Source organism: Lactobacillus fornicalis (genome assembly GCF_055362665.1).
In genome coordinates, this window is sequence record NZ_JBLTIM010000005.1 from 115343 (window position 1) to 173013 (window position 57671).

Sequence of the window (57671 nt, forward strand, 5' to 3'; positions counted from 1 at the left end):
GTACGTAGAAAAAGTCACCTTTTTTAACTGGAACTTTGCGAAGCAAGTCATCCCAATGTCCTTCATGAATCATATCTGCTAATTCCTGGCGTGACTTGGCATGATGCCCATAAATCAAGTAAGAACCTGGATCTGCTTGTAAAACATACCAAGATTCAGTTTTTCCTGAATCATTTTCATGAATTGCAGCATATTCATCATCAGGGTGTACTTGAACAGATAAGTTATCATTAGCATCCAAGTACTTAACTAATAGTGGAAATTCCTTTTCTTCTGGATTAGCAAATAATTCAGGATGTTTTTGATACAAATCCCGCAAGCTCATCCCTTTAAATTTTCCATTAATAACATGTGACGCATCATCACGATACCCTGAAATAATCCAAGCTTCTCCTACTTTTCCATCTGGAATTTGATAATTAAAGAGGGTTTCTAATTTTCTACCACCCCAAAGTTTTGTTCTAAAATATGGTTCTAAAAAAATTGCTTCCATGCTTTTCACCTTTTATTCCAAATTAAACTAGTTTTTATTGATAATAGCTGTGAATAAATTTTATTTTTATGCTTCCCAAAAAAATCAGGTATCGCTTTCATCACTTTTATATTACAGCTAAATAAATTATACCAATTTATCAACTTTTAACAAAATTATAGTTACACAAAGTTTCACAGTATTAATACTTAAAAGATGGCTAAGTCTAACTTGCAAGAAACTTGTATAATCATATATATTTAAAGCAAATACCATTGGGGAGAAAGAGAAAGATGGCACTATTTAAAAAAAATAAAAAACAAAATATAGACAATTCAAAGGATTCGAGTGTAAATTCAACTGAAAAAAGTTCTTCGAAAATCCAAACTAAGTCTTCAATTTTTAAATTATTTCACATAAAGGATTTAAAAAAAGAAATTGTTGACTTAACAAAAGAAAACCAATTACTCAAAGAAAAAGCTGACATTAGACTATCAATAAAACAAATGCAGCCAGAGCAACTTGATAACCTCATTAAGGATAAAAATGAAGAACTTAATAAATTAGATACTATAATTATTCAAAAGAAAGATAAAATTAAGAATCATGACAAAAAAATTGCTAGGCTAACAAGCCGACTAAAAGAATTAAATGCTAAAATTATTGATGTTTCAGATGAAATAAAGTATGAATCATATGGTCTTTACAAACCAAAATATAATTTTGCAAATTCTAGTACCTATAAAGGAAAACTTTCTGAGATTAGAGCTAATCAAAAATTGATGATTAAAAATGAAGTCGCAGCTGAAATCATTCATCAAATGACATTAAATGATTCAGTATCTCAAGGGAAAAAATTGCAAAAAAAGAATATTAAACAATTACTACGCTCATTCACCGGTGAATGCGAAGCTGCAATAAATAAAGTCACAAAGTCTAATTTTACTACAATAGAAAAAAGAATTAATCGTTCATTTGAGCAATTAAATAAGTTAAATGAAGAAAATAGTATCAGAATAACTGCAGAATATTTAGATAGTAAAATAGATGAGGCTCGCTTAGCTTTAGAATATGCTTTGAAGAAAGAAGAAGAAAAAGAAATTCTTAGAGAGCAACGACAAAGAGAGCAAGAAGAGCGTCAATTACAACGCGAATTAGAAAATGAACGTAAGAAATATGAAAAAGATGAATCTCATTTCCAAAAAGCCGAAAGATTAGTTGAAGAAAAAATAAAACAAACAACAAACGAAAGCGAACTTATTTCATTAAAAAATGAATTGCAACAATTACAAGCTAAGTTAGCTACTATTCAAGAAAAGAAAGAAAAACTCGAAAATCGAGCAGCTAACCCAACTGCTGGCTATGTATATATTATTTCAAATGTAGGTTCTTTTGGAAAAGACATATACAAAATCGGAGTGACACGTCGATTAGATCCGATGGATAGAATTAATGAACTTGGTAGTGCTTCGGTTCCATTTAAATTTGATGTCCATGCTTTAATATTTAGTGACCAAGCCTATCAACTTGAAGCTGAACTTCATAATTATTTCGACAAACAAAGAATTAATAAAGTGAACAGACGAAAAGAATACTTCAATATAACAATCAATGAAATCAAAAAGGTGTTAAAAGAACACAAGGATCTTACTTTTGATTTTCATGAAGTTCCAGAAGCTTCTGAATATCGTGATTCTCTTTTAATTGAAAAAAATAATTAAAAAAGAAAAGCTCAAGACAAATATATCAATATTAATCTGATATATTTTATGTTCTTGAGCTTTTTATTCTAAAATAGATAATTTTCGATAATTAACAAAAAATAAGGCTTAGGGCAATTACCCTAAGCCTTAATATTACTGGTGATTCGGGTGAGATTCGAACTCACGACCCACGGTTTAGAAGACCGTTGCTCTATCCAGCTGAGCTACCGAACCGCATCAGCAACATAAATTATTATATGTGATTGCTTTTTATGTGTCAACTAAAATTTGATAAAATAATTTGATAATATTCTTCCCTATTACCAATTAAATTGTTTTCTAAATTCTTCAAAAAATATTACTATATTATTAAATGATTCCTAAAGGAGATACGCTTATGAAATTTTATGGATATCGTCGTTGCTCTACCTCAAATAAGGCACAAAAATATCTTGATGAACATAATGTCGATTACGAATTTGTAGACATTACCCAAAATCCACCAACTGAAGCTGAATTCCAAACTTGGCTTTCAAAGTATCAGGATCGTGGCTTACGCTACTTTTTCAACACTAGTGGCCAACATTATCGTCAATTGCATCTCAAAGATAAACTCGATTCAATGACTCTTGAAGAGGCAAGTAAATTACTAGCAAGTGATGGTAAGTTAATCAAACGTCCCTTAATCACAGATGGTGAAAACTTATCCTGTGGCTTCAAAGAAGATGTTTATCAAAAGTTATGGCTTAAATAAGGAGAATATTTATGAAATACAACCAATATGCCCTTGTCAAAACTGACTTTGATCAAAAAGTAAAAGAATTAACTGAGATTAAGTTTTTACCAAGTGATTATGTAGATTACTCATTCGTCGATTTATTTAAATACTTGTTTAAACAAGCAATCGTTGAAGCAAAAACTGATGCCAGCAAAGAAGCCAAATTAGCAGAATTTGCGGTTAATGATAAAACTAGTTTGGCAGATTTTTTAAAAAACAATCCTAGCCAAATTACAGCTGATGAGTTCTATTGTGCGGCATTGCAACTACTAGGCTATCATGTGGTTTACGACTATGCATTTGATAAGCCAACTAGTTTAATGAAGAAAAATGCTCTACCTATTTTTGGAGATATTACTAACAAAAACGACTTAATTTCGGCCTTTTATCTCTTATTAAACACTCGTGCTAAAAATGGTCAAACCTATCTTGATGTCATAGCAGGACGTGGTTACTTTACCCAATTTTATGGTCAAAATAAGTTCATGTTCTTTAACGGTAAAAGTCTTCCTGTTTTCGACACTAGCAAGGTAATTCGGGAAGTTGTCTATGTTGAAAGTGATTTAGATACAGATCAAGATGGAGAAAGTGACCTCTTGCAAGTCACTATTTTTAGGGTACCTGAATCAAATGCTGGCCTTAAAGTTCCAGCTTTATACACTGCGGACCCCTACTTTGGCGGAATTATTGACAACGTTAAACGCAACCACAATGTTGATGAAAATTTAAGTGATGCAAGTTCTTGGTCTAACCCACAATACAAGGCAATGCCGACCGTCCCTGCTAAAAAGCCAAGTGGAGATACTAGTCAAGCTAGTGAAGAAGCAGTTCACAAAGCCGCTTACACCTTAAATGAATATATGCTGGCTCGCGGATTAGCTAATGTTTATGCTGGCGCAATTGGTACCCGTGGTAGCGATGGTTTAAGAATTACAGGGGCACCAGAAGAAACTGAAAGTGCCAAAGAAATCATTGAATGGCTTCATGGCGACCGCATTGCCTATACTGACCGCAGCCGTCAAACTGAAATTAAGGCTGACTGGTGCAACGGCAATGTCGGAATGACTGGTCGTTCTTACCTTGGTACTTTACAAATTGCAATTGCAACAACTGGCGTTGCAGGACTTAAAACAGTTGTTTCTGAAGCTGCCATTTCATCTTGGTATGATTACTATCGTGAACACGGTCTAGTTGTCGCTCCAGAAGCTTGCCAAGGAGAAGATTTAGATTTACTAGCTGAAACATGTCAATCTAATCTTTGGGATGCTGGCAGTCGTCTTAAGGTCCAAGCAAAATATGACCAAATGCAAAAAGATTTATTAGCTAAGAGTGATCGAACCACGGGGCAATATTCAGATTTCTGGGAAGCTAGAAACTACCGCCACCACACTGATGGCATCAAATGCTCATTTATCAGTGTCCATGGACTTAATGACTGGAATGTTAAACCTAAAAATGTTTACAAACTTTGGCAAAAAGTTTCTAAATTACCAATTGCCTCTCACCTTTTCTTACATCAAGGTCCTCACTATAATATGAACAACTTAGTTTCAATTGACTTTACAGACTTAATGAACTTATGGTTTGTTCATGAACTCCTTAATATTGAAAATGGAGCACTTACTCAATGGCCAAAAGTAATGATTCAAGACAACTTAGAGGCCGACACTTGGCATGAAGAAGAAAATTGGACAGATGATGGTAATGAAACGGTTTACTTCTTAAATGATGATATGACTTTAAATAAAAACCTTCCAGGCCACACTAAAAAATCCTTTACCGACCTTGGTGGCAAAGAATTTAAAGCAGCTAAAATTTCTGAATCAGCCTGGGAATATCAATTTATTTGTGGAGAAGAAAAATGGACTAAAGCCAGCCTCCGCTTCACTAGCGATGAATATGCACACCCGATTACCATCAATGGCCGTCCGCGTGTCCGCATTCGCGTTAGTGCAAGTCTAGCTAAAGGGCAATTATCTTGTGCCTTAGTTGAACTGGGCAAGCGTAAACGCCTAACTGCCACACCCAAATTCATTATGCCTGGTGGTCAAGAATTAGGTTATCGCTTCGGTGTTGATACCTTGCAAGAGTTTATGCCAGATAAAGAAACAAAAGCTAAGTTAATCTGTAAAGGCCATATGAACTTACAAAACTATCAAGACATGAAACATCCAAGCCAGATAGAGGCTAATCAAATGGTCTATTTAGACTTTTTACTTCAACCAACTTACTACAAGATGCCACGAGGCAGTCGATTAGCATTAATTGTTTATTCAACTGACCAAGCAATGACTAAGCGTCCATTAGAAGAAGAAACTTATACTATTGATTTAGCCCACAGTGAATTATCTTTCTGGCAGAAATAAACTATTAATAAATTTATGCTTATTTTCTGTAAATTTATTAATATATCAATATATTTTATTGCGAAAATGATATAAATATAGTATTCTAATACGCGGACACTTGCCTGTATTCTTTATAGGAAAGACGTCCACTTATTCCTAAATCAGAGCCACTCACCGTAATTGGAGAGTGGCTTTTTAGGTATAGAGAATACAATATAAATTCAATAATATTTTTAGCAAATACAATTTTTAGATTATATTTACTTTTTTCTTTACTATTTAGCTAGTAATTAAAGCGCTTTCCAAGGATGGGGGCCTGTATAATTAAATTAGGAAAAGTTATATCAAAAGATGTGGACAAAATGTTATTTCAATTTCTTTACATCATCCCTTGCATTCTTATTGTATCCGCAGTCCTTACACGAACTTTCCTTGCTACAAATACCAATTTAAAGGTTAAGGATTTACTGCCAGGTATTAAAGTAAGCATATTATTTGGACTCTTTAACTTAATCTTAGTTATCGCTGTTAAAGTTTTAACTAGCTTAACTTATACTTCTTTACTAATAATTGATGGAGTAGTTTCATTAATAGCTATGACTCTTATTTTAATTTTTGTAATTAAGCAACATCGCAATTATGCAGGCATCATGTTTTTTTCAATTGGCTTGCAACTGATTGCTTGGGGCAATCTAGCTAGTGAAGATGCTTTATTACTTTTAATTCCTTATCTAGCAATTTTGGGATTTGATTTAATCTTCGCATTATTTTATGGATTTCATAAAGAAGGCACTTGGTTTTGGAAATGCAGTTTAGAAACTAAAAATGCCTTTTTCAAACAAATTTCCCCTCTTATTCCATTCTTATATTAGTAACAAAAAAGTCATCGGGATTTTCCGATGACTTTCTTATTTTCACTTTAATGTTGATCAATCGCTCCATTTAGCCGCTTGCGATAAACAAAGTAAACAATTAAAACTAAGGGTACTAAAATCAATTGCACCAAATAGAAATATTGAATTGGCAAATAAGTATCAATGAATCCAGCAATAATTGGTCCAAAACTCATCCCCAAGTCAATTCCCATATAAAAGGTCGAACTAGCTAATCCTTGTTCTTCAAGTGGTGCTAACAATAACGCCGTTGACTGCAAAACCGAATATATAATTCCATACCCCACAGTCATTCCAATTGCGGCAAGCCCCATCATTAAGTCATTAGTCATAATTGCTAATATAAATAAATAAAAGAACATGCTAGCTGCCGCAACATAAAGCCAAACTCCAAACCTTACAGTATCAAAAAAGTTCTTTAATACAATCCGCAGTACTAGTAAAACAATCGCATAAATTACAAAATACATCCCCACGTGAATATCAAGATGTTTTTGCTCAGCATAAATCACAATATCAGCCTGGGTAATAAAATACGGAATTGCAAATAAAGCAGTCAAAATTGTAACAGGAAAAGCATTTTTCTGAACCAACTTAAACTTTTTCTTTAGTTTATTTTTTCTTACCTTCGGCATGGCATGATTTTCAACGAATTGAATGACGATAATCATCAAAATGCTGGCTACTGCTGCCAAAATAAATGAATTACGATAACCAATTGTATGGTATACATCAATAGCAATTGCTGGTGCGATTGCCATATCTAACGCATTCATTAAGCCATAAAAGCCCATTGCTTGTCCAACATGACTTCGCGGAACAAGCGCACCAAGCCAAGTAGTCATACATACTGTACATAACACAAAGCCAGTTCCATTTATTAATCTGAATAATAAGAGCAACTCACTATTAGGTGTGATTACATATCCAATAATTCCGATTGCAATCAATATTCCACCAATTAAAGACAACCGATATTTTGAAAAAATATCAGTAATATTACCTGCAATAGGACGTAAAAAAAGTGAAGCAACACTCATTATTCCGACTACAAATCCGGCAAAGCTACTACTAGCACCTAAGCTAATCGCATATCCATTGATTAAGGGCGTAATAAACATCACGCTAAACATGAAGAAAAATGAAGCCGCCATTACTAAAAATACATCTTTAGTATAAACAGTTTTTCCTTTATCTTTGTCCATAATTCCTCCTAGAATTTATTATTGTTTCTATTTATATCATACCAAGATTATAGTTCTTGCTTGAATGAGTTTTAAAATTTTTGCTTATTAAATCACTATATATTTTTGGTCAGTATATCGATATATCTTTAGTAAAGTTTTCAGTTGAGAGAAAATTTGGCTGAAATTTCTATAAATTTTCAGTTTACAGAAAATTATGCTAAACATCCCATAAATTTTCAGTTCACAGAAAATTACAAAGCCTGTTCTATTACTCTCACATCAGATATAAAAAAACACCTCACAATCGTTAGACCTATACCTAACAATTATGAGATGCTTCAAAAAATCATTAATTGTACTTTTTACTTTATTTTGGTGTTTTTTCTACGGTTATTTTTCCTGCAATAATTTGACTTCTAGCTGTTTGACTCGCCTTCCATGCATTAGTAGATAAATTGCCCTTAGTAATTGAAACACCATTATGCTCTAAGCCGTAAACTAAGTGCTGACCATCAGGGAACTTACCAATATATGCTTTATCAGCAATATCTTTAACAGCATAGCCCAATCCCTTTAATACTGAAGTTAACGTACAATTATCTTTCTTACCACTACTATTAGTATATTCACCTTGAGCTGATTGATCCGAATCAACCCCAATTACCCAAACTTTATTCTTTTCGCTTCTTGTTTTATTGAGATTCTTGGCTTCTTGAAAAACTCCATTACCAGCAGTTGCTGCTGCTTGATAAATAATATCAGCTTTTTTTGCATACATAGATTGAGCAATTGCTTTAGCCTTGTCAGTTGAAGTGAAATCTCCAACATACTGATCTAAGATTGTGATATTTCTACCTAATTTTTTAGCTGTATCACGGACCCCTTGTTTAAAACCTGCTTCAAACAAGTCTAGTACTGTCGATTTAGCTCCACCAATAAAACCAACAGTATTAGTTTTGGTAGTATATGCCGCAGCAACTCCTGCTAAGTATGATGCTTCGTTAGATTTAAAAGTTGCACTAACTACATTCTTTCGCCCTTCAATAACATCATCCATAATAACGAAATTTTTTTCAGGATATTTTTGTGCTACTGTGGCAACAGCTTCTTTTAATGCATACCCTACTCCATATAAAGTTTCAAATCCAGCACTAGCTGCTTGATTGAAGTTAGGGACAAAATCTCCTTCACTATTAGATTGAAAATATTGATATCCTCCCATTCCTTGACTAAGTTTATGTTCTTTACCAAAAGCTTTAAATCCGAGCCAAGCAGCTTCAGTAAAAGAGTGATCATCAACTCCACTAATATCCGTAATCAGGGCAATTGAATGCTTATTCTTCGCATTATTTTGACTAAGCGAACGTTTCGCACGACACCCAGATAGAGTTAATAGAATAACACCCATTAGTCCACTAGCTACTACAGCTTTGATTTGCGTCTTCTTCATCAAAAATCTCCTTCTAACATAAAAGCGAACAAATTCTATAATACGATATCTTTTTGACCGATTTTTGTCAATGCAAAATAGTAAAATATAATAACAAATATTTGCACACTTTTATATATTAAGAAACACTAGCTAGATTCGCATTGCCTATTATGATATTATTAAATAAATATTATTAAGAGGTGAAAAATGTGGAAAAATTATCATTAATGAACTTCGATTCAAATCCTAACGCTGTTCTTAATCCTAATCACGAAAATTTGGGATGCGATTTTGCTGACAAGCTTGTCTATCCTTTTGTCACTGATGAAAATTTTCAAGCTTTTTTAGCTGATAAAGATTATAAAATTGCTGCCAACTTTGAGACTTTTGCTTGCAACTTTTCTGTTTACCAAGTTCAGTATCATAATCAAACTCTTTCACTTGTTCGCCCACCTTTAGGTGCTAGTGCTGCTGTTCAACTTCTTGATTGGCTAATTGCCTATGGTGTAAAAGAAGTGCTAGCAATTGGCTCTTGTGGCGCTTTAACTTCTGGAAATGAAGGTGACTTCTTTTTACCAACTAAAGCCTTGCGTGATGAAGGCACCAGTTTTCATTATCTAGCTCCAAGCCGTTACATCAACTTAGTTAGTCCATTAGTGACGCAAGTTAAAGAGCAACTTGAAAAAAGAAGCCTGCCCTACACCGAAGTAACCACTTGGACAACTGATGGCTTTTTCAGAGAAACTAAAGCTAAAGTTGAACAGCATCTAGCTGAAGGAATATCGGTTGTTGAAATGGAATGTGCCGCAATGGCCGCTTGTTGCCAATTACGCCAGGTTCAATTTGCTCAGATTCTATACTCTGCTGACAGCTTAGCTAATTTTGAACATGATGCACGCAACTGGGGGCAAACGCGCCAAAAGGATGTCGTGGGTCTAGCTTGTGATATTTTAACAGCAATATAAAAAGGAGAGGTATAAACCTCTCCTTTTATAGTATTCAGATAGTTATTACTACATATTAGTAGTTCATGTAACGATTTCTTTCCCAATCTGAAACACTTTGAGTGTATTGAGCCCATTCAAGTTCTTTAGATTCAATAAAGCTTTGAGTTAAGTGTTCACCTAAAGCGTCTTGGATTAACTTATCTTGCTTGAAGTACTTAGTAGCATTATGCAAAGTTGAAGGTAAAGCAATAATTCCTCTTTCCTTCTTTTCTTCAGCAGACATTTCAAAGACATTTGAAGTAATTGGGGCCATTGGCATCTTAGCTTCCTTGATACCTTCAAGACCAGCCTTTAAGCAAGCTGCTAATAATAAGTATGGGTTAGCTGTTGGGTCAGCTGAACGCATTTCAAGACGAGTACCAATTTCTTCAGCATCTGGAATACGAACAAGTGGTGAACGGTTCTTGTTAGCCCATGAAATATATACAGGAGCTTCAAACCCTGGAATTAAACGCTTGTATGAGTTAACAGTTGGATTACCAACACAAGTTAAGGCTCTTGCATGGCTTAAAATACCATTTAAGAAGTAAAGAGCTGTCTTTGATAACTTGTATTCGCCATCCTTGTCATAAAAGACATTCTTGCCATCTTTGAATAATGACATATTAGTGTGCATACCTGAACCAGGTAAGCCTTCAACTGGCTTTGGCATAAAGGTTGCATGTAAGCCATGCTTTTTAGCAATTTGCTTAACAACCATCTTGAAAGTTAAAACCTTATCTGCAGTAGCAACTGCATCATCAAAGCGGAAATCAATTTCTTGTTGACCAGCACCAACTTCGTGGTGAGCTGCTTCAACTTCGAAACCAATCTTTTCCAAAGTTTCAACAATATCACGACGGCACTTAGCACCTTCATCTTCGCTAGCCATATCGAAGTATGAACTTTGATCAGTTGGCTTAGTAGTCCAGTTACCTTCACTATCTTCTTTGAACAAGAAGAATTCAGCTTCAAACCCAATTTCAAAGTTGCTGTAGCCCATATCTTTCATTTCAGCAACAACACGCTTTAAGTTGTTTCTTGGGTCACCAGCAAATGGAGTACCATCAGTATTATGAACTGAACAAATCAAACGACCAATCTTGCCGCCTTCATTATCGCCCCAAGGTAATACTGCCCAAGTTGAGAAGTCAGGGTATAAAACCATGTCACTTTCTTCGATTCGAACGTATCCATCAATACTTGAACCATCAAAACGAATTTCGTTTGCCAAAACTTTATCTAATTGACTAAGAGGAACTTCAACATTCTTTAATGTACCATTGATGTCTGTGAAGCATAAACGTAAGAAACGTACATTTTGGTCTCTAACAATTTTACGAATTTCTTCTTCAGTGTATACTTTCTTCATATTTCCACCTGTTAACATAATCTTTCTATCGTAACAAAATTGGTATAGTCCTAGAATCAATTATATTTCCTAAGAACATAGCCATATAATAGCCTTTGTTTTTTATTTTGTCAAACTGGTATAGTTATTTTATGCTAATTATATTGGACTACTTATTTTTCAAAAGTATAAAAAACATATGTGTAAGTAAGGCTAGAAAAGAAAATTGGTCTAAAAAAAAGAGCTGAAATCAGCTCTAATTTTTTATTAATATTTAAACTTTCTTAAAAAACAATTCATTAACTGCATTCATTACAGCAATTTTTACATGGGCATAAGTTAATCCACCTTGCATATATAATGCATATGGTTCTCTAATTGGACCATCAGCAGAAAATTCAATTGTTGAACCTGAAACAAAGGTCCCAGCTGCCATTACAACTTTATCTTCATAACCTGGCATATTGTATGGAACAGGGTCTACAAAAGAATCAACTGGAGAATTCTTTTGCAGCTCTTTGGCAAATTTAACCATTTTTTCTGGATCATGAAAAATAATATTTTGAATCAAATCCGTTCTAACTGCATCCCATCTTGGAGCAACTTCTAAACCCATTTTTTCTAACAGCGCACTACTAAAAACCATACCTTTTATAGCATTTACCACAGTATTAGGAGCAATGAAAAAGCCCTGCAAGAAATCTTGCATATTAGTTAAAGTAGCTCCTTCTTCTTCACATCCTGGTGCTAGTAATTCATAAGTGGCATTTTCAACCAATTGCTTTTTTCCTACAATGTAACCACCTGTTTTGGCAATTCCACCACCACCATTTTTTATCAAAGAACCAGCCATTAAATCTGCTCCATATTCTGTTGGTTCATGCTTTTCAGAAAATTCCCCATAACAGTTATCAATAAAAACAATTGCTGATGGTAAAACTTCTTTGACAAAAGCAATCATTTCTTTAATTTGCTCCACATTATAACTTGGTCTAGTGCTATATCCTTTAGATCTTTGAATTGCAACCATTTTTGGCTTATCACGAAGCAGAATTTCTTTAGCAGCCTGGTAATCAACTTGATTATTTTTTAATGGAACATAAGAAAACTTAATACCTCTTTGCATCAAGGTTCCTTGCTTATGTGGTGTAAGACCAATAACAGTTTGTAAAGTATCATATGGCATCCCGGTCAAATAAGTTAAAGTATCGCCTGCTTGTAAATTTCCTTTCATAGCTGTTGCCAATGTATGTGTGCCTGAAACAAATTGCGGACGTACTAAGGCAGCTTCAGTTTGAAATACTTCCGCAAAAATCTGCTCTAGCTTATCGCGCCCTGTATCATCATCACCATATCCATTTGTCCCTTTTAAATCAGCTTCAGCAACACTAGCATGCTTATAAGTTTCTAATACTTTGGCTTGATTATACACAACTTGTTCATCAAGCTCTGCTAATTTAGGGGCAATTAAGTTATTTACCTCTTTAACTATTTGAATTAGTTCTTTAGGATAATTATTCATTTTGCCATTGCTCTACTTTCGTTAAAATTTCTTCAAAATAATTCGGATTATTTAGAGAATCATACCAATTTACTGTTAACTTATTTCTAAAATAAGTTAACTGCCGTTTAGCATATTTTCTTGAGGCCTGTTTAAGTTTCTCAACACAAGTATTTAAATCACTTGTCCCTTCAAAATAAGGGAAAAACTCCTTATAGCCAATTGCTTGCAGAATTTGATATTCCCTAGCTCGATTTTCATAAATAAATTTAGCTTCGTCAAGTAACCCTTCAGTCATCATGATATCGACTCGCTTATTAATCCGATCATAGACTAGTTGACGCTCACTATTTAAACCAATTAATAAAGCATCATATCGTGGCTTTATTTGTACTTGTTGCTGACTAAATTTTTCTCCAGTCCGATCAATAACTGTTAAAGCTCGTAATACTCGCCGAGTATTTTCAACTGGAATCTTCTCACACGCCTGAGGATCCCTTTCTTGCAAAAGTTGCCACAACTTTTCAGGACCATGTTCAGCTAAGAAAACTTCAAACTTAGGTTCAACACTCGTTTCATATTCTCCTGGTTCTCCAAGCTGTAATTTATTAATCAAAGCATTGATATAAAACCCTGTTCCACCACAAATTATCGGTGTTTTTTTTATTTGAATTGTTTTATCAATCGCTTTAGTAGCATCTGCTACAAAGTCCTTAACAGAATATTCTTCAAAAACAGATTTCTGATTAATTAATAAATGGGGAGCAGCAGCTTGTTCTTCTTCAGTTGCCTTAGCTGTCCCAATTGAAACCTCGCGATATATCTGCATGGAATCGCCAGAAATTATTTGTCCATTTACTTGCTGAGCCAATTTAATCGCTAAGCTAGTTTTACCTACAGCTGTCGGTCCGACAACAACTATTATTTTTTGCATACCTTTTCCTTTAATAAAATGATAAATATTGCTAAAATTAAAGTAAATGAACTAGGAGGTAATTCAAAATGGCTAAAAAGTTTGGAGCCGGCTTTGTTACCGGAATGATTACTACTTTAGGTACAATTGCAGCAGGTGTTTTCACATACAAAAAGAAGGTCTTAGACCCTGCTGAACAAGAAGCTAAGCGAATTGAACAAAACCGCATTCGCGCTAACCGTAAGAGTCACTCAGCTCACTTAGGTTAAAGCAATATTTAAAATTGTTACTTAACATTATAATTATAAGTTACTAAAAAAACTTGCTGGTATTTATCCTAGCAAGTTTTTTTGTTTAATTAATATTTTGATGCCTTAGTACGACCATCCCAATTTTCTAAACCATCTTTTAGCCAAAAAATCTTTTTGTAACCGTCTTTTTGCAAAATTCTTGCGGCACGCAAAGTAATAGAACTTGCATCAGAATAAAGATAAACAGGTAAATCCTTTCTAATTTCACCATGTTGGTACTTAAACATGGTCATTGGAATATTACGCGCTCCATCAATATGCTTACGTTTAAATGGAGCACTTTCACGAACATCGATAATTTGCGCTTTTCGCATACCTGCTCGAAATTCTTCATTACTTAAAGCGCCACCAACTCTTTTAGCTTGGTATTTGTTCCATAGCCAAGAGCAAAGAAATGACAAGATAATAACTAATAAAATCGCATCAATAACTAATAAAAAAGTATTCACTATTTCTTTCTCCTCAAATTTTTCTTTATTTTATAATACCGCTCTTACGACTCTTTTTCATTCTTTTCTTCAATTTCATGTTCCCGTCGCAAAATAAGTTTTGCTGTTAAATAATCCTTTTGGCTAATTACTCCAGCATGGTGCAAATTATCCAGTTCTAAGGCCATCAGCTCAATATCCCATTTACGCTTACCAACATAAACTAAAATATTAAACTTTTTCAACAATTGTTGCACATCATATAAAGTTTTCATTATTCCGAAATAATAAATCCCATTCTCAAAGTTGCTAATATAAAAACAATTAATGCTAATGCTGCTAAAATTTTTATTGGTAATTTATAACCACGTAAGTTTTGATCTCCCAAAATTACTGTTAATAAAAATCCAGCAATTAATCCACCAACATGGCCCCAAGTATCAATTTGTGGGACATTAATATCAAACAAAAGGTTTATTACAGCTAATACAAATGATTGTCTTCCTAAATAGGCCATTCCCTCATGTGTCCGATTAGCGATACCTAATGCAATCATCGCCCCAAATAAGCCAAACAATGCAGTTGATGCTCCAGCACTTACCGCATTATCACTACCAAAAGCCATTGTCATTAAATTACCACCAACTCCTGCTAGTAAATAAATAATTAAGAAACGTACATGTCCTAGCATTGGTTCTAAATATTGCCCCATATAAAAGAGCGTAACGCAATTAACAACCAAATGCAGTAATCCAATATGTAAAAATTGGGCGGTAAAAAGGCGCCACCACTGACCTAAAATAATAACCGCGGGGTTAAATTGCGCACCCAATTTAAATAAAACTGCTGAATCCTCTGATCCGCCATTGAATGTTTCTAAGGCAAACATTGCAACTAAAACCACAAAAATAGTATTAGTCATCGCATTAGTCTTATAATATTTTCTAATTCTTGGATTATTCATAAGTCACTATTCTTCATTCTTCCTTTTAGTTTGTCTATTACTTGGTTAAAGTAATTAATTCTCCAACTTGCTTATCAGTTACTTCAATTGGCCAAGCTGGCGTATCAAATAACATAACCGAATTAACTAAACTAACAGTTTTACAATTATGTTCAGCTAAAAAACAATCATAATAACCACCACCAAAGCCTAAACGATCATGACTTACCTTAGAAAAAGCAAGTCCTGGTACTAGCAATAAATCTAGTTGATTATTAATCTCAGTTGGATTTGCTACTTCCCAAACACCAAAGTCAGATTTTTCTAATCGGGTTTGGTCATCAAAATAAACAAAATCCATACTCTTATCATGATAACTTTTAGCTAAATAAGTTTTTATTCCCTTTTTTCTAGCTTGCTCAATAATTATTTGATTATCAATTTCAAAATCCAATGGGCAAGTTACACCGATTGTTTTCACTCCTTCAAGTAACGAATTAGCTAAAAATTTATTTTGTAATAAAATATCTTCTTCAACTTTTCGGTCCTTCTTGGCAAATTCTTTTAAACGAAGAATTTGTCGCTGTCTTAACTCTTTTTTCTTCATGTTTAACATTATAACAAAAAAACAACAGGCTTTTTAACCTGTTGTCTTAGTAATTACTTAGTTTCGCGGTGAAGCGTAGCCTTTCTTTCACGTGGGCAATATTTCTTCAAAGCCAAACGTTCAGGGTGCTTACGCTTATTCTTCTTAGTTAAGTAGTCTCTTTCGCCACATTCAGTACATTCAAGAATAATGTTATCTGCCATTTCTTCCACCACCTATTAAATTTATTTCGACTGTTCAATGATAGCATTTTTCAATAGCTTTTACCAGAAAAAATATTAGTTTTCTGCGTATTTATTTAATTTGAAGTAATCTTCAACCATTTCTTTAGCTACTTGCAATGTGTAAGTACCTTCCAAGTTAGGATCCAAACCTGGGAAAACCACTACTACAGCTAATTTTGGCTTACTTGAAGGAGCAAAACCAACAAAAGTAGCATTGATTAATTCAATTGGATCACTGCTACTATTCTTTTTCTTACTTGCACTGGCATCATAGTAAAAAGTTTGAGCAGTACCAGTCTTACCTGAAATACTTGGCTTAACATCCTTTAATGTATGGGCGGTACCCCAAGCATTGGTCCCATGTACTACACGGTACATCCCTGTTTTAATAACATTCAATTCACTACTTGTCCAAGGTATTCTAAATTGAACATTTGGTGTTTTAGAGTAATTAATTGAAACTTTTGTACCACTTGAATTAGTTTGACCAACTGATTGTACCAAATATGGTTGCATTCGATAGCCACCATTTGCAATGGTTGAAATGTATTGTGCCAGTTGGATAGGAGTATATGCATCATAGTTAGCATAGGATTCGTCAAGTACTGAACCAGAAAGCAATTGACCAGATGAATTATGGGTCTTACCTTCAATACCTGAAATTTCTCCTGGTAAATCTATTCCTGTCTTTTGTCCCAATCCAAACATCGCAAAATTGCGTCTTAAAATATCAAAAGCATCAGTCGGCATATGAATATACGTTTTTGGTGTATACTTGGCATTCAACCATCTTAATGTAAGTTGCATCATGTAAATGTTACTTGATACTTCAAGGGCTGTTTCTGCATCCAATGAACTGAAAGTCCCAACTGGATAAACAGATTTCTTAACTGGTGTACCAGGTAAGTAAATTGGTGTATCTGGCAAAGTATTACTACTTGGTGTAATAACTTTATTAATTAAACCACCTGCAACTTGCGCACCCTTTACAACAGACCCCATAACAAATGATTGGTTAATAACACCTAAAGCATCATCAGTAACTTTATTAGTTTTCACATCATGGTCTAGTCCTGCTACTGCTTTAATTGCTCCTGTATTTGGATCCATTGCAATTGCAAATGCACCACTTGAATAATGAGCTGCACCTGCTGATAAGGCAGAAGAATATACAGATTTTAATTTCTTTTGTACTTTTGCTTGATATTTAGAATCAAGTGTCAGAATCAAACTTGCCCCAGCTTGCCCTTTATAGACAGTTTTAGTTTGCGTAACTGTTCCATTGGACTTAGTTGTTAATTTACTTTCAGTCTTAGTGCCTTTAAGTAAAGCTTCATATTCCTTTTCAAGATAAGAAGTCCCCACTCGGTCATTACGTGAATAACCTTGAGCTAAGTAATATTGCAAGTTTTCACTAGGTAATCCAGCTTTTTCGGAAGAAACAGATCCAATAATAGTCTTAATTGAAGATCCATTAGGATAAGTTCTCTCCCAATCAGTCCCTATTCCAACACCAGGTAAATCAGATAAATGTTCACCAACCAAAGCAACTTCTTTATCAGTTAAATTTTGATTTTTAATATAGATTGTTGACAAGCTATAAGCACCAGAAATCTTATTAAAAATCAAAGCAGCAGTCTTTTGTCTGCTAGTATAATGCTTCTTTTCTTTAATAACTTGCTTTTCTAGTGTGGAATAGACCTTTGAGTTACTTAACTCGTTTCCATCTGAATCATACTTTTGTGACTTAGGCAATTTTGCATATTCTTTAGCATAATTGCTGCTATTACCTAAATAATAAGCAGCTAGTTGCAAGTCAGTTGGTGTTTCATTACTAATAGTAATATATTGACTCAAAGCTGTAGAAATATTATAAATTTGTTTACTAGTAACTGACGAGCCCTTAGTATAAGTAATAGCGTTATTAGCCTTATTACCAACTAAAACGCGACCTTTATCATCATACATAATGCCTCGTGGAACTGCACTAGTAACCACCGTGTCATCGCTTTTTTGCACTTCTGAATGAAAACGACTACCATAAATTAATTGCAAATATGCTAGTTGTCCTATCAACATTGCGAATAAAATAAAAATGACACCTAAAATTATTTTCATTCTGATTGGCGTTTCAGCCGCTTTTCGATCAGATTTATGATTATTATTTTTTAAAAAATTCAAGAAAATCAACCTCACTAGTCAGTCAATATTTTAGCAGATAGCTTTGTGTTATGCTATGTATATCCCAATGTTAGTTTCAATGTTTTTTAAATCTTAAGTAAATGAGGAAAATGAAAATTAATTATCAAGACAAACATGTTCGTACAATTTTATATTTATTAAGTTTTTTTATTCCATTTGCAATATTTGCTGGTTACTTTGCTATGCATGGTATGCGAATCTTAACTGTTGATTTAGGTCAGCAATATATTGATTTGCTTGCGTTTTATAAAGATCACTTCTTTAATCCTGCCGCATACAGTTATAGTTTTGCAAATGGATTAGGTGGCAGTTTAATCGGAACTTTCTTCTATTATTTAGCTAGCCCATTTAATATGCTTTTACTTTTCTTCAGCAAGACTCAATTACCTATTGCTATTTATTGGATTATTTCACTTAAAGTTGGCACAATTGGCTTAACTAGCTATTATTATTTTCAAAAACATTATCAAAAGATTTATGCCTTAGCAGGTAGCAATGCTTTTGCCTTATCTGGTTATGTTATTGCCTACAACTTGAATTTAATGTGGCTTGACAGCTTAATTTTGCTGCCATTATTAATTTTGCAAATTCATCAAGTGGGCAAAAAAAACTGGTTAATTCTTGTTACTTTCCTTCTTTGGGTAACTGATTTTTATACTGGCTACATGGCTTTGGTGTTTGGCTTCTTTTACTTTGCCATTTATTTATTCAATCATCCTACTAATTGGCAAAAGAAATTACTCAATTACGTAATAAAATCAACTACCGCTACTTTATTAGCAGCCTTTGCCTTAATTCCTACTATTTATGAAATAATTAATAATAAAAATAGCAGTGCCGTCTTTAATTGGGGAATTCAATTTACTCCATACAAGCTACTAGGTAAATTTATTTCAGGTTCATATAGTTTCCATGAAATGCAAGCTGGATTACCTAATGTATACCTTACAATTTTATTTTTCCTAATTAGCTTAACTTACTTTTTAAGCCAAGAATTCAGTCTTAAAGAACGATTGAGCTACGCAATTTTATTATTATTTTTATTTATTTCTTGCTGGTTTAATCCATTAGTTCTTTTCTGGCATTTAGGACAATTTCCAACTTGGTATCCTGCTCGCTTCAGTTTTGTCATTAGCTTTTTATTAATTGAACTTGCACTCAAAGTATTGTCAAGACAAAGTAAGATTTCAATTAAGCAATTAATATTAATTGTTTTAATATCAGCTGGACTCTTTACTTGGTTATTAACTAAGAATCGATTTGATTTTCTAGATCACAATAAGGTTCTAATTAGTTTAGTTTTCGCTGTCATTGCTATTATTATTGCAGCTGCTTTACCTCTAAAAAATATCTTAGTACAAGGGTTAATCTGGGGTTTGACCATTATTGCTACAGCTTTAAACCTAAATTCAAGCTTAAATAGTATTTCTTATCAAGTAAATGAAGATTATAGCAACTTTACTGAAAATGTTGCAAGTGCTACCAATTCAATTAAGAGCCAAGACAGTAGCCTATATCGCTTAGAAAAAACTTTTTCTCGTTCTGACGATGATCCATTTAGTGATGGTTATTATGGTTTATCAGTTTTCAATTCAATTGCCAATTCTAAAATTAATAGCTTCATTAGCTATCAAGGACTAGCACATAACTCTAATGCATTTATCAATAAGTTTTCAACACAAGTATTAGATTCACTGTTAGGTGTAAAATATACCTTACAGCCTTATTATGGCGATGATAATGTTAAAAATAGTCAGAGAATGAAATACAATAATCGACTATATCGAACTGATATTAATTCAATGACATTCGGTGGAGATTTTAAGCAACTATCTTATGCAATTAACCAAACAGCCTTACCTCTTGCTTATATCTCTCAAAGAAATTGGGCTACCAATTATTTTGAAAACCAGCCTATCAAAAATCAGCAATCATTTTATACTGCTGCAACCGGTGATAAAACCAACTTATTTACTGCAATTAATCTTCCAACTGCACAATTGGAAAATGCGAAAGCTAGTGGTAATTCAACTTACCAAAAAAAGGTTTTGACCCAAGTTGCAACCATTTCATACTCTTTTACTCCAAAAACTAATAATTCCTATTACTTACAATTACCAGCTAGTTTAACAGGAAAAATTGTTTCATTTACTATTAATGGCGAAAGTGTTGATATAGATGCTCGTTATGATCAGGTCAAACTTCTTAATATTGCCAATAAACAAAAAGGCAAAAAATTAGTTCTTTCATTTACTTTATTAAAAAACAAAGTAAATTTAGCAAATATCATTATTTGGGAACTAAATTCTAAGCACCTTACTACTACTTTGACTAAACTTAAAGAGAACCAACCAATTGTTAAAGAAACAAAAGCTGGTACTATTGAAACTTCAACTTTTACAACTAGTGGCAATAAAACACTTAGAACTAGTATTCCTTACGACAATAATTGGACCATCTATGATAATGGTAAAAAAATCAACTATACTAAATTCACTAATACCTTCTTAGAAATTCAGTTAGTTAATGGGAAACATCAAATAAAATTTGTTTATGTGCCACATCAATTCTATTTAGGCTTACTATTAAGTGTAATAACTGGAATTTGCCTTTTAGCATATTATTTTTATCATAAACGAAATCAATAACAAACATTACAAAAAGAGCTGATACAACTTCGTATCAGCTCTTTCGTTCTATTGTTTAATGTTAATTAAGCTTTAACGTCATTAATAACAACATCAAAACTTCCACCTGGTGTACTGATTGAAACAGTATCACCTTTATGCTTACCAAGTAATGCTTGTGCAATTGGTGAATCATTTGAAATCTTGCCGTTTAATGGATCTGATTCATCAGAACCAACAATTGTATAAGTTTCTGGATCATCTTCACCAACTTCAGTATAAGTTACAGTCTTACCAACTGAAACTTCATTAGGATCAACACTATCAGCATCAATAACATCAGCATATTTAAGCATTTGTTCAACTTGAGCAATCCGTTGTTCTACAGCACTTTGTTCATCTTTAGCTGCATCATATTCTGAATTTTCAGATAGGTCACCATATGAACGAGCAACTTTAATTCTTTCAATAACTTCTGGACGCTTAACAAGTTTTAATTCTTTAAGTTCTGCTTCAAGCTTTTCTTTGCCTGCGGCAGTCATTGGATATGTTTTTTGTGGCATATTAATCTCCCTTTATTGATATTTCACCAGTCAATAATATTTAATTCACTAATGAAAGTCAATAGATTAACGTACTTCTACTTCTAATTGACTAGTTAAAGCTTCACTAACTGCGTTTACAGCCTTAGTTACAACTTCATCTGTTAAAGTTTCTTTTTCATTTAAGAATGTTAATTTATAAGCCAAACTCTTTTTACCAGCTTCAATATGTTTACCTTGATATACATCAATTACATCAAGTTTAACTAAATATTTACCAGCATTTTCACGAATGACATTTGCGACTTCATCACTAGTTACATTTTCAGCAACCAATAATGACATATCACGTTCAACACTTGGATATTTAGGAGCTGGCATTGATTTAGTCTCACCATCCATAAGTGGCAAGATCAAATCTAAATTAAGTTCGTAACCATATAGTTCTTTTCCACGTAAATTCTTATCAAACAAGTTAAGAAGTGGGGCAATTTGTCCAACAAAGCCCACATATTGGTCATTAATATAAATACCGGCTGTTCTAGTTGGATGCATACCAGGCAAATTAATCGCCTTATATTCAATCTTAGCAGGAGATTTAATTACAGCATCAAATAATGTTTCAACTTGACCTTTAACATAGTAAAAATCAACTTTTTCTTCAATATGTTGCCAATTTACTTCTTCTACTGTGCCAGAATATAGAGCTGCTAAATGAGTATGTTCATTGTATTCATCATTTTCATGATCATACACACGCCCTTGTTCAAAAATTCGAACTTCATTTTGTTTGCGAGCAAAGTTATAGCTAGCAGTTTCAACCAAGCTGGCCATTAAGTTTTGTCTCATTGTTGTTCTAGCTGAATTAAGTGGCCATTCAACTTTAACTGGTGCTAATGCTTTATCTCTAAACAAATATGCTAAATCTTCACTAGTTAATGAATAATTGATAGTTTCGACAAGACCTTGTGCCTCAACTAAGTGACGCAAATGTCTTACCTTTATTTCATCAGCATTGTAACCACCATGAGTTTGACCAAGTACAGGTTGAGTTGACTTAATGTTGTCATAGCCATAAATTCGACCAACTTCTTCAACTAAATCAGCTTTAATTGAAATATCCCAACGTCTATTTGGAACAGTTACAGTTACTTCATCACCTGCTGATTTAGTTACAAAGTTTAAGCGATTGAAAATGGTTAAAATTTCTTCATTTGATAATTCTGTTCCCAAAATTTTGTTGAAATAAGCAAAGTTAGCTGTAATTTCACATTTAGGCTTTTCTTCATTTTGAGCATAAATAATGCCTTCGTTAACTGTACCTTCTGCATGATTTCTAAGAAGTAGTGCAGCCATGTTAAGTGCTTTTTCAGTATTATCCCAGTTAAGTCCCTTTTCAAAACGAGCAGATGATTCACTTCTTGCATCATGCCGTAAAGCAGCTTTTCTAACTAATGCTGGGTCGAAAACTGCACTTTCCAAAATCACATCAGTTGTTGAATCTGTTACTTCTGAATTAAGCCCGCCCATAACACCTGCTAAGGCGACTGGCTTAGTTCCATCTGTAATGACAATATCTTCAGAATTTAATTCTAATTCATTTTCATTAAGTAAAGTTAATTTTTCACCCTTTTTAGCTAAACGAACTTCGCACTTACCAGAAAATGCACTAGCATCATAGGCATGCATTGGTTGACCCGTTAAAAGCATAACGTAATTAGTAGCATCAACTACATTGTTAATTGGGCGAATTCCGGCATTCCATAAACGTGTTTGAAGCCAAAGTGGACTTGGAGCAATTTTTACATTTGAAACTTTTCTCATTAAGAATTTTGGTGCGAGCTTTTTATCTACACTAACACTTAATTCATTTGTCCAATCGCTTCCGTCACCCTTTAAAGCGACATCTTCAATGTTAGGCTTTTGATCAACAATTGCACCAACTTCATATGCTGCTCCTTCCATAGAAAGAGTGTCAGCACGGTTAGGAGTGATATCAAAATCTAAAATGTAATCGTCCATACCTAAGGCTTCATAAACATCAGTCCCTGGTTTAATTGCTTCAGGAAATACAAAAATTCCATCAGCAAATTCTTGTGGTACAACACTATCGCTAAAACCAATTTCTTGTAAACCACAAAGCATCCCATTTGAAACAACACCACGAATTTTACCGCGCTTAATCTTTTCATTACCAGCAATTCTAGCTCCGTGCAAAGCAACAATAACATATTCGCCCGCAGCAACATTGGGTGCTCCACATACCACTTGAATTGGTTCATCTTCACCTACATCAACTTGAGTAATATGTAAATGATCAGAATCTGGATGCATTTCACATTCTAAAACGTGACCAACCACTATCTTTTTTAACCCTTCCATAGGGTGGTCAACTGATGCTATTTCGATCCCAGTTCTAGTGATTTTTTCTGCTAACTCATTAGGATCAATATCTAACTTTAGAAAATCTTGTAACCATTTATATGAAACTAACATCTAGTCTTCCTCCTGACGAAATTGTGTTAAGAATCTAATGTCATTAGTATAGAAATCACGAATATCATCTACACCATATTTCAAAATTGCAAAACGGTCTAACCCTAAACCAAAAGCAAAGCCACCATAAACTTCCGGATCTAAACCGGCATTTCTAATAACATTAGGGTGAACCATTCCTGCACCTAATACTTCTATCCAACCAGTATATTTACATACTGGACATCCCTTACCATCACAATTGAAACAAGAAACATCCATTTCAACACTTGGTTCAGTAAATGGAAAATAACTTGGTCTTAACCGGGTTTCTCTATCTTGACCAAAAACATGTTTTGCAACTGCTTCTAAAGTTCCTTTCAAATCTCCCATGGTAATGTTTTTATCAACAACTAGCCCTTCCATTTGAGCAAATTGATGTGAGTGAGTTGCATCATCATCATCACGACGATAAACCTTACCTGGTGAGATCATCTTTAAAGCACCATTTTCAAAATTATGTTTTTCCATTGTTCTAGCTTGAACAGGAGAAGTTTGGCTTCGTAAAAGATGACCTTCATCAACAAAGAAAGTAGCTTGCATATCACGAGCTGGGTGATCCTTAGGTAAGTTAAGCATTTCGAAATTATAATGCTCTGTTTCAATTTCTGGTCCTTGAACCACTTGAAAGCCCATACCAATGAAAAATCTTTCTAAATCATCTTGAATAATTCTAATTACGTGCTTAGAACCAAGACGAGTTTTTCTACCTGGTAAGGTAACATCAACTGCTTCCGCCTTTAATTTTTCAGCAACTAACTTTTTCAAAAGATCTTTTTTAGCATCATCAAGTTTTTGATTAAACAAGTCACGTAATTCATTAACTCTTTGACCAACTTCTCGACGATTTTCAGGCGCAACTTCCTTCATTGAGTGAAGAATTTCAGTTAATTCTCCCTTTTTACCAACTAAAGTTACCCGTACATCGTTTAACTTCTTTTCATTTTCAGCTTTTTGAATTTGTGCTAAACCTTCATCACGTAATTTAGCCAATCTTTCAAATAAATCCATACTGCGTCCCTTTCTAAACAAAAAAAGCTTCGCCCCAACAGGGACGAAGCTTCGCGGTACCACCCTCGTTTAGGGATAGAATATCCCTACACTTAACTTTCGATAACGGGAAATACCGGAATTGATTAAAATTCAACTTACAAGGTGAAATTCATAAGCCATAACTTAGATTAATCTCAGCTAAATAATCCTCTCTGTTAAGTAAAAGAACTTACTACTAGTCTTGCTAAATGTTTTTATCTTTATTGTTATAGTTAGTATCTTAAAACTTTTAGCAAAAACATGCAACTAGTATTCTTTATACTTCCCATCGATCAGCCCACTCATGAACTTGATCAAATACAGGCTTTAATTCTGCGCCTTTTTTAGTTAGCTTATAAGTAATAATACCTGAATCTGAAACTGAGCGCTTAACAATCTTTAATTCTTCTAATTCTTTTAGTCGTTCAACTAATACTCGATCTGAACAAGCATGAACCGCATTAGCCAAGTCTTTAAAACGCATCGGAGTAAAACTACATAATGAGCTAATAATTAATCCATTCCATTTTTTACCAATAAAAGCAAAGGCATTGATAAAATGTTCGCAGTTTTCAAACTTATTGTGACAGCCTTGGCAACCATCTTTTTCTTGAGAAGCAGTTGACATATGTCTTCCTCCTTTAAATTTGTTGTTAATATAATTATACTTGCTTTCACTTACTAATTACAAGTGAGAAATTTAAGCAAAGTGATAAATCATAATACCTGCTGCAATTGCTGCATTTAATGATTCGGCTTGACCCTTTATAGGAATAAATAATTTTTCATCAGCCAAATTTACAGCATCCCCACTTACACCATTAGCTTCATTTCCAATAATTAAAGCCAATTCTTTAGTTTTTTCAAAATCAGGCAATTCTTTTGCTTCATCATCTAAAACTGACGCATAAACCGGAATATAATTTTCTTTAAATTGCTCAATTGTTTTTAAAAGGTCCGCTTTGATGATTGGAATATGGAATTGACTTCCTTGCATTGCTCTTTGTGTTTTAGGATTGTATAAATCAGCACAATTTTCTGATAATACTACCCCATTAAAACCAGCTGCATCTGCCGTTCTAATAATTGTACCAATATTACCAGGATCAGCTAATGAATCAAGTAATATCCATTTACCAAAATTAAAAGTAAAATGCTTAGGTTGATTTATTTTTAAAACCATAAATACATCTTGCGAATTAGTTGTTGCACTAAGATGCTTAGCAACTCGCTCATTAATTTGAATTAAGCGTTTATCAGTTAAGTCTAAGTGGTATTGAATACTCAACTTTTCAAAAGCAGCTTGAGTAGCTAATAAATACTTAAAATTAAGTTTACTTTTAAAAGCTTCATCTACTAGATGAAAACCTTCAATTAAATAAAAGCCTTCTTGTTCACGATATTTTTTCTTATTTAGCTTAGCTAAATTTTTTATTGTTTGATTTGTTGTTGATGTAATTTTTTGCATGTCATTCTCCTTAGTTCACTACACTATTTTATGTTAGAAGTTTAAAATATTAAATAGTAGATTGTATTCATAAGGAGAAAAAATTATGGAAACAAGAGAAATTCATGTATACGGACTAGTTCAAGGGGTCGGATTTAGATGGTGTACTCAAATATTAGCAAAGAAGTTTTTCTTAAAGGGCTGGGTAAGAAATGAAAATGATGGTAGTGTAACTATCCTTGTTCAGGGGAAAGATTATATTTTAGAAAAATTTATTCAAGAATTACCATCTGCCCAAGGTCCTACTGCAAGAATTGATAAAATTGAACAAAAACAGTTGACAAATGTGGCACCTTTGACCCGTTTTACGGTAAAATATTAGCAAGTTGTTTTATTTAAAACAGAGAATTTATAGAAATTAAGTGGTGTATTTAATTAATGAAAAAAAACAAAAAAATCTTACTGTTAGTTAGTTTAGTGGCTATGTTAGCAGTTATTCTAACTGGTTGTGCTGCTTACAAGACTGGTGCAAACGCTGCACCAAAAGGTGGCTTTTTTGGGTTAATCTATCAGTTTATTGGTATCCCAATAAGAAATATTATGCTAGCAACTGAAAATGCCATCGGAGGTACAAATGGTGCTGGTTGGGCAATTGCAATTATTACAGCTGTAATTCGTTTTGTACTATTACCTTTAATGCTTTCAAGTTCTAAAAAGTCAACGATTCAGCAAGAAAAGGTTAGTCGCTTACAAGACCAATTCAAACTTATCCAAGACGCCTTAAAAGATCGTTCTTTAACTCCTGATAAGCAAATGCAAATCAGCCAACTTCAACAAAAAGTTTACCGTGAAAACAATTTAAGTATCACTGGTGGAATTGGCTGTCTACCATTAATTGTTCAATTTCCTTTCATGATTGGTATTTATCAAGCAGTAGCCTATTCAGATGCTCTATATAAATCAAGCTTTTTCGGAGTATCACTTGGTAAGCCATCACTACTTTTTGCAATTGTCGGTGCACTATTTTACTTAGCTCAAAGTTTATTAATGCTTCGTGGAGTTAGTGAGCAACAACGAGCAGCAATGCAATCAACTATTTTTATTAGTCCATTAATGACATTATTTATTTCAATGTCTACACCAGGTGCATTGGGTCTTTACTTCTTAGTTGGTGGGATAATTGCTTTAATTCAACAAGTAATTGTAACTTATATTATCTTACCAAGAGCAAAAGCCAAAATTGATGCTGAACTAAAAGAAAAGCCAATGAAAGTAGTTGTAACAAAAGAAATAATTGACGATATTATTGGAAATGATTCCGATAATTCTGTTAACTCATCAGACTCAACTAGTTCTACAGAAGAAGAATTGCGTAAAAGAAATGCTGGAAAGCAAAAACGTGAAAATAAGTAAAAAAATAAAGCCTTTTGGCTTTATTTTTTTTACTCTAAATCCAGCCCTTATTTCGTGCTAAGTTAAGTGCTTCCAATCTTGATGATGTTCCTGTTTTACTTAAGATAGAAGAAATATAGTTGCGAACTGTCCCTTCTGATAAAAATAATTTTTGAGCTAGTTCTTTGGTGGTAGCTACTTGTTCCAACATTTTTAAAATATCCATTTCACGATTTGTTAAGGGGTTATCTACTTCATTTAAAACACCACTTACCAGCTTGGGATCAAAGACTGTATTCCCATCTAAAATAGCCCTAATTGCCTTTACCAGCGAATCACTTGGACTATCTTTTAAGAGGTAGCCATCAACTTTTTGAGCTAATGCTTCTTTAAAGTAATTAGCTCGAGCAAAGGTAGTCAAAATAATTATTTTTCCAGGATAGTTCTGCTCACGTAACTCTTTAGCAATTTCTAAGCCACTTTCTTTCGGCATTTCTATATCTAGTAATGCAACCTCAACCTTTAAAGTGATGATTTTATTTGCAACATCTTCACCCGTCAAGCTAGTTCCTACAACTTCAAAATCATCTTCTAAATCTAACAACATCTTCAAGGCTGAATTTAACAATTCTTGATCTTCAGCTAAAAATAACCGTGTCATAACTACTCCTTAGGAATACTAATACTAATTTCAACACCATTTTTGTCAGAAATTGCAAAGCTTCCTTTTAATTTTTCAGTTCTTGTTTGCATCCCACTAATCCCAAAATGTTCACGACTAGTATTAGCTTTATTTTTAAATCCAATTCCATTATCTTTAATTCTAACAAAATAATTATTAGAATCTTCATTAAAAGTAATTCTAACTAAATTACCATGGCTATATCGAATCGCGTTGGCAATAGCTTCTCTAATAATAAATGATAACTCATTTTGGATATTATCAGGCCAAGTAAAGGCTTGTGCTTGATTTTCGGTTGTCAAATCAAATTTGGCATTTTCTAGATTTTCACTTTCAACAGCTAAGACCTGAACTAACTTTTGCTTACGTAAATCAGCTACGATTTCCCGAACGAGATTTAAATTATCCCTCGCATTCTCGCCAATTTGCTGAATTTGCTTCTTGGCTAAGTCTGGTTTTTTATCAACCAGTTTCTCTGCCAAATCAGCATTAATGGCTAAAGTTGAAAAAACTTGTCCTAAATTGTCATGAAGTTGCCCAGCAATGCGATCACGTTCAGATTGCTTAATAATAATTGATAATCTTTCATTATCTTGTTTTAACACGAATCTTTTTCTTTGAGAAACAGCGAAAGAATGAGCAAAAAAGACGCAAGAGTATGCAAAAAGCAAGCCAAAAAACAAATTAATATCAAACCCCTGCTTAATAACCGTATAAACTGCACATGCTGTTACAGAACTAAGATAGATTACTACTCTATTTTTGAAAATATGGGGTTTAATTTCACTAAAACCAATACAAAAACCTGCAAAAATAAAATTATAATAATATTGATAATTAATAACCCATAATGCCGCAATTGCAATCATGGCAGTAATTTCCCAATCATAATTTGGGATTTCTTCGCCATATGAATCACGATAAAATTTAGCAAATGGTATTAATGCTAAAAAACAAACCCAGTCAAATAAGTTTTTTATCGGTAATGCAGCAAAAACTGCAAAAAATAAAAACAATAAATAGTAATAAGGCATTGCCCCATACTTTTTTGGAAAAAGGACATGCCTATTAAGAAATTCTTTCAATATTTTACTCCTTGGCTATTAAGCTTTACGCCCCTTATTTTTGACAACTAGTCCTAAGATTAAAATTAGCACAATTAGCCAGACGAATAAAGTTTGTAATTGATTACCACTCATATTTTGCTTTAGTAATAAATCTAAACTTAATTGAGAAGCTGGATACCCTGGCATGATTTTGCCGATTTTTTGTAAATAATCAGGCATCATGCTCAAAGGCCACCATAGTCCCGACAAAATTGCAATTGTAAACATAAGTAAGTTTGCCAATGCACCAACTGCATTTTCATCGCCAACAAAAGAAATTAAGACTCCTAGTAAGGCAAAAGGTAAACATAAAACTGGTACTGCAACCAGTAAAACAAGCCAATTTTCTAAAGATAAATTAACCTTATTAATAAAAACGCCAACTAATGCTACTGCCGAAACAGCAATTATATTCATAAACTCAAATACTAAAAAAATATTTGCATAATAACTGTTTAAACTAGTTGGGGATAATTTAACAAATAGTTTGAAACCTTTTTTATCGTCACTTGATAAAATTCGAGAAAGTGTTGATAGCGAATTTATTAAAATACCATAAACAATCATACTTACTAAAAAGCGCTTATTCCAACCTGCAGGTGCATCAGTAATTGCTACTTTGGTATAAATTAAGTAAAAAACTGCAGGTAAAGAAATTATGAAAATAAAGAAGAAGGGGTTTCTAAGTAAAAAACGCTTTAAATTTATCTTCAATTGATAGGCAAAATTATTCATTATTAATCCTCCATCCATTTTTTCATTAAGTTTTCGAGATTACTTTGAGAGATTTCAAGGTTTTCCACTTGATTGAGATATTTGATAAAGCTTGGTAAAAATGCATTCAAGCCATTAACTTTTAAAACATAGTGATTGTTATTTTCGTTAATATCAACAACTGCAGGTAAATTAACAAAGCTAACTTTTTCAAGTTGACTAACAAAGCTAACTTTAACAGTTTGATTTTGCTTTTTCATTTGCTCTAAACTGCCATCAAAAACTAGTCGGTGATTGTTAATAATCAAATAACGTCCTGCGACTTTTTCAAGTTCTTCTGGGTAGTGACTTGTTATTAAAAAAGTTGTCCCTAGCTTTTTAAAACCATTTATCTTTTGCCAAAATTCATTTCTAGCTTCAACATCCATTCCTGCTGTAGGTTCATCAAGGAAAACCAGCTTAGGGTTTCCTGCCATTACAATTGCAAAAGAAACCCGCTTTAGTTGTCCACCAGATAGTTTATCCGTGTATTTATCTAGTAAAGCACCGATATTAGCCAATTCAACTAATTTATCAAAAGGCATTGGACTTTTATAAAATGATCTAGCTAAGTTTACCGCTTCTTTGACTTTAACTCGATCTAAGATAATAGATTTTTGAGGCATCACGCCAATTAAATTTCGATTTGGTTTTGATTGACCAAAGATTTTAACTGTTCCAGTATCTTTAGAAAGCAAATCATTAAGTAACCTAATTAAAGTGGTTTTCCCAGCTCCATTTTTCCCTAATAAAGCAACAATTTCTCCTTCTTTAATTTTAAAATTAATATTGCTTAAAACAGCTTGCTCATTAAATGCTTTAGATAGATTATGTACTTCAATTGCGTAAGTCATTTTTGGCTTCCTCCTTTAACTATTTATAGTCTATCGGAGAAAGAAAACACTCTGTAGTAAGTTTCATCATAATAAACTATGACTTTTGTCATAAAAAAAAGCTAGGTCAAAAACCTAGCTGTTTTATCTTATTTGCCTCTTTGGGCCTTTTCTTTTTTCTTATTTAAAAGCTTAACTTCTTTTTTAGTTAACACAGGGAATCGTAAGATAAAGTTACTTCCATTACCTAACACTGAATCAACACTAATCTTCCCATGATAACTTTGGGTTAGTTTTTGAGCGATTGATAATCCTAATCCATTACCGCCCTTTTCACGGGTTCTTGCCTTATCAACTCGATAAAAGCGGTTAAAGATCTTACTTTTTTCGCTTTCAGAAATTCCCTCACCAAAGTCTTGAACACTTACAACTACTTCACCATCTTCAACACTTGAACTAATAATAACTTCATTGCGATCAGTTGAATACTTTATTGCATTATCAATTAAAATAATCAACAATTGTTCAAAATGACTATGATACATTTGAATCATTGTATCTTCATTTAAATCATTATTAAGTCGCAAAGTAAAGTCTTGATGAACGAGTTGTAAATCACTTACTACTCTGGTTAAAACTTCAGAAACATTAGTTACTTCATTAGGATATTGAATGTCAATTTGTTCAGCTCTAGTTAAATCGAGCATTTCTTGAATTAAATGCTTCATTCTTTCTGCTTCTTGTAAACTAGCCTTTATCGACTCATCTAAAATTTGTGGATCATTTTTGCCCCAACGTTCAAGTAAAGAAAGATGTCCCTCAATTACGGCAACTGGTGTCCTCAATTCATGGGACACATCTCCAACAAATTGCTTTTGTTGCTGGATATATCCCTGAACTCGGTCAAGCATTTGATCAAAACTCTGAGCTAATTCTCCCAATTCATCATCCCGTTTCAAATCAGGAATTCTAACATCACTATTAGGGTCTTTTTTAATTTGTCTTGCAACTTTGGACATTGCATTCAATGGCCAAACAATTCCTCTAATAATGAAGTAAGATATCAAAATAAAGATTATAGTAGCTCCAATTGAAATTCCAATCATCCATGCTCTAACTTTGTCCATCATTGAATTGAAATTGGACATATCATCTGTTACAGCAATATACCCCGTAATTTTGCGATTATTGGCTGAGCGAATTGGCTGATAAATCGTCAAACTTTGTTTACCTAAATTTAATTTAATTTGTTCTTCCTTATGAGTTATATTAGATAAAAAATCTGCCTGATTTTTACCATTAGAAAAAACAACATCACCTGATTTATCAAAAATCACTACACTGATATCTTGATTTGTTAAATTTTGCAAAATATCATCACTAAAGCCATTTTCAGTCGAACTAGTATTATTATCAGCAGCTGAAATTGTTGGACCACCATTTAAAATCCTTTGTGTTGTAGGTGATAAAGTGGGAACCACATTTGAAATCTGCAATTCCTTATTAATTGAACTTAAACGATGTTCAAAATTTTCAACAACAGTTTCAGCAACTTGACGCTCTTGATTTAAAAACTGTTGGCTAACAATTGAATAAATAATTACGGAAAAAACAAGAAAAGAGACCGTAATAGTCAAAGCTACAAGACTCACCCATTTCTTGACTAATGACGTATTTTTGGTCTCTTTCTTTTTAGTTTGCTTCTGGAACTGGTGCATCGTCTTCTCTTACCATGTAACCTGTACCTCTGACAGTCTTAATATATGAAGGACGGTCAGGAGCATCAATTTTATTTCTTAAATAACGAACATATACTTCAACAACATTAGTTTCAATATTAGAATCAGGTCCCCAAATCTTGTTCAGCAATTGTTCACGGCTTACTACATTATTCTTATTATCAATCAAAGTCATAAGCAAGTTATATTCACGCTTAGTAAGATCGATTGTCTTATCGCCTCTATGCACAATTCTGTTTGCAGTTTCAATAGTTAAATCATTAAACTTAACCACTTTTTGCTTAATTGCTGCATTGCTTGAAACTTTCTTTTCAATGTTTACTCTACGTAAAACGGCACGTAAACGAGCTAATAATTCTTCAATTGCAAAAGGTTTTACAATATAATCATCTGCACCATGATCTAAGCCAGAAACACGGTCAATAACTGAATCTCTTGCAGTCATCATGATAATTGGTGTAGTTTTAACTTGGCGTACACGACGAGCAATTTCTAGGCCATTCAAGTCTGGTAACATTAAATCAAGTAAAATTGCATCAAACTTTTCATTTAATGCTAAATCCAAACCCCGACGTCCATTATTTTCTACAACAGTTTCATATTCTTCATGTTGTAATTCTAATTGAACAAAACGGGCTAAATTCTTTTCATCTTCAATAATTAAAATCTTAGCCATTCTTTCTGATCTCTACCTTCTATTTATTAAAATTTTAAATGATGTTATCTAAGAAAATAAATCCATTTTAAAAATAAAATAGATTTACCTTCCTTTTTAATAATTCAATAATATATTAAAAACTAAGCTTTGACAATAATCAAGCCCCAAAAGAAAAAAGCCTTAAAAAAGGCTTTATTTTTCATCACTATCTGGGAATAAATCTTTTAATTTAGCAAAAGCTGGATTGATTTTTTCTTCATTTTGCTTTTCTAAACTTTCTTCCGAAACTACTTCCCATCCAGTCCCTTGAGGGAACTCATTATTTTCTTCTTCATCTTTGGTAAGGATAGTCGTTGGCAAACTTAATAACAAATTATCTTCAATTGCTGTTTGCAAGTCAATTGTATCCTTATCAATTGGAACAATCATATCTACTTCTTCTTTTTCCTCATTAGTTGGTTCACGATCTAAATAATTTTCAGTAAAAGAAAAATTCAAATGCATCGGAACAGGCGCTAATGACCTACTTGATGGAGCAACAACATCAGCTTCTACTTGAAAATTTCCTGTTACAAAAGGTTCCTGATAAAACATTTGCCCCTTAACCTGAATATTCTTAGCATCAAGCAACAATTCTTTAGCTCTTGCAAAAAATTCAGGTCTTGTTTCTAGCTTCGTGGTAATTTCAGTTAATGGTTCTTTGCTTTTTTTTATTTGAGAAAAATTAATTGTTAGCATTATTTCACCTCGATTGGTTTTTGACCAAAGTTTTGATCACGGCCAATAATTTGTTCAAATAAACGATCTACTCTTACATCAAGTGCCAAACTGCCTATTTGACTATTTTTATGATCGACTTTAGAAATAATTGGCAATTCAACATCTTTTCGTATTTTCTTTAAATAGTTTCTTCCGCGCTTACTGTACCCTAAAAGAACACTCGAAACGTCCGCTTGACTATTAGCAATATCTTCATTAGTTACTCCTAATAAAGTATATAAGCATAATCTTCTTAGTCTAGAATAGGTATACCGTTTAGACTTAATATGTCTTAAAAATTCTGTAAAATCCCGTGCTTCATGAATTTCTGCTTTTAACTTGTATTCTAAACCTTCACTCATTTGATAAATTTGTTGCAATTCAGCTAAACTAGCTGATTCAATTTTATATTTTAAAAATGGAAATAATAAATTCCAATTAGGATAAACACTCTGAGCTAATAATTGCTCTGCTTCTGCCTTAGGTAGCCATTGTTTTAAATCAGCTAAATCAGGTTCTTCAAGCAAAAGATTTCTAATTGCACTTGCACTTTGAACTACCTTTTCACGCTCAAGTAAGTCATCATGATTAGCACCAATTCTAGTAATGGGACTTAATTTTAATTTTTTGGCTAAATCTGCATTAGCAACAGCATAAGCTAAAGCCAAAATAATGTTAGGTTCATTAACTTCTCTACCAACTTCACGAGCAACCATTTGGTTATATTGAGTTGAATAAGTTTGAGTATAATCATTAAAGTCCATTTTACTTTCTGGAATTTGTTTAATTTTTTCACCTAAATAAGCGAAGTTTAAATTGGCATCTTCTACACCAAAAACCAATTCCTCACAACCTAATTTGCTTAAAATTTCCATACTACCTTTTGCAAAAATATCAGCTGCTTGAACACTTGTAGCAAAAGGCATTTGAAAAACTAAATCTGCACCACTAGTTAAAGCATATTTGGCACGAGTCCACTTATCCGTAATTGCCATTTCACCTCTTTGTACATAGTTTCCAGACATTATTACGATAATTGGATCCTCGCCAGCTTTTAATCTAGCCTGATTCATTAAAAATTCATGGCCTGAATGAAAAGGGTTATATTCTGCAATAATTCCAACAACTGACATTACTAGTCCTCAGGAATATCTAGTTTTTTACCGTTTGCCCAAAGACTTTCAAGTCCATAAAAGTCACGAGCATCTTCAGTAAAGATGTTTACAACAATATCTCCTAAATCAACCAAAAGCCAATTGGAATCTCTAGTTCCTTCCACCCGATAATCGTGGTAATCATATTCTCTTACTTTATCTAAAATACTATTCACTAAAGCGTGCAATTGTCTGTTAGAACTAGCACTAGTTACAATATAGAAATCTGCTAAGATGCTAATTCCTCGCATATCATATGCTTCAGTTGCTTCACCATGGCGGTCACTAATTGCGTCTAAAGTAATATCTAATAATTTTTCACTATTCAAATTTATTTCTCCTTTTTAATTCCCCAAACATTATATGCTGCTAATGTTTTAGGATATATTTTTTGTCGATTATTTGCTAAAAACTGCAATGTATGGGCCAATTCATAACCAACACCATCATTTAAGTTAGCAAAAGTAACTTCTCTTGCTTCATCTACACCAGAAAAGCTACGTCCAGGCTCAATATAATCAGCAACAAAGACAATCTTATCTAAAGTTGTCATTTCCACATCCCCTGTAGTATGACGCCTTATTGCTGTTAAAATTTCTGAATCCGTAATACCTAAATCACGTTTAATAAAGTAAGTTCCAACAATTCCATGCCAGATTGCCCGATTCCAATTTAATAGATCTTGATCAAATCCATTGCTTTTATCTTTAATTACACGAATAAATTCTTCATTAGCTACTTGCTTGGCATAATCATGAATAAACCCAGCTAAAGCAGCCTTATCTTCATCATAATTATTAAGTTTAGCTAACTTTCTTGCAGTAATACTAACGCCTTGGCAATGCCGAAAGCGTGCTTCATCCATATTAGCTTGTACCTTGTCTACTAATTCATCACTAGTTAAATTAGAAAAAGTTTTGCTTAATAAGAAATCAGTCACGATACAGCCCCCTTTGTTCAATATATTCTCGAACGCTATCAGGGACTAAATATCTAATTGAAGTGCCAGTTTTTACAGCATGGCGGATTGCGGTTGATGATAAGCGAATATCAGGAGCATCAACCCAAATCAATGGGTAATGTGCTTCTTGAGTATAACCTGGGCGACGAATTCCTACTAAAGTAGCCAATCTCGCTAACTCATCTGCATCTTTCCATGTGTGGAATGAATTTACCTGATCACTGCCCATAATCAAGTAATAATTATTTTCAGGAGCTTCTTTTTTTAAATAATGCATTGTATCAATCGTATAAGAAATTCCACCACGATACAATTCAAGAAGCATAACCTTGAATTTAGGATTATTTTTTGTAGCAAGTTCAAGCATATTGGCCCGATCCTCAGCTGGAATATTTAAAGCCAATTCTTTATGAGGAGGAATATTATCTGGAATAAACCAAACTTCATCTAAGTGTAATTTGGTCATCACTTGTTCTGCTGCGACTAAGTGAGCAATATGAACTGGATTAAAGGTACCTCCCATAATCCCAATTTGTTTACCTGAAACTTTCTTAATTTCTTGAGCCCTAACTTTAGGCTTATTTGCTACAACACAGTCCATTTTTATACCTCTATTAAATTAAAGCACGTCTAATCCCTTGACCAATTCCTCCTGGTAAGTAAGTCTTAACTACCACACCAGCTGGAACAGTAATAAACCCAATTCCTCCAAATAACAAATCACTTTTAGTAGTCGGATGATAAGTTTGGCCTTTCATTGCTGGTAAATTTTCATCTCCATGTGGTGGGGTAAGTAAATCACCAACATGCTTTTCATAAAATTCATCAGCATTTTCAGTTTTAGTACGATGTACATACAATCCGCGTGCAGTATAAACAGTAAAACTTGTCTTTTCACCACTAACAAAGTCGATTCTACCTAAACCACCTAAAAAGAGGGTTTGCCCACTATTAAGCTGATAAGTTGCTGGCTTTAATGGCTTTTTAGGAGCAATCAAATCTAAATCTTTCGAATTTAAATATGATGCTAGCTGCTTATCTGTCATAATTCCTGGAGTATCAACTAGATAATGCCCTGAATCAAGAGGAATCTTTATTTGGTCAAGTGTAGTCCCTGGGAAACGAGAAGTGGTAATTAAATCCTTTACATCCCCCATTAAATCAATAATTGAATTAATTAAAGTTGATTTACCAACATTTGTTGTACCTACGAAGTATACATCTTGATTTTGTGATGCTCGATCTAAATATGCAATTAAATCTTGTAAGTTTCTCTTTTTAGCAGCACTAATCAAGAAAATATCCTTGGGATAAAGTCCCATTCTATTTGCTTCTTGACGCATCCAATCTTTGATCTTAGATTCCTTAGAATTGAGTGGGAAAAGATCAACTTTATTGCCAACTAAAATAAAATCATTATTGCCAACAAAACGTTTTAATGATGGAATCAGCGAATTGTTGAAGTCAAATAAATCTACCACATTAACAATTAAAGCTTTTTTGTCACCGAGTGAATTTAATAAACGAAGGAAATCATCATTATTCAATTCCACTGGCATAATTTCACTATAATGTCGTAATCTAAAGCAACGCTTACAATATACTTCTTGGTTTTCTCCTTCAAGAGCCTTATTTAATGCACTTGCAGGCAAAAAACCAGCTTCATTTTCATCTTGGCTCTGTAAAACAGCCCCACAACCAATACATCTTAATTCTTCATCCATTTTAGGCTCTCCTTGAACTCAATTTTTTTGTTTATATTTAAAAAGAAAAAGATAATCTTCTCAAAAAAGCGATTAATCCTTGTATTCCATTTATCAGTTTCAACAAGAGGCTTGACTAAAACTGTCTTAACACCTGCCAAATTACCGGCTTGAATATCAGTGATTAACTGGTCGCCTACCATTATAACGTTTTCTTTTGATAAATTATAATGCTCAAGTGCTTTTAAAATGCCAAATGGTAAAGGCTTTCTTGCATTTGCCCAAAAAGCAACATCAAATTTACTTACAGCCTTACTTACACGTTCAGGATTATTATTTGAAATAACTATCAACTTAATTCCTGCTTCAGCTAATTTCTTATTTAAGATTGCCATTTCTTGACTACTATCTCTGATATTCCATGCAAGTAAAGTATTATCTAAATCAGAAAAAACAGCCTTAATACCCATTTTTTTCAATTCAGTGGGATCTAAATGATATATTGTATCAATCGTATAAATTGGTCTAAAAATCATTAATCTACTCCTATTTTATGTACTCTTTATTATATGAAAAAAAAGCCCTCTCCTCAACAATTGAGAATAGGACTTTATTTTCTGCAACTAAGCTTGATAAATTTTTAACAGTAAATCTTTAATTTCACCAATTAACATTGCTGAAGGATTGGTTACAGTATTTTGATCACCATATGCTTCAACAGCAATTTCACTTAAATGCTGTTCAGACTCACTTTTACTAATACCATAATCTTTTAAACTCAAACTGATATCTAAACTGTGAGCTAAATCAATAATTTTTTGACACAATCCATCAATAAATTCAGCATCATTAGTACCTTTGATTCCAAGACTTTGAGCAATTTTGACATAATCTTTATCTGCTCGATAAGTAGCATAATGAGGCCACATAGCTAATTTGTTAGGTCTTTTTGCATTAAAACGAATAACTTCTGGCATAACCAAAATATCGCTAACTCCACTTGGTAAATTAAAGTGTGAAGATAAGCAATGCGCAATTGAATGACCAATTCCTAAAAAGGCATTGCCATAAGCCATCCCTGCAAGGGTAGCAGCATTATGCATCCGATTGCGAGCAACTAAGTCGCCCTTATATGACTGTTCAAGGTTTTCAAAAATCAAGTTAATTGCTTCCATTGACCAACCACGGGTAAAATCAGTTGCCATTGTTGAAACGTAGGACTCAATGGCATGTGCCAAAGCCTCAAAACCTGCTGCAGCCACTAAATTTTCAGGTAAATTCTGAACAAATTGATCGTCCACAATAGCTACATCTGGATTCAATGAATAGTCACAAAGTGGGTGTTTAATTCCGGTCTTAGCATCTTTAATAATGGCAAACGGTGAAACTTCCGAACCTGAACCTGAAGTGGTTGGTATGCAGACTAGCTTTACTTTATTATCTTTAGGGAACCGCACTGTTCGCTTACGAATATCCAAGAATTTTTGATAACTATCTTCAAAAGTCATATCAGGATTTTCATAAAACAGTCTCATTGCTTTGGCAGCATCCATAACACTACCTCCGCCTAAAGCAATGATTACATCAGGATTAAAGATTTTCATCCTATGAACTCCGTCAAAAATTACATCACTATCGGGATCAGGATTTACCGCTTGAAAGATTTCATAACTTTTTTCTCCTAATCGATTTGCAAGAATATCTGTAATTCTATTTCCAAATTCATTAGCAACAGTTTGATCTGTAACAATAAAGAAGCGATTAACATCTGGCATGTGTCGTAAATAATTAGCTGCATTATGTTCAAAATATGTCTTTTTTGGAACCTTAACCCACTGCATATTATCTCGTCTCATTGCCACTGTCTTTATATTAAGTAAATCACTAGCTGATACATTATGAGAAAGGGCATTAGCTCCATAAGTTCCTGTTCCTAAAGTTAATGAAGGTAACAAATTATTGTATAAATCACCAACACCACCTAAAGCAGCTGGAGTATTTACCAAAATTCGACATGCAGACATTTTCATTGAAAATTCTTTAATTAATTAGTATGAATTCCAGCAGTATGTCCACGACCCCCATAATTCAGCAGTTCAGCACAAATCTTTAATGCATCTTCATGATCCTTAGCTTTGTACAAAGTAAATACTGGCGACAATTTTTCTGCTGATAATGGATATTTTTTCCCTACTCCCTTATATTCTGCTATTAATACCTTGGTATTCTCAGGTACTTCTAACCCACAGAGTTTAGCAATCTGATATGCACTTTTACCAGCAATCGGACCAGCTACTGTTCCACGTTTTGGATCAATAAATTTCTCTGTAAAAGGCTTAATTTCATTCTTTTTGAGGAAGTAGCAATTCCACGCTGCAAATTCTTTTTTTACTTGATCATAAATACTACTATCCACGACAACACTATTTTCTGACGCGCAAACCATACCATTATCAAAAGTTTTAGATAAAACTATATCATATACAGCTCTTTTAATATCAGCTGTTTCTTCAATATAAGCAGGCCCATTACCAGGACCTACTCCAATGCCGGCTTTCCAGAAGAATATGCTGCTTTAACCATTGCAGGACCACCTGTTGCCAAAATTAGCTGCACATCTGGATGATTCATTAAAGTATTTGTTGCTTCAATACTTGGCTTTTCAATCCATTGAATACAATCTTCTGGAGCACCAGCATTAACTGCAGCCTTGCGAATAATTTCGGCAGTTTTCACACAGCAATTCTGAGCTTGCGGATGAAAACCAAAAATAATTGTATTTCTTGTTTTCAATGCAATTAAACTTTTAAAAAGTACAGTCGATGTTGGATTGGTAACAGGTGTTACTCCAGCAATAACCCCAACCGGTTCTGCTATTTTTATTAATTCTCGTTCCTTATCCTCACTAATAACGCCAACCGTTTTTTCATGTCGTAATGAATTCCAAATGTTCTCAGTGGCAAACATATTTTTTATTGCCTTGTCTTCTACAACTCCTCGACCTGTTTCTTCAACAGCCATTTTTGCTAAGGCATAATTATTTTGTTCTCCAGCAATTGCAACTGCTTCACAAATCTTATTAACTCTTTCTTGATCAAATGTTGCCATTATTTCCAAGGCCTGATGAGCCTTTTTAATGTATTTGTTTATCATTGATTCCACTGAAGTTTTATTATTTACTTGTGACTCAGATTTTTTTGATAGTACCACGATTCATGCCTCCAACTTTGTGAATTATTTATCAAGAAAAGTATAGATCCATCCAAAACACCTTGTAAATAGTTTTTTTAATTGTTATTTTTTCACTATATCACCTGATTAATTCGAACTTTAGATGCATATTATAGTAAGCGCTATCATATAAAATAAATTAGTTAAATAAATCACAAACGCTGAAACAAAAAAAGACCAAGAATTTAATCTTGGTCTCATTAAATGAAATCTTAGTTTAAAGCTTTCTTAGCAGTTGCAGCTAATTCAGCAAAAGTCTTTTCATCGTTGTAAGCAATATCAGCTAACATCTTACGGTTGATATCAACACCAGCAACCTTCAAACCATGCATTAACTTGCTGTATGAAAGGTCATTTTGACGAGCTGCTGCATTAATACGAGCAATCCATAACTTTCTGAATTCACTCTTACGCTTACGACGGTCACGGAATGCATACTTGTATGAAACAAATAATTGAGTGCTTGCAGCTTTAAATTGCAAGTGCTTAGAACCACGGTAACCCTTGGCAAGCTTTAAAACTTTCTTACGACGTTTACGTGTAACAGTACCACCTTTAACTCTTGGCATCTGAAATTCCTCCTAATTCGCTATCTGTATTTCTAAAATGTTATTAACGCATTTGGGAAAGCATTTGCTTGATGCGCTTTAAGTCACTGCGTGAAACCATTGCAGCTTTTCTCAAATGACGACGTTGCTTCTTAGTCTTACCGTGGAAACGGTGACCAGTAAATGCGTGATGACGCTTTAAACCACCATTACCAGTTCTCTTGAAACGCTTTGCTGAAGCGCGGTGTGTTTTTTGTTTAGGCATGTTTATTTCCTCCAATTAACAGTTTTTTACTTCTTATCCTTTTCACTCTTAGGAGCAAGCATTAAGAACATACTTCTGCCTTCCATCTTTGGCTTAGCAGTAACATTTGCAATATCTTTAGTTGCATCTGCCATCTTCTCTAATACTTTAAGTCCTAATTCAGTGTGAGTGATTGCTCGACCTCTAAAGCGAATAGAAACGCGTACTTTAGCGCCTTCCTTGCTTAAGAACTTTCGAACATGGTTCAACTTAGTGTCGAAGTCATTACCTTCAATAGTTGGACTTAAACGGATTTCCTTAACACTGACAGTCTTTGACTTCTTACGTGATTCTTTAAGCTTCTTTTGTTGTTCGAAGCGATACTTACCATAATCCATAATACGAGCCACAGGTGGCTTAGCATTTGGAGAAATAAGTACTAAATCTAAATCTGCATCGGCTGCTTGGTTTAAGGCTTCGTTCTTTGAAACGACACCAACTTGTTCACCATCTTCGCCAATCAAACGAACTTCGCGTGCACGAATACTTTCGTTTAAAATTAAATTCCGTGGTATAACGATTCACCTCCATGTTAATTTGAGGACAAGAAAAAAGCGGGTGTGGACAAAACAACCCGCCTTTAATCAACAGAAATTATCGATTAGCCTAGAGGTTTGATCTTTAACTTAGGCGAGAAGCGGGAGCTTCTTCTTGTTCTCAACTAGTTAAACATTATACGTTATTTCATAATACCAGTCAAGGTATAAATTGATTTCAGATATTGATTACTTTTCTCTTGAGTATGAATCTACATCTGCTTGTAATTCATCAATAAATTTATCTAAGCTCATAGATTCTTGTTTTTCAGTACCATAAGGACGAACGTTAACTGCATTGCTGTTCATTTCATCGTCACCTAATACTAAAGTGTAAGGAACTTTTTGAGTTTGAGATTCACGAATCTTGTAACCCATCTTTTCATTTCTGAAGTCAACTTCTGCTCTAAAGCCGTGCTTAAGTAATTCATCACGAACCTTCTTAGCGTATTCACCGTGAGCATCCAAGTTAACAGGAATAATTTCAACTTGTTCAGGAGCAAGCCAAGTTGGGAAGGCACCCTTGTAGATTTCAGTTAAGTAAGCAATGAATCTTTCCATAGTACCAACAATACCACGGTGAATCATAACTGGACGGTGTTCTTCACCATCTTGACCAACGTATGACAAGTCAAATCTTTCTGGAAGCATGAAGTCAAGTTGGATAGTTGACATAGTTTCATCATTACCCAAAGCAGTCTTAGTTTGGATATCAAGCTTAGGACCGTAGAATGCTGCTTCACCTTCAGCTTCAACGTAGTCAAGGCCTAAATCATCCATAGCACCTTTAAGCATCTTTTGGCTTCTTTCCCACATTTCGTCATTTGCGAAGTATTTATCGGTGTTCTTAGGATCACGGTATGACAATCTGAAGTAGTAATCAGTAATATCAAAGTCCTTGTATACATCCATGATTAACTTCAAAATCTTAGCAAATTCTTCTTGAACTTGTTCCAAAGCTACGAAAGTGTGACCATCGTTCAAAGTCATTTCACGAACACGTTGAAGACCTGACAAAGCACCTGATTTTTCATAACGGTGCATCATACCAAGTTCTGCAATTCTGATTGGCAATTCACGGTATGAACGAATGTGGTGCTTGTAAACTTGAATGTGACTTGGGCAGTTCATTGGACGCAATTCAAGCATTTCACCATCACCCATGTCCATTGGTGGGAACATGTCTTCACGGTAGTGTGCCCAGTGGCCTGAAGTCTTGTAAGCATCAAGATTCATCAAAACTGGAGTATAAACGTGTTGGTAACCATCGGCTAATTCCTTGTCAATGATGTAGCGTTCAATTACACGACGAATAGTAGCACCCTTTGGCATCCAGTAAGGAAGACCTGCACCAACCTTAGGATCTACAAAGAAGAGGTCAAGATCACGGCCGATAGTTCTGTGGTCGCGTTCTTTAATTTCAGCACGACGCTTAAGATCTGCTTCAAGATCTGTTTCCTTGAAGAATGCAGTACCAAATAATCTTTGAAGCATTGGGTTTGAGCTCTTACCTTGCCAGTAAGCACCTGCTACTGATAACAACTTGAAGTGCTTAACCTTACCTGAGTTTGGTAATAAAGCCTTAAAACCAAAGTCAACGAAGTCACCCATTTTAAAGGCTGCAACTTCATCACCTTCGCTCTTAAGAAGTTCCATCTTAAATGGATCATTCTTAAATTCGGCTTCAAGTTCGCTCTTTTTAACCATTACTGGTTCAATTGCTTGACCATTCTTAATTAATTTAACAATTGCTTTTTCAAGTTCTGGCAATTCAGTAATCTTGATTTGGTCTTCTTTATCAGTATCAACAAAGAAACCATCTTCATTAGCTTCATGTTCACCTAAACGAAGTTCAGGGTACTTAGCTTGAGCAGCTGCTTCAAGTAAAAATGCAACAGTATCACGCAATACTGCTAATCCTGCTTCGTCTTTATCAGTTAAAATTGCTACTTCGCTATCTTTTTCAAGCATAAAGTTAACTGGCTTTACTTCACCGTCAACTTTTGCTGCTACAGCAGCTTTACCAAGTGAAGTAGAAATGCCTTTTGCTAAATCTAATACTGAAACGGCTTGATCAAAATTCTTCTTTGAACCGTCAGGTAAAGTAATTGAAAAACTCATCATGTAACCTCCAGGAAATAAAAAAGCCCCAGCACGCAACTAGCGCACTGGGACGAATATCATCGTGGTTCCACCCATTTTCTGTATGCCAAAAAACATACACTCTTAAATCGATAATGGGATTCAACCAAGTTAATTAACATGTTCAAGAAAAAAGTCGGGGTGTCAACCTAATGGGAGCTTCCAGAACAAGGCTCCTCTCTCTGAAGCGATTGACATCATATCTTTTATCTAACAAGAATTATACCCCGTCCAAAATTTGTTGCAAGTATTTTACTTAATTTTCTTATTACCAAATTTCTACTCTTTTTTCAGGATCTAACCACATACCATCAGTGGGACCTACCTGATAAGTTTCATAAAATTCCTTTTGGCATTGGACAGGTATATTAACTCTAGTAGGTTGAGGAGCATGGACATCAACACTAACTTCTGTTTTAATAGCTGCTGGTCTTTGAATTTGAGCCCAAGAGCGAGCATAATTTTCAAATAGGTCTTTCATATTGCCACCTTCAAGTTTATTAGCTTGAATTGCACAAGTTAACCCACCTAAATCAGCAATATTCTCAGCAACAATTTGTTTGCCATTCAACTTGCTTGGTCCATATTGCACTCCATCATATAAGTCCACTGCCGCTTGAGTGCGTTTTTCAAACTCATCAAAATCTTGCTTAGTCCACCAATTATTCAAATTACCATTTTCATCAAATTGAGCACCATTATTGTCAAAAGCATGTGAAATTTCATGAGCAATAGTTGCACCAATACCACCATAATTAGCAGCCCGGCTTTGCTTTAAATCATAAAATGGAGCTTGCAAAATTCCAGCTGGGAAAGTAATATCATTTCTTTGTGGATCATAACAAGCATTATTCATATTTCCAGGCATGAGCCATACATTTCGGTTTACAGGTTTAAATAATTTTGACAAATTATATTTTGCCCGAATAACTGAACAAACTTTTTGGTTTTCATACAGACTAACTGTAGGCTCAACTTTTAATTGATCATAAATTGCTTCTAACTTTTCTGGATATCCAATTTTTAAGACCAAAGCATTCAATTTTACAATTGCTTTATCTTTAGTAGCTTGCGACAACCAAGTATTATTAGCAATTCGACTTTCATAAACCTTAATCATCTGCTTAATCATTTGAGTGATGTCAGCTTTAGCAGCTTGTCCTAAATATTTTTGACCATAAAATACCCCTAAAACTTCATCGAAAAAGTCATTGGTTAAGTAATAGGCCTGTCTTTGAACTGGAGGTAATTCTGCAACGCCACTAACAGCTTGACGAAATGGAAAGGCTGCTTCGCGCATTTCTTGTGACAATAATTTAGCGCTATTATTAATAAACTTCATCAGCATCCAACCCTTAATTTGATCAAAATTATCAGGGTTAAATAAAGCTTCGATTTTATCTAAATAACGCGGTTCCATGACAATTACACGCTCAGGTAACTTATCAAAGAGAGTTTCAAGATAAGTTTTAATTGCAAATGACTTAAATTTGATCAAAAATTCAGCCAAACTAATTGGATTATAACAAGCTGGATAATCAGACCACTCTTCGCTTGATTTAACAACTTTGGCTAGTTTTTGATCAAAAATAAGACCTGACTTGATTATTACTTCAGCTTCAGCTGTTTCAACTCCAGCTAATTCCAATAAGTGTTGCGTCTGCTTAGCCAAAATTTGCAATAACTTTTCAGCATCAGGAGCCTGATATGAACTTGTATCTGGTAAGAAAGTACCTGGTCCAGCAAAATATAGGGCATGCTTTTGGGTATTTTTCATATCCGCATCCACTTCAAAAGCGAATGGTAAAATTACTGCTGAATTAAGAATTTGGTTTAGATTGCTTGCAGCCAGGGTATTAAAATCAGAAAAATCCTTTAAAGCAAGTAACTCATGTAAATCGGCCTGAATTGGTGCAGTCTTTTCAGCATTTCTTTGATCAATATTCAAAGCTAGCTTATAAAAATCCACTGCTTTAGCCAAATTTGGCACACTGTTAACATCTTCTTTACCAGCTAATAAGGCAGCTAAATCATCTTTCATCCGCTTTTCAATTCGCATGTCGATTTCAGTATTAACACCAATTTCAGTTCGATCAGCAGGAATCACAGCATCTTTTTGCCATGCTGAATTAACAGCCAAATATAAATTATCTTTAGGGCTAACATTTACATCCGCTTTAGTTAAATCGCCAGCTCCTCCACGAACTTGCAAAATATTTTTCATATTATCATACCTCCTGCTCTAACTTTATTGGTCTAAGCGAAGATTCTTACCGCCAACATCTACTTCTTTACCTAAAAACTTAATGCGCTGCATCAACCGCTTGGCTTTTATGGGCTCAATATTATTTCGAGTTTCTTCAAAATGCTTTTCAAGATCATCAAATGTTAAATTAGAGCTAAAGAAAGTTGGCAATAAGTTATCCATTCGATATTGCAAAATAACGCCTAATACATCATCTCTTGACCACTGTGACAAAGATTCTGCACCAATATCATCAAGAATCAAAATGTCAGTTTTACTAATTCGCGCAACTTCTTCATCGAGATTCTGCTCTTTAATATGAGTGCTCAAATTAGCAAAAAAGCTTGGGGTGTGAAGAAAGATAACTTTTTTCCCCATTTCAGCTAAGGCACGTGCAAGCCAGGCAAGTAAAAAGGTCTTGCCTACGCCAAAATCTCCTTGTAAATAAAGCCCTTGACTGTAATCCTGATTTTGAATGTCCATTAAAAAATTACTGATTGCTGTAATAGCCTCTCTACGATCATCATTTGGAATAATATCTGTACTTTTAACGTGTCGATATCTTTTGGGAACATCTATTAACTCTAAATGCTGATTTGCCTTCTGCTTTATCAAGTCTTTGCTTTTTTCCTTCGTTGGGGCATAAGCCAAATCAATTGTAGAACCATGCAAAATCAGCTTAGGCAAATAGCCAGGGATTGGATTAGATCCATTCTTAGCTGCCTCTTTTTGTTGATGAAATTGAAAAATATTGTTTAAACTTGAAAGAACAACTTCCTTAGGAACATGATTTTGGTTAATAAAAGCCTGTACTTCTGAATCTTGCAAAGCTTCATTAATCAAAGCTTTGCTATCAATCTTTCTATCTTTACTATTCTGAGTAAATGTACTACCCAGTAAATCATTAATTTTTTCCATAACCTAATCCTTTGGATCAAACTTCTGCAGATTTTTCATTATCTCAGATAAATCTTGCTCATCAGCAGAACCTACACTAGCTTCTTTATTAATCTTATCTTGGGCAAGTTTTTTCTTCCAATCAGTTCCTTGCTCAACTCTCTTTTTGCGAGTTTTAGTTACTTTTCGCTTCTGCCATTCACGGGTGAATTCAAGAGCAGCTTCAGGAGTAGTAACTTGATGTTGAAGCCAAGAATTAGCGATACGCCCAGTAATGTTATCAGATAGAACTGAATCATAATCTAGGCATGTTTTAATTAAAATATTAACCCATGCATCAGGCAAATTATAATTAAGTTGCAGACGGCGAATAACATTACGCTCATTATATGTAACAAAGCCACCCTTTTGTAATTTCAAAGTTTCTAAAAATTTTAGAGGTGTTAAACTTTTGGCCATCTCCAACAATTCACGTTCACTTTGATTCAAATCAACTGATGAATTATTTTTTACATCACCACGTTTAAATGCTTGAGCTATTTGCTTTTGACTTTGATTTTGAGTCGCTAATTCATTTAAGCGATATTGCATTTGCTTTATATTCAACTGATCTTGCCCTGCAACAATAGTAGTGGCAACTTGATTAACAAAATCTTGTTCAGAAAGTCCATAAAAATGCATTAATTGAGCCATTTGCCCAGCATGACTATCAACTTCATCTGCTGAAATACCATATTTACTAAAAAGATCTTTTACAAAATTCCAATCAATTGGACTCATCTTAGCTCTCACTAGATTAGTCGCTTTTTGATCTGCTAAATTTGCAGCATTTAAGACTTGTTCATCAGGATTAATAGCTTTTTCTGCTGATAGATGAAAAACATCAAAGAAGTCAGCAGAAACGTCTTTTCCCTCTTTAATAAAGCCAGGTAAAGTAGGATTAAATTCTTTATTCAAGTTTTGAAAACTTGTGGTTCCTACTTTTTCAAGCAATAAGCTACTCAACAAAAGAGTTTTAAAAAACTCACTTGCTTCTGGCACATCAACTAGCTGAAATGCCAAATAATCGCCTACTCCTAGCATCTCGCCATGAAAGGTTTTAACTAGGCCAGTTGCTTCTAATTTATGTAAGCTATTAAAGATATCTTCTAACTTTATATCCAATATTTCTTGTAGTTGATACAACTTTTTTCCTTGGCTTTTAATTGGAACGTGCTGGTAATCATTAATCAAAGTTAAATATAATGACAAGGCAATTGGCCCAATTAATGGTTGATATAAACGGGTCAATACTTGTTCTTGTTTTCTTGCTAAATCAACTTTATTTAAAACAAAATACGTTAATCTGGGATCAGCGTTTTTATACATCTATCTCACTTCGTTTTTAATTTGAGTGTTCATGTTTATCCATGATATCTTTCATTGTTTTCATGAAACCAGATATATCTTGGAATTGACGATAAATACTTGCAAAGCGAATGTAGGCAACATCATCTACATTTACCAATTCATTCATTACCAATTCACCGATTTCTTTAGATGAAATCTCACTAACACCTTGTTTTCTGATTTCATTTTCAACATGATCAACTAACTTATCTAATTGTTCACTAGTAACTGGACGCTTCTGCGCAGCAGCAGCAACACCTCGTAAAATCTTTTCTCTATCAAAAGGTTCACGCGTACCATCATTTTTTATAACCAATAGAGGCGTTTGCTCAACGCGTTCAAATGTTGTAAAACGATATCCACAATTTTCACATTCTCTACGCCTTCTAATTGTTCTTCCTTCATCAGTTGGACGAGAATCAATAACTTTAGAAGCATTTTTATGACAATTTGGACATTGCATCTTCTTTCTCCTTTACCTCTTGTAAAATTTTACTGAGCTTATCTTGTAATAATTCTATTGTACCAGTATTTGCAACGCTATAGGTGGCTAATTTTAATTTCTTACTTGTAGACATCTGACTCTTAATTCTAGACATTGCTTCTTCTTTACTTAATTTGTTTCTTCTCATCAAACGTTCTAATTGAACCTTCTCGGGAACATATATTAATAAGCTGGCATCATAATATTTTTGTTGATTACTTTCAAAGAGCAAAGGGACATCAACTATACATATCCCAGATTTAATGACAGCTTTCTTTTTTTCAATTTCGGCTAGAATCGCTGGATGTGTAATCTGATTTAACAATGCCAATTTTTCTGAATCATTGAAAACTATCTTTCCAAGTTTTTTTCTATTAACCCCACCATTTGAAAGCAAACATTCTTTTCCAAAGCTTTGAGCAATTCGATTTGTAACTTCAGTGTCTTTTTCAAGTAAATTATGAGCTATTTCATCACTATCAATAATTGGCAAGCCTTGATCTTTGAAATAGCTATCTGCTGTCGATTTACCTGATGCAATACCACCCGTTACGGCTAAATAAAAAGTCATCATTTCACCTCTTGGCACTTGGGACAAAAAGTTGTTCCTCGACCTGCTACTTTTGTCTTTTGCAAAACATTTCCACATCTAAAGCATTTTTCACCAGCGCGCCCATACACTTTTAAATATTTTTGATAACCACCGGTTTGCCCTTCTGCATCTAAAAACGTATGGACAGTTGTTCCTCGCTCTTTTATTGCCTGGGAAATAACCTGGTTAATAGCCAAATATAGCTTCTTTATTTCATTATCAGCCAAAGAATTAGCTGGCCGTTCAGGGTAAATCTCACTCAGCCATAAAGTTTCATCTACATAGATATTTCCTAAGCCAGATACTACATCTTGGTCAAGTAAAGTAGCTTTGATATTTTTCTTTTTATTTTTCAATGCTTGCTTGAAATAACTCAAAGTAAAATCATCACTTAAAGCCTCTGGTCCCAACTTCTTTATGCCAGTTTTTTCTTTTTCAGTTCCCGTCCTAATTAATTGCATACGTCCGAATTTTCTTACATCGTTATAACGCAAACTTGTTCCATCAGTAAAAATAAATTCCACATGATCATGTTTATCTTTTGCGTCTTGCGGGCTAGCTAAGCGATATTTTCCCTCCATTCTTAAATGGGAAACGATTGTTAAATTATCGCTTAGTCTAAAAAGTAAAAACTTGGCATAGCGATCAATTTTTATAATTTGCTTTTCTTTCAATTGATCAGAAAAAGATTCACTATCACCTATGATTATATTGGGATACCATACCTTGACCTCTTTAATTATTTTACCTAAAACTATCTCGTTTAATGTTTTACGAACAATTTCAACTTCTGGCATTTCAGGCATACTAATGCTCCTTTACTTTGCTTCATACCAGTCATGACCCCAATTAGAATCTGCAACAAGTGGTACGTCTAATTGAACTGCATTTTGCATTACTTCTGGAACGACTTTCTTTATAGTTTCTAATTCATCAGCTGGAACGTCAAAGATTAATTCATCATGAACTTGAATCAACATTTTAGTTTTAAGATGTAATTCATCTAGTTTCTTTTGCATATTAATCATTGCTATTTTTATAATGTCAGCTGCTCCACCTTGAATAGGTGAATTAATAGCCGTCCTTTCAGCGAAAGAGCGAACATTGAAATTCTTAGCATGAATATCTGGTAAATAACGACGGCGGTGCATTATAGTTTCAACATAGCCATTTTCACGTGCAAAATTAATTTCTTTGTCCATATAATCTTTGATCTTTGGATATTGTTCAAAATAATTATCAATAAACTCTTTGGCTTGTTTTCTACTAATACCTAGATTCTTAGATAACCCATAATCACTGATACCATAGACAATTCCAAAGTTAACCGCCTTAGCGTGTCTACGCATATTAGGTGTCACTTCGTTTGGTGAATCCAAATGGAAAATTTTCATTGCAGTATGAGCATGAATATCATAGCCTGTCTTAAAGGCTTCTTGCATATTTTCATCACCAGAAACATGAGCTAAAACTCGTAATTCAACTTGTGAATAGTCACAAGAAAAGATATAACCATCAGAATTTGATGGAACAAATGCTTTGCGGATTTTTTTACCTTCTTCTAAACGTACAGGAATATTTTGTAAATTAGGATCTACTGATGAAAGTCGACCAGTTGCGGTTAGAGTCTGCTGATAACGCGTATGTACTCTACCATCTGGTTGAATCACATCAAGCAAGCCTTTCACATAAGTTGACTGAATTTTGGCAATTTGTCGATAATCCAATACTTTTTGTACAATTGGAGATTGCTCTTTCAATTGTTCTAAAACCTCAACAGATGTTGAATAACCTGTCTTAGTTTTCTTAATTGGAGGAAGCCCTAATTTTTCAAATAGAATTTGGCCTAGTTGCTTAGGAGAATTGATATTAAATCTTTCTCCAGCTTCAAGATAAATATCTGCTTCAAGTTCTGTAAGACGCTGAGCAAAATCATTTCCTAATTGAACTAATGTACTAGCATCAGTCTTTAATCCGGTAATTTCCATTTTAGCTAACACGTTAGCAACTGGCATTTCAATTGTTTCATACAAATCATCCTGCTCATGTTCAGTCAATTTCTTTAATAAAGTTGGTTTTAATACTTCGATTGCTAAAACTTTTCCTGCTAAATGATTGAAAAAGACTGTTTCCTCTGGTATTGCAGCTTTTTTCCCTTTTCCATAAATGTCAATATCCGGTTGTAAATCATAATAATTGTATAATTGGCAAATTTCTCCTAAATCATTTGAATTATTTTCATTATTTACCAAATATGATGCCAATAACATGTCATAATTCATATTATGACTTTTAATTCCTAACCGATATAAACCAACCATTGTTCTTTTTAAGTCAAAAACATTTTTAGCAATAGCTTGATCTTCTAATAAGCTTAACAAAGGCTGCTTAGTCAATAGTGATACATCATTTGAAACATAGATATTATCGCCCATTTTCAAACTAAAACCAACAAAATCTGCCAAGTGATAATTTTCACCAAACATCCCTAAATAAAAACTAACTTCTGATCCATCCTTGGGAAGCTTATCTAAGTTTTTTTCATTTAAAACTATATAATCAACTTTTTTATCACTTGCTTCCCCAATTTCATTATCAGAACTATTGAGTTCCGCCAAAAAGCGTCTAAAGTTCATTTGTTCATAAAACTTACGCAATTCAACTGTATTAGTTTCTTGCTTCTTCAAGTCATCAAGTTTAAGTTCAACTGGTGAAGTCCGATCAATGGTAGCAAGAGTTTTAGCTAAAAAAGCCTTATCTTTATCATTAATTAAATTTTCTTTTAGCTTTGATTTTTTCATTTCGTCAATATGCTTATAAATATTTTCAACCGAGCCATATTGTTGAATTAAATTAGAAGCTGTTTTTGGGCCCACCTTAGTAACTCCAGGATAATTATCTGAATTATCACCCATCAATGCTTTCATATCAATAAATTCAGTTGGTGTTACCCCATTAACTTCTTTCATATGTTCAGGTGTAAATGCTTCAAGTTCACTTACACCTGATTTAGTAACATACACCGTAGTTAAATCACTGGCTAGTTGTGTCAAATCTTTATCTCCAGAAACGACAGCAACTTGATAGCCTGCATCTTCACCCATTTTAGAATAAGTTCCAATAATATCATCAGCTTCATAATTAGCTAGCTCATAAGATTTAATTCCAAGATCTTTAAGCATTTCTTTTATATAAGGAATTTGTTCTAATAACTCACTAGGTGTTTTCTGACGACCACCTTTATAGTCAGAATATAGTTTAGTTCTGAAAGTTACTTTTCCTGCATCAAACGCTACTAAAACATGGCTAGGATTTTCCTGCTTTACAATAACATCCAGCATATTTTTGAAGGCATAAATGGCATTAGTGTGCAAGCCTTCAGGATTTTGGAAACGATCTAGTTGTCGATAGAGAGCATAAAAAGCCCTAAATGCAACTGAATTTCCATCAATCAAAAGTAATTTCTTATTTGCCATTATTTTTCTCCTTCTTAATAGACAGCTATTATTACAAATATTTATTTTAACAGTTTACAAGCAAGTAAAAAAGCTAAGAGCTTTTTGGCTCTTAGCTTTCAACTTAAATTAACTTTTCAAAAGCATCTTCATATTTTTCAATATCGCCAGCACCCATAAATACCACTACAGAATTACGATTCTTTGTTAAATCTGCGATATTGGCAATATCTATTACCTCACTACCTGGAATTTGACTTGTTAAATCTTCACTTGAAATATCGCCACTCTTTTCACGAGCTGAGCCAAAAATTGGGGTAATATAAGCTTTATCAACTCCACGAAGTATTTCGATGAATTCACTGGCAAATTCTTTAGTTCTCGAATAAGTATGAGGTTGAAATACAACTACTAACTTTTTATCTGGGAATTTTTGTTTAGCAGCTTGGATAGTTGCTTTCATTTCAGTTGGATGGTGAGCATAATCATCAATTACTGTAATATCACCAAAGTCTTTTTCGCTAAAACGACGTTTTGCTCCACCATAAGTTAACAGGCCTTTTTGAATATCTTCCATTGGAACTTCTTCAGTTAATGCAACTCCAATTACGGCAAGAGAGTTCATGATATTATGGTCACCAAATAAATGGGTCTTAAATTCACCAATTTCTTTGCCATGAGCCTTTACACTAAAACTTGTTCCATCAGTTGACTTTTTGACATTATAAGCTTGAAAATCGTCACTATCCTTGAAGCCATAAGTATACTTAGGAATTTTTGTTTCAATTTTTTGCAAACGAGGATCATCGCCCCAAACAAAAAGTGCCTTTTTAGTTTGGTCAGCTGCAGATTGAAATGCACTTTGGGTATCATTAATATCCTTGAAATAATCTGGATGGTCAAAGTCAATATTTGTCATAATTTGATAATCTGGGTGATATGCCAAAAAGTGACGTCGGTATTCGTCAGCTTCATAAACAAAAAAGCGTGAATCTTTAACACCACGACCTTCACCGTCACCAATTAAATATGAAGTTGGAGCAGCTTCAGTTAAAACATGTGATAAAAGTGCAGTAGTTGAAGTCTTACCGTGAGCACCGCTAATACCAATACTTGTGTATTGTTGAATAATTTCTTCAACTGTATCTGGATATGAATGCATTGGCACTTTCATTTCTAAAGCAGCTGCAACTTCCGGATTTTCTTCTTTAAAAGCATTTCCTTTAACGATAACTTGTGCAGGGGTGATATTATCTCTATTAAAACTCTTAATCACAATTCCTTTATCTTCAAGTGGCTTCTGTGTGAAAGTTTCCATGTCAATATCACTACCAGCAACATTAAAACCTAAATCGTGCATAATTAAGGCTAATGAAGCCATACCTGTACCTTTAATTCCAATGAACCAATATTGTTTTGTTTTATCTAGCATTTTTATACTCCAATACTATTTTTCAATTTAATCTTTTTCATCATAACATTTTTTGAAGAAAAAAGAGCCTAAAAATAGACTCTTTACTTATATTTTTTAATTACTGCTCTTTTTTAACTCCGGTGCATCAGTTGTAAAGTCACTTTGAGTAGTCTTTTTACCATTTTGATACCATAGACTAGATTTTTTCTTTTTATCTTCTGCATATAAGTTCTTCAAGGCAATTTTCTTTTGATAGTTGTAGTCTTTAGCATTTACTGGTTTAAACCATGATGGGTGGTAAAAACGCAATAAGTTTCCTCGAATCACACGATCAGAGAGTGATAATTGAGTTGTGACCTGATTTGATAATGATGCTAGCTCTTCTTTTACCTTTTTAGAAGGATTTTTAACTTTCTTCCCAGTCTTAGTATAATAATATGTTCCAGTAACTTTACTATACTTTGGCGTTACAAAATCACCATTACGTTGGACAACTAATTGTTCACGATTAGTAGCTAATAAATCATGTCCAAATTGAATAGTATTCGTATCGTTATATCCTAGCAAGTTCATAATAGTTGGTAAAACATCAATTTCACCACCATAAGTGTGGTTGATACCACCTTTTAACCCCGGCATATGAATCATTAACGGAACACGTTGTTGTTGCAAATTATCAAAATCATTATAACCCTTCTTATCAAGCAATTGAGCCATTGCCTTGTGGTGGTTTCCTGAAATACCATAGTGGTCGCCATACAGAACAATCATTGTATTCTTTTCCAGACCAGTCTTCTTTAAATAAGACATTAACTCACCAATGGCTTGATCTAAATAATGGGCAGTTTGTACATAGCCATCAACTGTAGAATCTCCTGTATCAGTTTTACTAATTGATTGATTCTTCTTATCTAGTTCATAAGGATAGTGGTTAGTTACCGTAATCATCTTCAAATAAAATGGTTGTGGCAAACGTTCAATATATTTAATAGATTGACTGAAGAAAATTTTATCTTTTAATCCATAACCAATATAATAACTCTTCTTATTTACATAATAAGATAGTGGCATGAAATATTGATAACCGAATTGCTTATATGCGTTATTCCGATTCCAAAATGAACCTTCTCCCCCATGCATAACGGCTGTTGTATATCCGTCTTGTCCCAAAATAGCTGGAGCTGCTTCAAAAGTATTTGCTGTACCATAACTAGACATTGCAGAACCAGATGAAAGTCCATATAAAGAATTCTCTAACATTAATTCAGCATCAGAGGTTTTACCTTGACCAACTTGGTTAAAGAAATTATCAAAACTCAAGGTATCACTTTGGTGATATAACTTATTTAAGTTAGGAGTTACCTCTTTACCTTTCCACTTATAGTCAATCAAAAATTGTTGAAAACTCTCTAAGTGAATAATTAAAACATTTTTACCCTTTGCAACCCCTGTATAACTAGCATTAGGTGTTACTTGATGTTTTTGTAGATAAGCTTGAACTGATTTTAAATCCGATGCATTCGCCTTAGCCATCTCAGCATTATTTTGAGCAGTTTTTACACCATCATATAATGCATATTCATTCATCCCTAAATATTTAACAATATAATTATTGTCAAAAGTTCTAGTTAATAACCCTGAACGATCCTTTTGAGCCATAAATAAATTTAGAGCCATTAAACTCAGAGCTAAAAGTTCAATTAAGCTAGTAACTTTTAGCTTTAATGGGCGAACATCGATTTTAAATACTTTAAATAATATAAGCGCTAAAATAATTACTAAATCTAAAAACGCTAAAAAGTCAGTAGCCTTAGTAATTCCAGCTATACTTTTTCCTAAATTATCAGAAGTTGATCCGGAAGTTGACATTATCGCAAATGATAAAAAATTTGAAAATTCACGATAATATAAAATATTGGCAAAAAGCCAAAAACTCATAATAAAATCAATAATCCAAATAATCCAATATGATTTTCGCCCTTTAAAAAAGAGTCCAATTCCTAACAATAACATCCCTGCGGGAATTGGATTAAGTAATAGCAAGAAATTTTGCATAGACCCAGTAGCGCCAAGACTAAACTTAGTTATGTAGATTAAATATGTTTTAATCCAAAATAAAGTCAGGACAACTGAGAAATAACCCAACTTGGTATGAAAGAGCCAATCGGCAATTTTTTTGGCACGAAACATCCAATTTTCCTCTCAATCTTTAATTATCAACTCTTATGATAA

General features: G+C 33.7%; 52 protein-coding genes, 1 tRNA gene, 1 pseudogene and 2 other annotated features (1 of these 56 cut by a window edge). Of the genes and pseudogenes, 9 read left to right on the forward strand and 45 right to left on the reverse strand.

All coding sequences use genetic code 11. From position 1 onward, the window contains the following. Positions 1-493: the 5' portion of a mannose-6-phosphate isomerase, class I gene (gene manA / locus ACNDLV_RS01610; protein ID WP_006586496.1), read on the reverse strand. The gene continues 470 nt to the left of window position 1, outside the view; the window shows 493 of its 963 coding nt (coding positions 1-493); its start codon is at positions 491-493; the stop codon falls past the left edge of the window. 272 nt (positions 494-765) lie between these two features. Here manA and ACNDLV_RS01615 point away from each other — a divergent pair, with 272 nt between their 5' ends. Then, complete coding sequence (locus tag ACNDLV_RS01615; RefSeq protein ID WP_006587165.1) at positions 766-2193, forward strand: SNIPE associated domain-containing protein; 1428 nt, start codon at positions 766-768, stop codon at positions 2191-2193. Positions 2194-2332: 139 nt separating this feature from the next. On the opposite strand, the gene ACNDLV_RS01620 is transcribed toward ACNDLV_RS01615, so the two are convergent. After that, a tRNA-Arg gene (locus ACNDLV_RS01620) sits at positions 2333-2409 on the reverse strand. Positions 2410-2572: 163 nt separating this feature from the next. On the opposite strand from ACNDLV_RS01620, the gene ACNDLV_RS01625 reads away from it, so the two are divergent. The 3 genes from ACNDLV_RS01625 (at position 2573) to ACNDLV_RS01635 (ending at position 6173) form a co-directional block, all read left to right on the forward strand. Beyond that, a complete protein-coding gene (locus tag ACNDLV_RS01625; protein ID WP_006587164.1) occupies positions 2573-2929 on the forward strand; it encodes an arsenate reductase family protein in 357 nt (118 codons plus the stop codon). Between the two features lie 11 nt (positions 2930-2940). Then, complete coding sequence (locus ACNDLV_RS01630) at positions 2941-5319, forward strand: Xaa-Pro dipeptidyl-peptidase (RefSeq protein ID WP_006587163.1); 2379 nt, start codon at positions 2941-2943, stop codon at positions 5317-5319. Positions 5320-5663: 344 nt separating this feature from the next. Beyond that, positions 5664-6173 (forward strand): hypothetical protein, encoded by a 510-nt coding sequence (locus ACNDLV_RS01635; RefSeq protein WP_022091117.1) that lies wholly within the window; start codon positions 5664-5666, stop codon positions 6171-6173. A gap of 47 nt (positions 6174-6220) precedes the next feature. Here the strand turns inward: ACNDLV_RS01635 and ACNDLV_RS01640 are convergent, their stop codons facing one another. Next, positions 6221-7399, reverse strand: a complete 1179-nt coding sequence (locus ACNDLV_RS01640; RefSeq protein WP_006586491.1) for an MFS transporter — start codon at positions 7397-7399, stop codon at positions 6221-6223. A gap of 349 nt (positions 7400-7748) precedes the next feature. Then, the gene (locus ACNDLV_RS01645; RefSeq protein ID WP_006586490.1) at positions 7749-8831 is read right to left on the reverse strand and encodes a BMP family lipoprotein; all 1083 of its coding nucleotides are present in this window, start codon (positions 8829-8831) and stop codon (positions 7749-7751) included. 191 nt (positions 8832-9022) lie between these two features. On the opposite strand from ACNDLV_RS01645, the gene ACNDLV_RS01650 reads away from it, so the two are divergent. Beyond that, positions 9023-9778 carry a nucleoside phosphorylase gene (locus tag ACNDLV_RS01650; RefSeq protein ID WP_006587160.1) on the forward strand — a complete coding sequence of 252 codons (756 nt, stop codon included), beginning with the start codon at positions 9023-9025 and terminating at the stop codon, positions 9776-9778. A 55-nt stretch (positions 9779-9833) separates the two neighbouring features. Here ACNDLV_RS01650 and glnA read toward each other — a convergent pair whose 3' ends face one another. The 3 genes from glnA to miaA all read right to left on the reverse strand — a co-directional run bounded on the left by glnA (position 9834) and on the right by miaA (position 13585). Continuing rightward, positions 9834-11171, reverse strand: a complete 1338-nt coding sequence (gene glnA / locus ACNDLV_RS01655) for a type I glutamate--ammonia ligase (RefSeq protein WP_006587159.1) — start codon at positions 11169-11171, stop codon at positions 9834-9836. A 253-nt stretch (positions 11172-11424) separates the two neighbouring features. Beyond that, entirely contained in the window at positions 11425-12672 is a 1248-nt protein-coding gene (locus ACNDLV_RS01660; RefSeq protein ID WP_006586487.1) for a methionine gamma-lyase family protein, read from the reverse strand. Continuing rightward, entirely contained in the window at positions 12665-13585 is a 921-nt protein-coding gene (gene miaA, locus ACNDLV_RS01665; RefSeq protein WP_006586486.1) for a tRNA (adenosine(37)-N6)-dimethylallyltransferase MiaA, read from the reverse strand. Before miaA ends, ACNDLV_RS01660 begins: the two co-directional genes overlap by 8 nt. Before the next feature lie 68 nt (positions 13586-13653). Here miaA and ACNDLV_RS01670 point away from each other — a divergent pair, with 68 nt between their 5' ends. Beyond that, on the forward strand, positions 13654-13833 hold the full coding sequence (locus ACNDLV_RS01670) for a DUF3042 family protein (RefSeq protein WP_006584464.1): 180 nt from the start codon (positions 13654-13656) through the stop codon (positions 13831-13833). 89 nt (positions 13834-13922) lie between these two features. On the opposite strand, the gene ACNDLV_RS01675 is transcribed toward ACNDLV_RS01670, so the two are convergent. The 6 genes from ACNDLV_RS01675 to ACNDLV_RS01700 all read right to left on the reverse strand — a co-directional run bounded on the left by ACNDLV_RS01675 (position 13923) and on the right by ACNDLV_RS01700 (position 18258). Further along, positions 13923-14324, reverse strand: coding sequence for a rhodanese-like domain-containing protein (locus ACNDLV_RS01675; RefSeq protein WP_006586485.1), 402 nt, complete (start codon positions 14322-14324; stop codon positions 13923-13925). Between the two features lie 44 nt (positions 14325-14368). Continuing rightward, the gene (locus ACNDLV_RS01680; protein WP_006586484.1) at positions 14369-14578 is read right to left on the reverse strand and encodes a YqgQ family protein; all 210 of its coding nucleotides are present in this window, start codon (positions 14576-14578) and stop codon (positions 14369-14371) included. Then, positions 14578-15267 carry a rhomboid family intramembrane serine protease gene (locus ACNDLV_RS01685; RefSeq protein WP_022091115.1) on the reverse strand — a complete coding sequence of 230 codons (690 nt, stop codon included), beginning with the start codon at positions 15265-15267 and terminating at the stop codon, positions 14578-14580. Before ACNDLV_RS01685 ends, ACNDLV_RS01680 begins: the two co-directional genes overlap by 1 nt. 37 nt (positions 15268-15304) lie before the next feature. Then, positions 15305-15862, reverse strand: a complete 558-nt coding sequence (locus ACNDLV_RS01690; protein ID WP_006587156.1) for a 5-formyltetrahydrofolate cyclo-ligase — start codon at positions 15860-15862, stop codon at positions 15305-15307. 44 nt (positions 15863-15906) lie between these two features. Next, on the reverse strand, positions 15907-16056 hold the full coding sequence (gene rpmG / locus ACNDLV_RS01695; protein WP_006586481.1) for a 50S ribosomal protein L33: 150 nt from the start codon (positions 16054-16056) through the stop codon (positions 15907-15909). A 75-nt stretch (positions 16057-16131) separates the two neighbouring features. Beyond that, a complete protein-coding gene (locus ACNDLV_RS01700; protein ID WP_048588233.1) occupies positions 16132-18258 on the reverse strand; it encodes a peptidoglycan D,D-transpeptidase FtsI family protein in 2127 nt (708 codons plus the stop codon). A 110-nt stretch (positions 18259-18368) separates the two neighbouring features. Between ACNDLV_RS01700 and ACNDLV_RS01705 the strand changes: the two genes are divergently transcribed. After that, entirely contained in the window at positions 18369-20927 is a 2559-nt protein-coding gene (locus ACNDLV_RS01705) for a YfhO family protein (RefSeq protein ID WP_022091114.1), read from the forward strand. Positions 20928-20992: 65 nt separating this feature from the next. On the opposite strand, the gene greA is transcribed toward ACNDLV_RS01705, so the two are convergent. The 5 genes from greA to ACNDLV_RS01730 all read right to left on the reverse strand — a co-directional run bounded on the left by greA (position 20993) and on the right by ACNDLV_RS01730 (position 26483). Next, entirely contained in the window at positions 20993-21469 is a 477-nt protein-coding gene (gene greA / locus ACNDLV_RS01710) for a transcription elongation factor GreA (RefSeq protein WP_006586478.1), read from the reverse strand. 66 nt (positions 21470-21535) lie between these two features. Next, complete coding sequence (gene pheT, locus ACNDLV_RS01715; protein ID WP_006586477.1) at positions 21536-23944, reverse strand: phenylalanine--tRNA ligase subunit beta; 2409 nt, start codon at positions 23942-23944, stop codon at positions 21536-21538. After that, positions 23945-24994 (reverse strand): phenylalanine--tRNA ligase subunit alpha, encoded by a 1050-nt coding sequence (gene pheS, locus ACNDLV_RS01720; protein WP_006587154.1) that lies wholly within the window; start codon positions 24992-24994, stop codon positions 23945-23947. A gap of 36 nt (positions 24995-25030) precedes the next feature. After that, positions 25031-25234, reverse strand: a binding site (T-box leader). A gap of 58 nt (positions 25235-25292) precedes the next feature. Beyond that, positions 25293-25643 (reverse strand): winged helix-turn-helix transcriptional regulator, encoded by a 351-nt coding sequence (locus ACNDLV_RS01725; protein ID WP_006587153.1) that lies wholly within the window; start codon positions 25641-25643, stop codon positions 25293-25295. A 72-nt stretch (positions 25644-25715) separates the two neighbouring features. Continuing rightward, positions 25716-26483, reverse strand: a complete 768-nt coding sequence (locus ACNDLV_RS01730) for a TrmH family RNA methyltransferase (RefSeq protein ID WP_006586474.1) — start codon at positions 26481-26483, stop codon at positions 25716-25718. 85 nt (positions 26484-26568) lie between these two features. Between ACNDLV_RS01730 and ACNDLV_RS01735 the strand changes: the two genes are divergently transcribed. Further along, a complete protein-coding gene (locus ACNDLV_RS01735; RefSeq protein ID WP_006586473.1) occupies positions 26569-26844 on the forward strand; it encodes an acylphosphatase in 276 nt (91 codons plus the stop codon). A 56-nt stretch (positions 26845-26900) separates the two neighbouring features. Continuing rightward, positions 26901-27875: a membrane protein insertase YidC gene (gene yidC, locus ACNDLV_RS01740; protein ID WP_006586472.1), complete on the forward strand. Its 975-nt coding sequence runs from the start codon at positions 26901-26903 to the stop codon at positions 27873-27875. A gap of 34 nt (positions 27876-27909) precedes the next feature. Here yidC and ACNDLV_RS01745 read toward each other — a convergent pair whose 3' ends face one another. From ACNDLV_RS01745 to ACNDLV_RS01875, 27 genes and pseudogenes are all read right to left on the reverse strand, one after another. Further along, entirely contained in the window at positions 27910-28515 is a 606-nt protein-coding gene (locus tag ACNDLV_RS01745) for a response regulator transcription factor (protein WP_006586471.1), read from the reverse strand. A 2-nt stretch (positions 28516-28517) separates the two neighbouring features. Then, positions 28518-29621, reverse strand: a complete 1104-nt coding sequence (locus ACNDLV_RS01750; protein WP_006586470.1) for a sensor histidine kinase — start codon at positions 29619-29621, stop codon at positions 28518-28520. Positions 29622-29639: 18 nt separating this feature from the next. Next, positions 29640-30377 carry an ABC transporter permease gene (locus ACNDLV_RS01755; protein ID WP_022091113.1) on the reverse strand — a complete coding sequence of 246 codons (738 nt, stop codon included), beginning with the start codon at positions 30375-30377 and terminating at the stop codon, positions 29640-29642. Between the two features lie 2 nt (positions 30378-30379). Next, positions 30380-31249 carry an ABC transporter ATP-binding protein gene (locus ACNDLV_RS01760; protein WP_006586468.1) on the reverse strand — a complete coding sequence of 290 codons (870 nt, stop codon included), beginning with the start codon at positions 31247-31249 and terminating at the stop codon, positions 30380-30382. A gap of 128 nt (positions 31250-31377) precedes the next feature. Further along, positions 31378-32946 (reverse strand): HAMP domain-containing sensor histidine kinase, encoded by a 1569-nt coding sequence (locus ACNDLV_RS01765; RefSeq protein ID WP_006587152.1) that lies wholly within the window; start codon positions 32944-32946, stop codon positions 31378-31380. Beyond that, positions 32921-33643, reverse strand: coding sequence for a response regulator transcription factor (locus ACNDLV_RS01770; RefSeq protein ID WP_006586466.1), 723 nt, complete (start codon positions 33641-33643; stop codon positions 32921-32923). Before ACNDLV_RS01770 ends, ACNDLV_RS01765 begins: the two co-directional genes overlap by 26 nt. 174 nt (positions 33644-33817) lie before the next feature. After that, a complete protein-coding gene (locus ACNDLV_RS01775; protein WP_006586465.1) occupies positions 33818-34363 on the reverse strand; it encodes a DUF177 domain-containing protein in 546 nt (181 codons plus the stop codon). Beyond that, a complete protein-coding gene (locus ACNDLV_RS01780; RefSeq protein ID WP_006586464.1) occupies positions 34363-35517 on the reverse strand; it encodes a nucleotidyltransferase in 1155 nt (384 codons plus the stop codon). The genes ACNDLV_RS01775 and ACNDLV_RS01780 overlap by 1 nt, the downstream gene beginning before the upstream one ends. A 2-nt stretch (positions 35518-35519) precedes the next feature. After that, positions 35520-35867 (reverse strand): ribosome silencing factor, encoded by a 348-nt coding sequence (gene rsfS, locus ACNDLV_RS01785; protein ID WP_006586463.1) that lies wholly within the window; start codon positions 35865-35867, stop codon positions 35520-35522. Positions 35868-35869: 2 nt separating this feature from the next. Further along, on the reverse strand, positions 35870-36478 hold the full coding sequence (yqeK, locus tag ACNDLV_RS01790; protein WP_006586462.1) for a bis(5'-nucleosyl)-tetraphosphatase (symmetrical) YqeK: 609 nt from the start codon (positions 36476-36478) through the stop codon (positions 35870-35872). After that, positions 36471-37100: a nicotinate-nucleotide adenylyltransferase gene (locus ACNDLV_RS01795; RefSeq protein WP_006586461.1), complete on the reverse strand. Its 630-nt coding sequence runs from the start codon at positions 37098-37100 to the stop codon at positions 36471-36473. Before ACNDLV_RS01795 ends, yqeK begins: the two co-directional genes overlap by 8 nt. A 13-nt stretch (positions 37101-37113) precedes the next feature. Next, on the reverse strand, positions 37114-38223 hold the full coding sequence (gene yqeH, locus ACNDLV_RS01800) for a ribosome biogenesis GTPase YqeH (protein WP_006586460.1): 1110 nt from the start codon (positions 38221-38223) through the stop codon (positions 37114-37116). Beyond that, entirely contained in the window at positions 38208-38738 is a 531-nt protein-coding gene (locus ACNDLV_RS01805; protein WP_006586459.1) for a YqeG family HAD IIIA-type phosphatase, read from the reverse strand. The genes yqeH and ACNDLV_RS01805 overlap by 16 nt, the downstream gene beginning before the upstream one ends. A gap of 87 nt (positions 38739-38825) precedes the next feature. After that, positions 38826-41355, reverse strand: a pseudogene (gene adhE / locus ACNDLV_RS01810) (bifunctional acetaldehyde-CoA/alcohol dehydrogenase). Between the two features lie 290 nt (positions 41356-41645). Further along, a complete protein-coding gene (rplT, locus tag ACNDLV_RS01815; protein ID WP_006584435.1) occupies positions 41646-42002 on the reverse strand; it encodes a 50S ribosomal protein L20 in 357 nt (118 codons plus the stop codon). A 43-nt stretch (positions 42003-42045) separates the two neighbouring features. Beyond that, on the reverse strand, positions 42046-42246 hold the full coding sequence (gene rpmI / locus ACNDLV_RS01820) for a 50S ribosomal protein L35 (RefSeq protein ID WP_006584434.1): 201 nt from the start codon (positions 42244-42246) through the stop codon (positions 42046-42048). A gap of 26 nt (positions 42247-42272) precedes the next feature. Next, positions 42273-42800 (reverse strand): translation initiation factor IF-3, encoded by a 528-nt coding sequence (gene infC / locus ACNDLV_RS01825; protein WP_080545369.1) that lies wholly within the window; start codon positions 42798-42800, stop codon positions 42273-42275. Between the two features lie 25 nt (positions 42801-42825). After that, positions 42826-42944 (reverse strand) — a sequence feature (ribosomal protein L20 leader region). A 66-nt stretch (positions 42945-43010) separates the two neighbouring features. Next, positions 43011-44942: a threonine--tRNA ligase gene (gene thrS / locus ACNDLV_RS01830; protein WP_006587150.1), complete on the reverse strand. Its 1932-nt coding sequence runs from the start codon at positions 44940-44942 to the stop codon at positions 43011-43013. Positions 44943-45231: 289 nt separating this feature from the next. Next, on the reverse strand, positions 45232-47187 hold the full coding sequence (locus tag ACNDLV_RS01835) for a M13 family metallopeptidase (protein WP_006586454.1): 1956 nt from the start codon (positions 47185-47187) through the stop codon (positions 45232-45234). 24 nt (positions 47188-47211) lie between these two features. Continuing rightward, entirely contained in the window at positions 47212-48126 is a 915-nt protein-coding gene (gene dnaI / locus ACNDLV_RS01840; protein ID WP_006586453.1) for a primosomal protein DnaI, read from the reverse strand. Between the two features lie 3 nt (positions 48127-48129). Next, entirely contained in the window at positions 48130-49473 is a 1344-nt protein-coding gene (locus ACNDLV_RS01845; protein ID WP_006586452.1) for a DnaD domain protein, read from the reverse strand. A 16-nt stretch (positions 49474-49489) separates the two neighbouring features. After that, on the reverse strand, positions 49490-49957 hold the full coding sequence (gene nrdR / locus ACNDLV_RS01850; protein ID WP_006586451.1) for a transcriptional regulator NrdR: 468 nt from the start codon (positions 49955-49957) through the stop codon (positions 49490-49492). Next, entirely contained in the window at positions 49935-50549 is a 615-nt protein-coding gene (coaE, locus tag ACNDLV_RS01855) for a dephospho-CoA kinase (protein ID WP_006587149.1), read from the reverse strand. Before coaE ends, nrdR begins: the two co-directional genes overlap by 23 nt. Next, positions 50549-51376 carry a DNA-formamidopyrimidine glycosylase gene (gene mutM / locus ACNDLV_RS01860; RefSeq protein ID WP_006586449.1) on the reverse strand — a complete coding sequence of 276 codons (828 nt, stop codon included), beginning with the start codon at positions 51374-51376 and terminating at the stop codon, positions 50549-50551. Before mutM ends, coaE begins: the two co-directional genes overlap by 1 nt. A 12-nt stretch (positions 51377-51388) precedes the next feature. Further along, entirely contained in the window at positions 51389-54046 is a 2658-nt protein-coding gene (gene polA / locus ACNDLV_RS01865; RefSeq protein ID WP_006586448.1) for a DNA polymerase I, read from the reverse strand. A 103-nt stretch (positions 54047-54149) separates the two neighbouring features. Then, on the reverse strand, positions 54150-55457 hold the full coding sequence (murC, locus tag ACNDLV_RS01870) for a UDP-N-acetylmuramate--L-alanine ligase (protein WP_006586447.1): 1308 nt from the start codon (positions 55455-55457) through the stop codon (positions 54150-54152). A gap of 96 nt (positions 55458-55553) precedes the next feature. Next, a complete protein-coding gene (locus ACNDLV_RS01875) occupies positions 55554-57629 on the reverse strand; it encodes an LTA synthase family protein (protein WP_006586446.1) in 2076 nt (691 codons plus the stop codon). Between the last annotated feature and the right edge of the window lie 42 nt (positions 57630-57671).

What these genes read in the sequence shown, in the direction of transcription:
- ACNDLV_RS01615 (WP_006587165.1), top strand. Translation starts at nt 766, where the DNA reads ATGGCACTATTTAAAAAAAATAAAAAACAAAATATAGACAATTCAAAG.
- ACNDLV_RS01625 (WP_006587164.1), top strand. Translation starts at nt 2,573, where the DNA reads ATGAAATTTTATGGATATCGTCGTTGCTCTACCTCAAATAAGGCACAA.
- ACNDLV_RS01630 (WP_006587163.1), top strand. Translation starts at nt 2,941, where the DNA reads ATGAAATACAACCAATATGCCCTTGTCAAAACTGACTTTGATCAAAAA.
- ACNDLV_RS01635 (WP_022091117.1), top strand. Translation starts at nt 5,664, where the DNA reads ATGTTATTTCAATTTCTTTACATCATCCCTTGCATTCTTATTGTATCC.
- ACNDLV_RS01640 (WP_006586491.1), bottom strand. Translation starts at nt 7,399, where the DNA reads ATGGACAAAGATAAAGGAAAAACTGTTTATACTAAAGATGTATTTTTA.
- ACNDLV_RS01645 (WP_006586490.1), bottom strand. Translation starts at nt 8,831, where the DNA reads ATGAAGAAGACGCAAATCAAAGCTGTAGTAGCTAGTGGACTAATGGGT.
- glnA (WP_006587159.1), bottom strand. Translation starts at nt 11,171, where the DNA reads ATGAAGAAAGTATACACTGAAGAAGAAATTCGTAAAATTGTTAGAGAC.
- ACNDLV_RS01660 (WP_006586487.1), bottom strand. Translation starts at nt 12,672, where the DNA reads ATGAATAATTATCCTAAAGAACTAATTCAAATAGTTAAAGAGGTAAAT.
- miaA (WP_006586486.1), bottom strand. Translation starts at nt 13,585, where the DNA reads ATGCAAAAAATAATAGTTGTTGTCGGACCGACAGCTGTAGGTAAAACT.
- ACNDLV_RS01670 (WP_006584464.1), top strand. Translation starts at nt 13,654, where the DNA reads ATGGCTAAAAAGTTTGGAGCCGGCTTTGTTACCGGAATGATTACTACT.
- ACNDLV_RS01680 (WP_006586484.1), bottom strand. Translation starts at nt 14,578, where the DNA reads ATGAAAACTTTATATGATGTGCAACAATTGTTGAAAAAGTTTAATATT.
- ACNDLV_RS01685 (WP_022091115.1), bottom strand. Translation starts at nt 15,267, where the DNA reads ATGAATAATCCAAGAATTAGAAAATATTATAAGACTAATGCGATGACT.
- ACNDLV_RS01690 (WP_006587156.1), bottom strand. Translation starts at nt 15,862, where the DNA reads ATGTTAAACATGAAGAAAAAAGAGTTAAGACAGCGACAAATTCTTCGT.
- rpmG (WP_006586481.1), bottom strand. Translation starts at nt 16,056, where the DNA reads ATGGCAGATAACATTATTCTTGAATGTACTGAATGTGGCGAAAGAGAC.
- ACNDLV_RS01705 (WP_022091114.1), top strand. Translation starts at nt 18,369, where the DNA reads ATGAAAATTAATTATCAAGACAAACATGTTCGTACAATTTTATATTTA.
- greA (WP_006586478.1), bottom strand. Translation starts at nt 21,469, where the DNA reads ATGCCACAAAAAACATATCCAATGACTGCCGCAGGCAAAGAAAAGCTT.
- pheT (WP_006586477.1), bottom strand. Translation starts at nt 23,944, where the DNA reads ATGTTAGTTTCATATAAATGGTTACAAGATTTTCTAAAGTTAGATATT.
- pheS (WP_006587154.1), bottom strand. Translation starts at nt 24,994, where the DNA reads ATGGATTTATTTGAAAGATTGGCTAAATTACGTGATGAAGGTTTAGCA.
- ACNDLV_RS01725 (WP_006587153.1), bottom strand. Translation starts at nt 25,643, where the DNA reads ATGTCAACTGCTTCTCAAGAAAAAGATGGTTGCCAAGGCTGTCACAAT.
- ACNDLV_RS01730 (WP_006586474.1), bottom strand. Translation starts at nt 26,483, where the DNA reads ATGCAAAAAATTACATCAACAACAAATCAAACAATAAAAAATTTAGCT.
- ACNDLV_RS01735 (WP_006586473.1), top strand. Translation starts at nt 26,569, where the DNA reads ATGGAAACAAGAGAAATTCATGTATACGGACTAGTTCAAGGGGTCGGA.
- yidC (WP_006586472.1), top strand. Translation starts at nt 26,901, where the DNA reads ATGAAAAAAAACAAAAAAATCTTACTGTTAGTTAGTTTAGTGGCTATG.
- ACNDLV_RS01745 (WP_006586471.1), bottom strand. Translation starts at nt 28,515, where the DNA reads ATGACACGGTTATTTTTAGCTGAAGATCAAGAATTGTTAAATTCAGCC.
- ACNDLV_RS01755 (WP_022091113.1), bottom strand. Translation starts at nt 30,377, where the DNA reads ATGAATAATTTTGCCTATCAATTGAAGATAAATTTAAAGCGTTTTTTA.
- ACNDLV_RS01760 (WP_006586468.1), bottom strand. Translation starts at nt 31,249, where the DNA reads ATGACTTACGCAATTGAAGTACATAATCTATCTAAAGCATTTAATGAG.
- ACNDLV_RS01765 (WP_006587152.1), bottom strand. Translation starts at nt 32,946, where the DNA reads ATGCACCAGTTCCAGAAGCAAACTAAAAAGAAAGAGACCAAAAATACG.
- ACNDLV_RS01770 (WP_006586466.1), bottom strand. Translation starts at nt 33,643, where the DNA reads ATGGCTAAGATTTTAATTATTGAAGATGAAAAGAATTTAGCCCGTTTT.
- ACNDLV_RS01775 (WP_006586465.1), bottom strand. Translation starts at nt 34,363, where the DNA reads ATGCTAACAATTAATTTTTCTCAAATAAAAAAAAGCAAAGAACCATTA.
- ACNDLV_RS01780 (WP_006586464.1), bottom strand. Translation starts at nt 35,517, where the DNA reads ATGTCAGTTGTTGGAATTATTGCAGAATATAACCCTTTTCATTCAGGC.
- ACNDLV_RS01795 (WP_006586461.1), bottom strand. Translation starts at nt 37,100, where the DNA reads ATGGACTGTGTTGTAGCAAATAAGCCTAAAGTTAGGGCTCAAGAAATT.
- yqeH (WP_006586460.1), bottom strand. Translation starts at nt 38,223, where the DNA reads ATGGATGAAGAATTAAGATGTATTGGTTGTGGGGCTGTTTTACAGAGC.
- ACNDLV_RS01805 (WP_006586459.1), bottom strand. Translation starts at nt 38,738, where the DNA reads ATGATTTTTAGACCAATTTATACGATTGATACAATATATCATTTAGAT.
- rplT (WP_006584435.1), bottom strand. Translation starts at nt 42,002, where the DNA reads ATGCCAAGAGTTAAAGGTGGTACTGTTACACGTAAACGTCGTAAGAAA.
- rpmI (WP_006584434.1), bottom strand. Translation starts at nt 42,246, where the DNA reads ATGCCTAAACAAAAAACACACCGCGCTTCAGCAAAGCGTTTCAAGAGA.
- thrS (WP_006587150.1), bottom strand. Translation starts at nt 44,942, where the DNA reads ATGAGTTTTTCAATTACTTTACCTGACGGTTCAAAGAAGAATTTTGAT.
- ACNDLV_RS01835 (WP_006586454.1), bottom strand. Translation starts at nt 47,187, where the DNA reads ATGAAAAATATTTTGCAAGTTCGTGGAGGAGCTGGCGATTTAACTAAA.
- dnaI (WP_006586453.1), bottom strand. Translation starts at nt 48,126, where the DNA reads ATGGAAAAAATTAATGATTTACTGGGTAGTACATTTACTCAGAATAGT.
- ACNDLV_RS01845 (WP_006586452.1), bottom strand. Translation starts at nt 49,473, where the DNA reads ATGTATAAAAACGCTGATCCCAGATTAACGTATTTTGTTTTAAATAAA.
- nrdR (WP_006586451.1), bottom strand. Translation starts at nt 49,957, where the DNA reads ATGCAATGTCCAAATTGTCATAAAAATGCTTCTAAAGTTATTGATTCT.
- coaE (WP_006587149.1), bottom strand. Translation starts at nt 50,549, where the DNA reads ATGACTTTTTATTTAGCCGTAACGGGTGGTATTGCATCAGGTAAATCG.
- mutM (WP_006586449.1), bottom strand. Translation starts at nt 51,376, where the DNA reads ATGCCTGAAATGCCAGAAGTTGAAATTGTTCGTAAAACATTAAACGAG.
- polA (WP_006586448.1), bottom strand. Translation starts at nt 54,046, where the DNA reads ATGGCAAATAAGAAATTACTTTTGATTGATGGAAATTCAGTTGCATTT.
- murC (WP_006586447.1), bottom strand. Translation starts at nt 55,457, where the DNA reads ATGCTAGATAAAACAAAACAATATTGGTTCATTGGAATTAAAGGTACA.
- ACNDLV_RS01875 (WP_006586446.1), bottom strand. Translation starts at nt 57,629, where the DNA reads ATGTTTCGTGCCAAAAAAATTGCCGATTGGCTCTTTCATACCAAGTTG.